This is a genomic window from Pseudomonas sp. BW7P1 (genome assembly GCF_024981055.1).
In the GTDB taxonomy this organism is placed as follows: Bacteria; Pseudomonadota; Gammaproteobacteria; order Pseudomonadales; family Pseudomonadaceae; genus Aquipseudomonas; species Aquipseudomonas bananamidigenes.
The window spans coordinates 284,795-335,000 of record NZ_CP103374.1; the positions used below are offsets into that span (position 1 = coordinate 284,795).

At 60.4% G+C, this 50,206-nt stretch carries 55 protein-coding genes (2 of these 55 cut by a window edge); 19 read left to right on the plus strand and 36 right to left on the minus strand.

What is annotated here, in order from left to right; genetic code table 11:
- On the plus strand, nucleotides 1–63 hold the 3' end of the coding sequence (gene znuB, locus NWV16_RS01315; protein ID WP_065260666.1) for a zinc ABC transporter permease subunit ZnuB. It extends 726 nt beyond the left edge of the window; only the last 63 of its 789 coding nucleotides appear in the window; the start codon falls outside the window, past its left edge; it ends in the stop codon at nucleotides 61–63.
- A gap of 37 nt (nucleotides 64–100) precedes the next feature.
- Entirely contained in the window at nucleotides 101–814 is a 714-nt protein-coding gene (locus NWV16_RS01320) for a PA5502 family lipoprotein (protein ID WP_260521677.1), read from the plus strand.
- A 38-nt stretch (nucleotides 815–852) separates the two neighbouring features.
- Here the strand turns inward: NWV16_RS01320 and katE are convergent, their stop codons facing one another.
- Nucleotides 853–2,994 (minus strand): catalase HPII, encoded by a 2,142-nt coding sequence (katE, locus tag NWV16_RS01325; RefSeq protein ID WP_260521678.1) that lies wholly within the window; start codon nucleotides 2,992–2,994, stop codon nucleotides 853–855.
- A gap of 260 nt (nucleotides 2,995–3,254) precedes the next feature.
- Between katE and NWV16_RS01330 the strand changes: the two genes are divergently transcribed.
- From NWV16_RS01330 to NWV16_RS01340, 3 genes are all read left to right on the plus strand, one after another.
- Nucleotides 3,255–4,262 (plus strand): methionine ABC transporter ATP-binding protein, encoded by a 1,008-nt coding sequence (locus NWV16_RS01330; protein WP_065260663.1) that lies wholly within the window; start codon nucleotides 3,255–3,257, stop codon nucleotides 4,260–4,262.
- Complete coding sequence (locus tag NWV16_RS01335; RefSeq protein WP_065260662.1) at nucleotides 4,262–4,936, plus strand: methionine ABC transporter permease; 675 nt, start codon at nucleotides 4,262–4,264, stop codon at nucleotides 4,934–4,936. The genes NWV16_RS01330 and NWV16_RS01335 overlap by 1 nt, the downstream gene beginning before the upstream one ends.
- A 77-nt stretch (nucleotides 4,937–5,013) precedes the next feature.
- Nucleotides 5,014–5,787: a MetQ/NlpA family ABC transporter substrate-binding protein gene (locus tag NWV16_RS01340; protein ID WP_260521679.1), complete on the plus strand. Its 774-nt coding sequence runs from the start codon at nucleotides 5,014–5,016 to the stop codon at nucleotides 5,785–5,787.
- 61 nt (nucleotides 5,788–5,848) lie between these two features.
- On the opposite strand, the gene NWV16_RS01345 is transcribed toward NWV16_RS01340, so the two are convergent.
- From NWV16_RS01345 to NWV16_RS01365, 5 genes are read right to left on the minus strand one after another with little or no spacing between them, the layout of a single operon-like run.
- Complete coding sequence (locus NWV16_RS01345) at nucleotides 5,849–6,484, minus strand: SCO family protein (protein ID WP_260521680.1); 636 nt, start codon at nucleotides 6,482–6,484, stop codon at nucleotides 5,849–5,851.
- Nucleotides 6,481–7,380 (minus strand): heme o synthase, encoded by a 900-nt coding sequence (gene cyoE, locus NWV16_RS01350; protein ID WP_260521681.1) that lies wholly within the window; start codon nucleotides 7,378–7,380, stop codon nucleotides 6,481–6,483. Before cyoE ends, NWV16_RS01345 begins: the two co-directional genes overlap by 4 nt.
- Nucleotides 7,368–8,447 (minus strand): COX15/CtaA family protein, encoded by a 1,080-nt coding sequence (locus NWV16_RS01355; protein WP_260521682.1) that lies wholly within the window; start codon nucleotides 8,445–8,447, stop codon nucleotides 7,368–7,370. Before NWV16_RS01355 ends, cyoE begins: the two co-directional genes overlap by 13 nt.
- Before the next feature lie 10 nt (nucleotides 8,448–8,457).
- The gene (locus tag NWV16_RS01360; protein ID WP_260521683.1) at nucleotides 8,458–9,051 is read right to left on the minus strand and encodes a hypothetical protein; all 594 of its coding nucleotides are present in this window, start codon (nucleotides 9,049–9,051) and stop codon (nucleotides 8,458–8,460) included.
- The gene (locus NWV16_RS01365; RefSeq protein ID WP_260521684.1) at nucleotides 9,017–9,757 is read right to left on the minus strand and encodes an SURF1 family protein; all 741 of its coding nucleotides are present in this window, start codon (nucleotides 9,755–9,757) and stop codon (nucleotides 9,017–9,019) included. The genes NWV16_RS01360 and NWV16_RS01365 overlap by 35 nt, the downstream gene beginning before the upstream one ends.
- A 71-nt stretch (nucleotides 9,758–9,828) precedes the next feature.
- Between NWV16_RS01365 and NWV16_RS01370 the strand changes: the two genes are divergently transcribed.
- Nucleotides 9,829–10,032 carry a twin transmembrane helix small protein gene (locus NWV16_RS01370; protein ID WP_065260656.1) on the plus strand — a complete coding sequence of 68 codons (204 nt, stop codon included), beginning with the start codon at nucleotides 9,829–9,831 and terminating at the stop codon, nucleotides 10,030–10,032.
- Between the two features lie 9 nt (nucleotides 10,033–10,041).
- Here the strand turns inward: NWV16_RS01370 and NWV16_RS01375 are convergent, their stop codons facing one another.
- The 4 genes from NWV16_RS01375 to coxB all read right to left on the minus strand — a co-directional run bounded on the left by NWV16_RS01375 (nucleotide 10,042) and on the right by coxB (nucleotide 14,432).
- Nucleotides 10,042–10,929, minus strand: coding sequence for a cytochrome c oxidase subunit 3 (locus NWV16_RS01375; protein WP_065260655.1), 888 nt, complete (start codon nucleotides 10,927–10,929; stop codon nucleotides 10,042–10,044).
- Nucleotides 10,930–10,954: 25 nt separating this feature from the next.
- Nucleotides 10,955–11,506: a cytochrome c oxidase assembly protein gene (locus NWV16_RS01380; protein WP_260521685.1), complete on the minus strand. Its 552-nt coding sequence runs from the start codon at nucleotides 11,504–11,506 to the stop codon at nucleotides 10,955–10,957.
- Nucleotides 11,507–11,635: 129 nt separating this feature from the next.
- Nucleotides 11,636–13,222: a cytochrome c oxidase subunit I gene (ctaD, locus tag NWV16_RS01385; RefSeq protein ID WP_065260653.1), complete on the minus strand. Its 1,587-nt coding sequence runs from the start codon at nucleotides 13,220–13,222 to the stop codon at nucleotides 11,636–11,638.
- An 82-nt stretch (nucleotides 13,223–13,304) separates the two neighbouring features.
- A complete protein-coding gene (coxB, locus tag NWV16_RS01390; protein WP_065260652.1) occupies nucleotides 13,305–14,432 on the minus strand; it encodes a cytochrome c oxidase subunit II in 1,128 nt (375 codons plus the stop codon).
- A 370-nt stretch (nucleotides 14,433–14,802) separates the two neighbouring features.
- Between coxB and NWV16_RS01395 the strand changes: the two genes are divergently transcribed.
- Entirely contained in the window at nucleotides 14,803–15,435 is a 633-nt protein-coding gene (locus NWV16_RS01395; RefSeq protein WP_260521686.1) for a hypothetical protein, read from the plus strand.
- A gap of 51 nt (nucleotides 15,436–15,486) precedes the next feature.
- On the opposite strand, the gene NWV16_RS01400 is transcribed toward NWV16_RS01395, so the two are convergent.
- The 3 genes from NWV16_RS01400 to NWV16_RS01410 all read right to left on the minus strand — a co-directional run bounded on the left by NWV16_RS01400 (nucleotide 15,487) and on the right by NWV16_RS01410 (nucleotide 19,102).
- Nucleotides 15,487–17,013 carry a SulP family inorganic anion transporter gene (locus NWV16_RS01400; protein WP_260521687.1) on the minus strand — a complete coding sequence of 509 codons (1,527 nt, stop codon included), beginning with the start codon at nucleotides 17,011–17,013 and terminating at the stop codon, nucleotides 15,487–15,489.
- 83 nt (nucleotides 17,014–17,096) lie between these two features.
- The gene (locus tag NWV16_RS01405; protein ID WP_065260649.1) at nucleotides 17,097–17,828 is read right to left on the minus strand and encodes a carbonic anhydrase; all 732 of its coding nucleotides are present in this window, start codon (nucleotides 17,826–17,828) and stop codon (nucleotides 17,097–17,099) included.
- Nucleotides 17,829–18,043: 215 nt separating this feature from the next.
- The gene (locus tag NWV16_RS01410; protein ID WP_260521688.1) at nucleotides 18,044–19,102 is read right to left on the minus strand and encodes a PA0069 family radical SAM protein; all 1,059 of its coding nucleotides are present in this window, start codon (nucleotides 19,100–19,102) and stop codon (nucleotides 18,044–18,046) included.
- Nucleotides 19,103–19,335: 233 nt separating this feature from the next.
- Between NWV16_RS01410 and NWV16_RS01415 the strand changes: the two genes are divergently transcribed.
- Nucleotides 19,336–19,638 (plus strand): hypothetical protein, encoded by a 303-nt coding sequence (locus NWV16_RS01415; RefSeq protein WP_260521689.1) that lies wholly within the window; start codon nucleotides 19,336–19,338, stop codon nucleotides 19,636–19,638.
- Between the two features lie 53 nt (nucleotides 19,639–19,691).
- Here the strand turns inward: NWV16_RS01415 and NWV16_RS01420 are convergent, their stop codons facing one another.
- Genes NWV16_RS01420 through NWV16_RS01430 form a run of 3 tightly spaced genes read right to left on the minus strand, consistent with a single transcriptional unit; the run spans nucleotide 19,692 to nucleotide 23,539 of the window.
- On the minus strand, nucleotides 19,692–20,993 hold the full coding sequence (locus tag NWV16_RS01420; RefSeq protein ID WP_260521690.1) for a c-type cytochrome: 1,302 nt from the start codon (nucleotides 20,991–20,993) through the stop codon (nucleotides 19,692–19,694).
- A gap of 12 nt (nucleotides 20,994–21,005) precedes the next feature.
- Nucleotides 21,006–22,790, minus strand: a complete 1,785-nt coding sequence (locus NWV16_RS01425; RefSeq protein WP_065260645.1) for a GMC family oxidoreductase — start codon at nucleotides 22,788–22,790, stop codon at nucleotides 21,006–21,008.
- Between the two features lie 2 nt (nucleotides 22,791–22,792).
- Nucleotides 22,793–23,539: a gluconate 2-dehydrogenase subunit 3 family protein gene (locus tag NWV16_RS01430; RefSeq protein WP_260521691.1), complete on the minus strand. Its 747-nt coding sequence runs from the start codon at nucleotides 23,537–23,539 to the stop codon at nucleotides 22,793–22,795.
- Between the two features lie 286 nt (nucleotides 23,540–23,825).
- On the opposite strand from NWV16_RS01430, the gene NWV16_RS01435 reads away from it, so the two are divergent.
- Complete coding sequence (locus NWV16_RS01435) at nucleotides 23,826–24,470, plus strand: dual specificity protein phosphatase family protein (protein ID WP_260521692.1); 645 nt, start codon at nucleotides 23,826–23,828, stop codon at nucleotides 24,468–24,470.
- Here NWV16_RS01435 and NWV16_RS01440 read toward each other — a convergent pair.
- The 3 genes from NWV16_RS01440 to prlC all read right to left on the minus strand — a co-directional run bounded on the left by NWV16_RS01440 (nucleotide 24,457) and on the right by prlC (nucleotide 28,983).
- Nucleotides 24,457–26,505, minus strand: coding sequence for a M3 family metallopeptidase (locus tag NWV16_RS01440; RefSeq protein ID WP_260521693.1), 2,049 nt, complete (start codon nucleotides 26,503–26,505; stop codon nucleotides 24,457–24,459). The genes NWV16_RS01435 and NWV16_RS01440 overlap by 14 nt on opposite strands.
- A 112-nt stretch (nucleotides 26,506–26,617) precedes the next feature.
- Nucleotides 26,618–26,908 carry a YheV family putative zinc ribbon protein gene (locus tag NWV16_RS01445; RefSeq protein ID WP_260521694.1) on the minus strand — a complete coding sequence of 97 codons (291 nt, stop codon included), beginning with the start codon at nucleotides 26,906–26,908 and terminating at the stop codon, nucleotides 26,618–26,620.
- Entirely contained in the window at nucleotides 26,905–28,983 is a 2,079-nt protein-coding gene (prlC, locus tag NWV16_RS01450; protein ID WP_260521695.1) for an oligopeptidase A, read from the minus strand. Before prlC ends, NWV16_RS01445 begins: the two co-directional genes overlap by 4 nt.
- 62 nt (nucleotides 28,984–29,045) lie before the next feature.
- On the opposite strand from prlC, the gene NWV16_RS01455 reads away from it, so the two are divergent.
- Both NWV16_RS01455 and NWV16_RS01460 read left to right on the plus strand, forming a co-directional pair.
- A complete protein-coding gene (locus NWV16_RS01455) occupies nucleotides 29,046–29,591 on the plus strand; it encodes a gamma carbonic anhydrase family protein (protein ID WP_064379538.1) in 546 nt (181 codons plus the stop codon).
- Between the two features lie 28 nt (nucleotides 29,592–29,619).
- Complete coding sequence (locus tag NWV16_RS01460) at nucleotides 29,620–30,270, plus strand: HAD family hydrolase (protein ID WP_260521696.1); 651 nt, start codon at nucleotides 29,620–29,622, stop codon at nucleotides 30,268–30,270.
- Nucleotides 30,271–30,273: 3 nt separating this feature from the next.
- On the opposite strand, the gene NWV16_RS01465 is transcribed toward NWV16_RS01460, so the two are convergent.
- Nucleotides 30,274–31,359 (minus strand): aminopeptidase, encoded by a 1,086-nt coding sequence (locus NWV16_RS01465; protein ID WP_260521697.1) that lies wholly within the window; start codon nucleotides 31,357–31,359, stop codon nucleotides 30,274–30,276.
- Between the two features lie 59 nt (nucleotides 31,360–31,418).
- Between NWV16_RS01465 and NWV16_RS01470 the strand changes: the two genes are divergently transcribed.
- Both NWV16_RS01470 and NWV16_RS01475 read left to right on the plus strand, forming a co-directional pair.
- A complete protein-coding gene (locus tag NWV16_RS01470; RefSeq protein ID WP_260521698.1) occupies nucleotides 31,419–31,841 on the plus strand; it encodes a hypothetical protein in 423 nt (140 codons plus the stop codon).
- Between the two features lie 40 nt (nucleotides 31,842–31,881).
- Complete coding sequence (locus NWV16_RS01475; RefSeq protein WP_260521699.1) at nucleotides 31,882–32,301, plus strand: hypothetical protein; 420 nt, start codon at nucleotides 31,882–31,884, stop codon at nucleotides 32,299–32,301.
- 6 nt (nucleotides 32,302–32,307) lie between these two features.
- Here the strand turns inward: NWV16_RS01475 and NWV16_RS01480 are convergent, their stop codons facing one another.
- On the minus strand, nucleotides 32,308–32,547 hold the full coding sequence (locus NWV16_RS01480) for a DUF1161 domain-containing protein (protein ID WP_065260635.1): 240 nt from the start codon (nucleotides 32,545–32,547) through the stop codon (nucleotides 32,308–32,310).
- Nucleotides 32,548–32,649: 102 nt separating this feature from the next.
- Nucleotides 32,650–33,081 carry an OsmC family protein gene (locus NWV16_RS01485; RefSeq protein ID WP_260521700.1) on the minus strand — a complete coding sequence of 144 codons (432 nt, stop codon included), beginning with the start codon at nucleotides 33,079–33,081 and terminating at the stop codon, nucleotides 32,650–32,652.
- A 242-nt stretch (nucleotides 33,082–33,323) separates the two neighbouring features.
- Here NWV16_RS01485 and NWV16_RS01490 point away from each other — a divergent pair, with 242 nt between their 5' ends.
- Entirely contained in the window at nucleotides 33,324–34,325 is a 1,002-nt protein-coding gene (locus NWV16_RS01490; RefSeq protein ID WP_134828656.1) for an LLM class flavin-dependent oxidoreductase, read from the plus strand.
- A gap of 73 nt (nucleotides 34,326–34,398) precedes the next feature.
- On the opposite strand, the gene NWV16_RS01495 is transcribed toward NWV16_RS01490, so the two are convergent.
- Together NWV16_RS01495 and NWV16_RS01500 are read right to left on the minus strand one after the other, a co-directional pair.
- Nucleotides 34,399–34,620, minus strand: coding sequence for a DUF1161 domain-containing protein (locus NWV16_RS01495; protein ID WP_260521701.1), 222 nt, complete (start codon nucleotides 34,618–34,620; stop codon nucleotides 34,399–34,401).
- A gap of 125 nt (nucleotides 34,621–34,745) precedes the next feature.
- Nucleotides 34,746–34,961: a dodecin gene (locus NWV16_RS01500; RefSeq protein ID WP_260521702.1), complete on the minus strand. Its 216-nt coding sequence runs from the start codon at nucleotides 34,959–34,961 to the stop codon at nucleotides 34,746–34,748.
- 156 nt (nucleotides 34,962–35,117) lie between these two features.
- On the opposite strand from NWV16_RS01500, the gene NWV16_RS01505 reads away from it, so the two are divergent.
- Complete coding sequence (locus NWV16_RS01505; protein WP_007953918.1) at nucleotides 35,118–35,444, plus strand: YqjD family protein; 327 nt, start codon at nucleotides 35,118–35,120, stop codon at nucleotides 35,442–35,444.
- Here NWV16_RS01505 and NWV16_RS01510 read toward each other — a convergent pair.
- Complete coding sequence (locus NWV16_RS01510; RefSeq protein ID WP_260521703.1) at nucleotides 35,417–36,334, minus strand: LysR family transcriptional regulator; 918 nt, start codon at nucleotides 36,332–36,334, stop codon at nucleotides 35,417–35,419. The genes NWV16_RS01505 and NWV16_RS01510 overlap by 28 nt on opposite strands.
- Before the next feature lie 112 nt (nucleotides 36,335–36,446).
- Here NWV16_RS01510 and trpB point away from each other — a divergent pair, with 112 nt between their 5' ends.
- From trpB to NWV16_RS01525, 3 genes are all read left to right on the plus strand, one after another.
- A complete protein-coding gene (trpB, locus tag NWV16_RS01515; protein WP_260521704.1) occupies nucleotides 36,447–37,694 on the plus strand; it encodes a tryptophan synthase subunit beta in 1,248 nt (415 codons plus the stop codon).
- A complete protein-coding gene (trpA, locus tag NWV16_RS01520; RefSeq protein WP_260521705.1) occupies nucleotides 37,694–38,506 on the plus strand; it encodes a tryptophan synthase subunit alpha in 813 nt (270 codons plus the stop codon). The genes trpB and trpA overlap by 1 nt, the downstream gene beginning before the upstream one ends.
- A gap of 119 nt (nucleotides 38,507–38,625) precedes the next feature.
- On the plus strand, nucleotides 38,626–39,069 hold the full coding sequence (locus NWV16_RS01525) for an anti-virulence regulator CigR family protein (RefSeq protein ID WP_085713007.1): 444 nt from the start codon (nucleotides 38,626–38,628) through the stop codon (nucleotides 39,067–39,069).
- Between the two features lie 69 nt (nucleotides 39,070–39,138).
- On the opposite strand, the gene NWV16_RS01530 is transcribed toward NWV16_RS01525, so the two are convergent.
- The 11 genes from NWV16_RS01530 to NWV16_RS01580 all read right to left on the minus strand — a co-directional run bounded on the left by NWV16_RS01530 (nucleotide 39,139) and on the right by NWV16_RS01580 (nucleotide 49,267).
- A complete protein-coding gene (locus NWV16_RS01530; RefSeq protein ID WP_260521706.1) occupies nucleotides 39,139–41,100 on the minus strand; it encodes a DUF4105 domain-containing protein in 1,962 nt (653 codons plus the stop codon).
- The gene (locus tag NWV16_RS01535) at nucleotides 41,097–41,417 is read right to left on the minus strand and encodes a DUF2388 domain-containing protein (RefSeq protein WP_065260625.1); all 321 of its coding nucleotides are present in this window, start codon (nucleotides 41,415–41,417) and stop codon (nucleotides 41,097–41,099) included. Before NWV16_RS01535 ends, NWV16_RS01530 begins: the two co-directional genes overlap by 4 nt.
- Before the next feature lie 28 nt (nucleotides 41,418–41,445).
- Nucleotides 41,446–41,754: a DUF2388 domain-containing protein gene (locus tag NWV16_RS01540; protein ID WP_260521707.1), complete on the minus strand. Its 309-nt coding sequence runs from the start codon at nucleotides 41,752–41,754 to the stop codon at nucleotides 41,446–41,448.
- A gap of 107 nt (nucleotides 41,755–41,861) precedes the next feature.
- Nucleotides 41,862–42,179 carry a DUF2388 domain-containing protein gene (locus tag NWV16_RS01545; RefSeq protein WP_065260623.1) on the minus strand — a complete coding sequence of 106 codons (318 nt, stop codon included), beginning with the start codon at nucleotides 42,177–42,179 and terminating at the stop codon, nucleotides 41,862–41,864.
- A gap of 135 nt (nucleotides 42,180–42,314) precedes the next feature.
- On the minus strand, nucleotides 42,315–42,524 hold the full coding sequence (locus NWV16_RS01550; protein ID WP_260521708.1) for a DUF1127 domain-containing protein: 210 nt from the start codon (nucleotides 42,522–42,524) through the stop codon (nucleotides 42,315–42,317).
- 257 nt (nucleotides 42,525–42,781) lie between these two features.
- The gene (locus tag NWV16_RS01555) at nucleotides 42,782–42,997 is read right to left on the minus strand and encodes a DUF1127 domain-containing protein (RefSeq protein ID WP_003220409.1); all 216 of its coding nucleotides are present in this window, start codon (nucleotides 42,995–42,997) and stop codon (nucleotides 42,782–42,784) included.
- Nucleotides 42,998–43,317: 320 nt separating this feature from the next.
- A complete protein-coding gene (locus NWV16_RS01560) occupies nucleotides 43,318–44,811 on the minus strand; it encodes an acetyl-CoA hydrolase/transferase family protein (protein WP_260521709.1) in 1,494 nt (497 codons plus the stop codon).
- 216 nt (nucleotides 44,812–45,027) lie between these two features.
- A complete protein-coding gene (locus tag NWV16_RS01565; protein WP_065260620.1) occupies nucleotides 45,028–46,476 on the minus strand; it encodes an NAD(P)(+) transhydrogenase (Re/Si-specific) subunit beta in 1,449 nt (482 codons plus the stop codon).
- Complete coding sequence (locus NWV16_RS01570) at nucleotides 46,476–46,796, minus strand: NAD(P) transhydrogenase subunit alpha (protein ID WP_003220416.1); 321 nt, start codon at nucleotides 46,794–46,796, stop codon at nucleotides 46,476–46,478. Before NWV16_RS01570 ends, NWV16_RS01565 begins: the two co-directional genes overlap by 1 nt.
- 15 nt (nucleotides 46,797–46,811) lie before the next feature.
- Nucleotides 46,812–47,933 (minus strand): Re/Si-specific NAD(P)(+) transhydrogenase subunit alpha, encoded by a 1,122-nt coding sequence (locus tag NWV16_RS01575; protein ID WP_260521710.1) that lies wholly within the window; start codon nucleotides 47,931–47,933, stop codon nucleotides 46,812–46,814.
- A 434-nt stretch (nucleotides 47,934–48,367) separates the two neighbouring features.
- The gene (locus NWV16_RS01580; protein WP_260521711.1) at nucleotides 48,368–49,267 is read right to left on the minus strand and encodes a LysR family transcriptional regulator; all 900 of its coding nucleotides are present in this window, start codon (nucleotides 49,265–49,267) and stop codon (nucleotides 48,368–48,370) included.
- A 158-nt stretch (nucleotides 49,268–49,425) separates the two neighbouring features.
- Here NWV16_RS01580 and NWV16_RS01585 point away from each other — a divergent pair, with 158 nt between their 5' ends.
- Nucleotides 49,426–50,206, plus strand: the 5' portion of a protein-coding gene (locus tag NWV16_RS01585; protein ID WP_065260616.1) for an acyl-CoA dehydrogenase. It continues 401 nt past the right edge of the window; only the first 781 of its 1,182 coding nucleotides appear in the window; its start codon is at nucleotides 49,426–49,428; its stop codon lies off the right edge, out of view.

Here is a 50,206-nt window from a genome sequence, read left to right on the forward strand (position 1 = left end):
ATCGTTGTGACGGCGGCCGCACTGTTTCTGCTGAGTTTTGTTCTGCCCCGTCGAGGGGTGTAGACTTGCTCGTTTTTTGCGCAAATAGAGAGTCGCAGGAATGAAGCCGTTCGCCTCCCGTTATCTGCTCCTTGTCGCATTTTCAGTGCTGCTGGGCGCCTGCCAAAGCTCGCCGCCGGTGGCCGAAGTCCCCGATGCACGGGCCACGGCCATTGCACAGCTGGAGCAAAACCTGGCCAGCAGCGAACTGGCCACTGCCGAAGACCAGTTGGCAGCCTTGCAGGCCGAAACGCCCAACGATCCTTCCCTTGAGCAGTACCAGCGCCAGTTGGCCGAAGCCTATCTGCGTCGCAGCCAGATCGTCCTGCAGAAGGGCGATGTGAATGCTGCGGCGACCGCCTTGAGCCGTGCCCGCGCGCTGATGCCCAAGGCCCCGGCACTGACCGGCGGCGTCAACGGTGCGATCACCGAAGCCCGCAAGGCTGAGCTGGAGAAAGCCGAAGCGGCACTTCAGGCCGCCGAGGCCAAGCCGAAAGCGAAGGTGATCGATCCGACCGCCGAAAGCACCACGGTCGCGTTGAATATCACCGACAGCCGCAAACTTCGCCGTCAACTCGACGCGATTGCCGCCGATGTGGTGAATTACGATTGTGCGGTGAGCATTCAGGCGCCGCGCACCAACGATTATCCATGGCTGGCGACACTGATCACCAAGCGCGTGAAGAAGCTGGATCCGGATTTCGATCTGCAGATCGAGAAGCAGATTTTGCGCACGGTCCCGGCACAGATGGTTCTGAGCCCGCGCAAACCTTGAATTGACCGCAGCCTGCTTTTCGCAGGCTGCGGTTTTTTTCAGGCCGGAATAGCCTTGGCTTTCGCCTCCCGGTCCCAAACCCGATGCTGCCCGATCGCCGCAAAAAACGGTTTGGTCAGCGCCTTCACGTCCTTGCCTTCGATCAACCCGGCATCCGCCTCCAGCTTCAGCACGTCCAGCAAATGTCCGGCCTCGTCTTGCAGGGCAATCGCCTTCAGGTGCTTGTACGCCTCCAGCAGGTAATGCAACGCAACGCCGTCTCCGCTCAACGCCTTGACCGAAGCCGCGCCGCCCGGCACGAATACCGCATCGAACACCACTGAAGGCATACCTTCCATCGACGCATCCACCGCCAGGCTTTTGCCATCCGCCGTCTTCACCGGCGCGGAGGTCGGGCCGAGCAATTTGGCGTGCGCACCCTCTGCGGCCAAAGCCTTTTTCATTGCCTCAATCGCCGCGCCATCGACGCCGTTGGCCGCCAGAATGGCGACTTTTCGGGTCTTGATGTTCTCGGGCAACAGATTGGCCTGACTCAGCGCCGGAGAGTGATCCAGTGAGGTCTTGCGCACCTCGACCGTGCCTTGGGTGGGAGCCGGCAAACCGAGGTTCGTCGCCACCCGACGCGCCAGCTCCAGATCGATGTTGGCCAGAATCTCGTTCACTTCCCGGGCCCGGATGTGCTCCCGTTCAACCTTGCCCAGCTCGAAGCTGTACGCCGAAATGATGTGCTCCTGCTCGTGCTTGCTCATGCTTTTGAAGAACAGGCGCGCCTGGGAAAAGTGGTCGCTGAACGACTCGCTGCGCTGGCGGATCTTGTTGGCGTCGATGCGCTCTGCGTAGCTCTCGAAACCGCCGTCCTGCGCAGCCGGCGGGGTTTCTTTCGGCCAGCCGCCATCGATGGAGTTCGGCTCGTAGGACGCGCGGCCTTTGTCGATCACCGTGCGGTGCTGGGCATCGCGCTGGCCATTGTGGAACGGCGCCACCGGGCGATTGATCGGCAGCTCATGAAAATTCGGCCCGCCGAGCCGGCTGATCTGCGTGTCCGTGTAGGAAAACAGCCGACCTTGCAGCAGCGGGTCATTGGAAAAGTCGATCCCGGGGACGATATGGCCAGGACAGAACGCGACCTGTTCGGTTTCGGCGAAGAAGTTGTCCGGGTTGCGGTTGAGGGTCATTTTGCCCAGCGGCGTGATCGGGACGATTTCCTCGGGAATCAGTTTGGTCGGGTCGAGAATGTCAAAATCGAAGTCGTGCTCGTTTTCCTCCTCGATGACCTGTACGCCGAGTTCCCATTCCGGGTAGTCCCCGGTCTCGATGGCCTCCCAGAGATCGCGTCGGTGGTAGTCGGTATCTTTACCGGCCAGTTTCTGCGCTTCGTCCCACACCAGCGAACAGGTACCGGCGGTGGGGCGCCAGTGGAACTTCACGAAGCGTGATTTACCCTCGGCATTGATCAGCCGGAAGGTGTGCACGCCGAAGCCCTGCATGCTGCGCAGGCTTTTCGGGATGGCCCGGTCGGACATGGCCCAGATGACCATGTGCGCCGATTCCGGTACCAGCGACACGAAATCCCAGAAGGTGTCGTGGGCCGAGCCGCCGGTCGGTATTTCGTTGTGCGGCTCGGGTTTTACGGCGTGGACAAAGTCGGGAAACTTGATTGCGTCCTGGATGAAAAACACCGGCATGTTGTTGCCCACCAGATCGAAGTTGCCTTCGTCGGTGAAGAACTTCACGGCAAAACCGCGCACGTCACGCACGGTATCGCCGGAGCCCCGTGGCCCCTGCACCGTGGAAAAACGTACGAAAACCGGTGTTTTCTTCCCCGGATCCCGCAGGAACTCGGCCTTGGTCAGCGCCGAATGGTTCTCGTAGCTTTGAAAGAAACCATGGGCGCCGGTACCGCGGGCGTGGACGATGCGCTCCGGAATCCGCTCGTGGTCGAAGTGCGTGATCTTCTCACGCATGATGAAGTCTTCCAGCAGTGACGGCCCACGCGGCCCGGCCTTGAGCGTGTTCTGGTTGTCCGCGATCTTCACGCCCTGATTGGTGCGCAGCGCCTGGCCGGTGGCGTCGGAGCGAAATTTTTCCAGGCTGTCGAGTTTGGCGTTGGTGTTGGCGCGATCCGGGGTGTCGGTGCCGGCCAGTTGGCTCTTGTCAGTGGCAGGTTTTTTCGTACTCATCAGTCGTGAACTCCTGTATGCCCGGGGCATTGCGCCGGGCCGCTCGAGTGGTTCCCGGGCACGGCACCCAGGGTTTCAAGTCGCTTAACTAGTGACTGATGAGGGTTTCGGGCGTTCCTTTTTTATGACCTTTGATCCTGTTATTGCCAAATTGAAGGTTAATTGCGAAATAAATGCTAAGAACCTCTATACGGACAGGCTAAAATGCGCGCCCGGCTAACCGCTGATCCTTTTCCAACGCGCCCCACAAGGTTCGCTACGTGATCGAGTTTCAAAACGTCCATAAGACTTACCGCGTCGGCGGTAAGGACATCACCGCGCTGCATCCGACCAGCCTCTCCATCGAGAACGGTCAGGTGTTCGGCCTGATTGGCCATTCCGGCGCGGGAAAAAGTACCCTGCTGCGTCTGATCAATCGCCTGGAGGATTCCAGTGGCGGCAAGATCATCGTCGACGGCGAAGAAGTCACCGCGCTGGACGCCAATGGCCTGCGCCGTTTCCGTCAGCAGGTCGGAATGATCTTCCAGCACTTCAACCTGCTGGCCTCCAAGACCGTGGCCGACAACGTCGCGCTGCCGCTGACCCTGGCCGGTGAACTGTCCCGCGCCGAGATCGACCGGCGTGTGGCCGAATTGCTGGCGCGGGTCGGCCTGTCCGATCACGCGAAGAAATATCCGGCGCAGTTGTCCGGCGGCCAGAAGCAGCGTGTGGGCATCGCCCGCGCCTTGGCGACCAAGCCGAAAATCCTGCTGTGCGACGAAGCCACCAGCGCCCTCGACCCGCAGACCACCGCCTCGGTGCTGCAACTGCTGGCCGAGATCAACCGCGAGCTGAAACTGACCATTGTGCTGATCACCCACGAGATGGATGTGATCCGCCGTGTCTGCGATCAAGTGGCGGTGATGGATGCCGGCGTGATCGTCGAACAGGGCTCGGTGGCTGAAGTGTTCCTGCATCCGAAGCACCCGACCACCAAGCGTTTCGTGCAGGAAGACGAGCAGATCGACGAGAGCGAGCAGCGCGATGACTTCGCTCACGTGCCGGGTCGCATCGTGCGTCTGACCTTCCAGGGCGACGCGACCTACGCACCGTTGCTCGGTACCGTCGCCCGGGAAACCGGTGTGGACTACAGCATCCTGGCCGGTCGTATCGACCGCATCAAAGACATTCCTTACGGGCAATTGACCCTCGCCGTCACCGGTGGCGACATGGAAGCGGCTTTTGCCCGCTTCACCGCCGCTGACGTTCACATGGAGGTGTTGCGCTAATGGCAGACCTGATGAGTTTCTTCACCAATATCGACTGGTACGAAATCTGGCTGGCCACCGGCGACACCATGATGATGCTCGGCGGTTCGCTGCTGTTCACTGTGCTGCTCGGCCTGCCGTTGGGTGTGCTGCTGTTTCTCTGCAGCCCGCGGCAATTGCTCGAAGCCAAAGGTGTATACGCCTTGCTGTCGCTGGTGGTGAACATCCTGCGTTCGCTGCCGTTCATCATTCTGTTGATCGTGATGATCCCGTTCACCGTGCTGATCACCGGCACCTCGCTGGGTGTGGCCGGTGCGATTCCGCCGCTGGTGGTCGGTGCGACACCGTTCTTCGCGCGCCTGGTGGAAACCGCTCTGCGTGAAGTCGATCGCGGCATCATCGAAGCGACCCAGTCGATGGGTGCGACTACCCGCCAGATCATCATGAACGCCTTGTTGCCGGAGGCCCGTCCGGGCATTTTCGCAGCGATTACGGTGACGGCGATTACACTGGTTTCCTACACCGCAATGGCGGGTGTGGTGGGTGCCGGTGGTCTGGGTGACCTGGCGATCCGTTTCGGCTATCAGCGTTTCCAGACCGACGTGATGATCGTCACCGTGGTGCTGCTGCTGATTCTGGTGCAAGTGCTGCAGATGGTGGGCGACCGGCTGGTCGTGCATTTTTCGCGCAAATAACCCGGTTTGGTAATCAAAAAATGAGCCGGCCATTCGCTGGCAGGTGCCACACGGGCACCTCAAAAGGAGTTAGCTGAATGAAAAAACTGATCGTTGCTCTGGCTGCGGTTGCAGCGTTCTCGGCCCATGCCGAGGAAACCCTGACCGTTGCCGCCACCCCGGTGCCGCACGCGGAAATCCTCGAGTTCGTCAAGCCTGCCCTGGCCAAAGAAGGCGTGGATCTGAAGGTCAAGGTTTTCACCGACTACATTCAGCCGAACGTGCAGGTCGCCGAAAAGCGTCTGGACGCCAACTTCTTCCAGCACCAGCCGTACCTCGATGAATTCAACAAGGCCAAGGGCACCAGCCTGGTGGCCGTGACCGGCGTACACCTGGAGCCGCTGGGCGCCTACTCGAGCAAGATCAAGAAAATCGAAGACCTGCCAGGCGGCGCCAATGTGGTTATCCCGAACGACGCCACCAACGGCGGCCGTGCGCTGTTGCTGCTGGACAAGGCGGGCGTGATCAAGCTGAAGGACTCGAAAAACATCCTGTCGACCGTCAAGGATATCGCCGAAAATCCTAAAGACCTGAAGATCCGCGAACTGGAAGCCGCGACCATCCCGCGTGTGCTGACTCAGGTCGATCTGGCGCTGATCAACACCAACTACGCGCTGGAAGCCAAGCTCGATCCGTCCAAGGATGCGCTGGTCATCGAAGGCAACGACTCGCCTTACGTGAACATCCTGGTGTCCCGTGCGGACAACAAGGACAGCGACGCCATGAAGAAACTGGCTGAAGCCCTGCACAGCCCGGAAGTGAAGAAATTCATCACCGAGAAGTACAAGGGCGCGGTGTTGCCGGCGTTCTGATCCTGGCTTACAGGCATAAAAAAACCGCAGTTCAGGCTGCGGTTTTTTTTGATCCGGGCTTTTACTTGCGGTTCAACATCACCGGCAACTGCGCAATCAGCTTGGCATTATTCAACGGCGCCCGAATGAAACCGCGCTGCGTACCATCAGACCCGATCACCGCCAGATTGCCGCTGTGATCCACCGTGTAGTTCGGTTTGCTGGTATCCGCCGGAATGAACGGAATGCTTACCGCGTTCGCCACCTTCTGCAGTTCCTCGATCGACTTCGGCGTCAGGCCGATGAACTGCTTGTCGAAGTAACCCAGGTACTGCTTCAACTGCGCAGGGTTGTCGCGGTTCGGGTCGACGCTGACCAGCACGATCTGCAATTTATCCACAGCGTCCTTCGGCAGTTCGCTCTTGATCTGGCGCAGCTGGGCGAGGGTGGTCGGGCAGATGTCCGGGCAAAAGGTGTAGCCGAAGAACAGCAGGCTCCATTTGCCCTTCAGCTCGTTGACCGTGACCGGCTGGCCGTCCTGATCGGTCATCGTCACGTCCGGCAGGTTGCGGCTTTGCGGCAGCAGGATGATGCCGGCGTCGATCAGTGCCGTCGGGTCGCCCTGGCCCTTGCCGCTCAGCACTTTGTTGACGGTCAGGCCGAGGATCAGCGCGATCACGGCCACGAGGATGAAGACGGTTTTCTGGGTTCGAGTCATAGGTTCAACAGTAAGTAGTGGTCTACGAGCAGGGCGATGAACAGCAGAAACAGGTACCAGATAGAGTACTTGAAGGTGTTGATCGCCGCGTGCGGCCGAGTGCCACGGTACAGCACCAGGGCCCATTGCAGAAACCTTGCGCCCAGCCCGAGGGCGCAGATCAGGTACAGCGCGCCGCTCATGTGGATCACGTACGGCAACAGGCTGACCGCCAGCAGAGCGAAGGTGTACAGCAGAATGTGCACCTTGGTGTAGTGCTCGCCGTGGGTGACCGGCAGCATCGGGATGTCGGCCTTGGCGTATTCCTCTTTGCGATGGATTGCCAGCGCCCAGAAGTGCGGCGGGGTCCAGGCGAAGATGATGAGTACCAGCAGCAACGGTTCGGCACCGATATGGCCGGTGGCGGCGGTCCAGCCGAGCAGTGGCGGGGCGGCGCCGGCGAGGCCGCCGATGACGATGTTCTGCGGCGTCGCGCGTTTGAGGAAACCGGTGTAGATCACCGCATAGCCAAGCAGCGAGGCCAGGGTCAGCCACGCGGTCAGCGGGTTGGTGAAGGTCAGCAGCAAGGCCTGGCCGAGCAGTGCCAGCACCAGCGCAAAGGTCAGTGCCGCGATGGGCGCAACCCGGCCTTCGGCCAGCGGCCGTTTGTGGGTGCGAGCCATGACGGCGTCGATGCGCCGGTCCACCACATGATTGACCGCCGCCGCGCCCCCGGCGCACAGCGCGATGCCCAGGTTGCCGAACACCAGCACTGTCCACGGCACGCCGGCGCGGGTGGCGAGGAACATGCCGACCAGCGAGGTGATGAGCATCAGCACCACGACTTTCGGTTTTGTCAGCTCCAGGTAATCACGCCAGATCGCCTGTCCGGGACGTTCGCCGATCAGAATCGCCATGGCGTCTCTCCTTTTATCGTGATGGGCGCCGCCGACTGTTTACGCGGACTCAGACGCCAGCGCGCGAGCATCGGCTGCTTGACCCTGACCAGGCTGGTCCGCGCGTGATAATTGACCAGCACCATGGTCAGCAGCAGCGCCGCGCCGCCGGCGTTGTGCGCCACGGCCACCGGCAGCGGCAAATGGAACAGTACGTTGCTGATTCCGAGGGTGATCTGTGCTGCGAGGGCGACCAGAACCAGTCCGGCCAGTCGCGTCATGCCCACCACTTTCAATTGCCACGCGAGCCCGAGCAGGACCATCGTCACCAGCAAGGCGCCGATGCGGTGGGTCAGGTGAATCGCCGTGCGGGCGTCGCTGTCGAGCTGTCCGCCGAGGTAATTGGGGCCGATGTGTTGCGTCAGATGAAAGCCGTTGGCGAAGTCCGCCGGTGGCAGCCATTGGCCATGGCAGGTCGGGAAATCGATGCAGGCCACCGCCGCATAGTTGGAACTGACCCAGCCGCCCAGGGCGATCTGGCCGATCACCAGCAGCAATCCGGCGGTGGCCCAATATTGCAGACGTTTGGGCACGGTCAGTGCCGGCAGCACGCCGGACAGTCTCAGGGTCAGCAGAAACAACAGGCTCAAGGTCGCGAAGCCGCCCAGTAAATGTCCGGTCACCACTTGCGGCCAAAGCTTGAGCGTTACCGTCCACATGCCGAACGCCGCCTGGGCGAATACCACCGCCAGCAGGAACAGCGGCAGTTTCAGTGGCTGTCCCGGATGCCGCCGGTGGACCCACGCGCGCCCGGCCAGAATCGAAATCAGCAGGCCGAGGGTGCCGGCGAAATAGCGGTGGATCATCTCGTTCCAGCCTTTGTGCGCCTCCACGGGTGAGTCGGGGTAATGCAGTTCGGCATGGGCCAGCTGGGCTTCGCTTTTCGGCACGCTGATGAAGCCGTAGCAGCCGGGCCAGTCCGGGCAGCCGAGCCCGGCGTGGGTCAGGCGGGTGTAGGCGCCGAGCAGCACCACGATCAGTGCCAGCAATGTGGCGAACAGCGCGAGGCGAAATCCAGGTTTGGCCATGACGATGCCCTTATCCGATATTCGACAGTTTCAGCAGGTGACGCAGGTCGTTGAGCAGATCCTTGCCCTTCACACTCGGGTCGTAGCGCAGCACGAGATTGCCGTGGGGGTCGATGATCCACAGCTGCGGCGTGGTTTTGTCGCCGGTCGCCTTGCTGAACGCGGCGGCGTCCAGCGGATAACGTTGCAGTTGCGGATATTCGCGAGTGAGTTTGGCCTGGTAGTCGGCGCTCAGCGGTTGCGCGGCGGCCAGTGCGTGGCTGGCGCGTCCGGCATCGCGGCCGAGACCGATCTGGATCTGCCGCGCCAGGTACACCAGTTGCTGGCAGTCCACCGCGCAGTCTCTTGGCGCGGTCACCAACATCTGCCAGCGCGTTTCGTCAGCCGTCACGCCCAGATCGGCGCGGCTCTGGCCGTTGCCGATCAGCTCGCCGTGGTAGCTGCGACCGTCAGGAACCCAGAACTGCAACTTGTACATGCCGGTGGCAAGGATCATCGGGCCGATCACGCCAAACAGGATCAGCAGCAGTTGAATGCGCCCGCGGCGGCGACTGGCCGGGACTTTGACTTCAGACATGCTGGGTGGATTCATGGCCGCTCCCATGGTGTTTCTCCTTCGCGTTGTGCAATCCGAGGTAGAGGTAGAGACCGAACAGGGCGGTGGCCATGGCGAACCACTGCACGGCATAACCGAGATGTTTTTCCGGGCCCATGGCGACCACCGGCCAGTCGGCCTGATAGCTGGCAGGGCCGGGTTCGGCGCGTAACTCATAAGCGAAGCCATCGCGCTCGAGGGTTTTCCACAACTTCGCGGGATCGACGGCGGTGATGGTCTGCGGCCAGGTGCTGCTGACCGGGTCGGCGTGCAACTGGAAGGTCGCGCCGGGGGCGACGTACACCCAGGCGTCGACATTGACGGCATCGGCCGGTGTGTTGAATTGCGGGGTTACGCGGCGGTCCGGCCATGGCAGCCAGCCGCGATTGACCAGCAGCCAGAGGCCGGTGCGCTGATCCTGAAACGGTTGCAGCAATTCGACACCGACCTTGCCGTCACGCTGCCGGTTATCCAGCAGCAGGCTGTGCGCCGCATCGAACCGGCCATGCAGATGCACTCGGCGAAAGGCCGGATCGGTGCTGTGCAGCAACTCGGTGCTGGCCATCGGTTCGGCGGCCCGACGCTCGGCATAACTGGCGAGCAGGGCGGTTTTTTCCGCACCCCGGCCCAGCTGCCAGAAGCCCAGCGAAATCAGCAGCGGCAGCAGCAAGGCGACCACCAGCGTCGGCACAAGGCCTGGCCGGAAGCGCTTCATGGCTGCGCCAGAAAAGCAGTGAATGCGACCGCTATACTTGATTGCATCGCCTGTACCCCCGGAGTCTTCCCATGCTCAAAGCAGCGATCGTCCTGATGCTGATTGCCACGGTGATCAGCCTGTTCAGCGGCCTGTTTTTCCTGGTCAAGGACGACAGCAGCTCGAATCGCCTGGTCATCGCCTTGAGTGTTCGGGTGGCATTGGCCGCTTGCACCGTCGGCTTGATTGCCTGGGGTTTCTACAGCGGCCAACTGGTGTCGCACGCGCCCTGGTAGCTCTGTCCTTCAGAGCACGTAAACGAAGATGAACAGACCGATCCACACCACATCGACGAAGTGCCAGTACCAGCTCGCGGCTTCGAAGCCGAACTGGTGCTCGTTGTCGAAGTGGCCCTTCATGATCCGCATCAGCATCACGAACAGGATGATCGTGCCGATGGTCACGTGGGCGCCGTGAAACCCGGTGAGCATGAAGAACGTCGCGCCGTAGATCCCCGAACCGAGGGTCAGGCCCAGTTCGTGATAGGCGTGCATGTACTCCTCGGCCTGCAGGGCGAGGAAGCCGCAGCCCAGCAGTACGGTAATCGCCAGCCATAGCTTCAGCGCGCCACGATGGCCTTTCTTCAGGGCATGGTGGGCGATGGTGATGGTCACGCTGGAGCTCACCAGCAGGATGGTGTTGACCAATGGCAGGCCCCAAGGGCTGATGACTTCCTTGGGCGGCGGGAACAGTTTCGGATCCGGCGTGTGCAGCAGCGGCCAGGTGAACTGGAAGTTCGGCCAGAGCATGTGCGCAATGCCTTTTGTGCCTTCGCCACCCAGTGCCGGGCCGGAGACGTGCCGCACGTAGAACAGCGCGCCGAAGAAGGCGATGAAGAACATCACCTCGGAGAAGATGAACCAGCTCATGCCCCAGCGGAACGAGCGATCCAGCTGCGGGCTGTACAACCCGGCGCGGCTTTCCTTGATCACCGCGCCGAACCAGCCGAACAGCATGTACGCCAGCAACAGTCCGCCGACGAAAAAGATGTACGGCCCATGGGATTCCGGGCGCGCCGCTTTCAGATCGTTGAACCAGGTGGCCAGGCCGTAGACAGTGATGACCATGCCGAAGGTGGCGATGATCGGCCACTTGCTCTGGGCCGGGACGTAATAGTGCTCGTGAGTTGCCATTTATTGTTCTCCTTATCGGGCACGCTTAACCGCCAGTGTTTGCAGCCACCGGAGGATGTCGGGCGGTGATATCGAACAGCGTGTAGGACAGCGTCAGGTGCTTCACGTCCTTGGGCATGTCGCGGTCAACGATGAAACGCACCGGCATCTCGATCTGCTGACCGGGCTGCAGCACCTGCTGGGTAAAACAAAAGCATTCGGTCTTGTGGAAATACGCCGCCGCTTCACTCGGAGCGATGCTCGGCACGGCCTGGGCGCTCATCGGTTTGTCGGTGGGGTTGCGGGCGACGAAGATCATCTCGTTCACCGCCCCGGGATTGGCTGTGAGTTCGTCATGCTTGGGATAAAACTCCCACGGCATGTCGATATTGTTGGTCGACAGGAACTGCACCCGCACCTGCCGCGACTGATCCACGACCTGCTCGCCTTCGTACTGCCCGGCGGTCTTGCCATTGATGCCGAAGGCCTTGCACATCACGTCATAGAGCGGCACCAAAGCAAAACCGAAGACGAACATCGCCACCACCACGCCGAGCAGTCGGGTCACCAGTTTCTTCAGTGAAATCGAGTCAGCCATGATCTTTGCCCTCGACCGAGAATCCTGCGGGAGCTGGCTTGCCAGCGATGCAGCCGACGCGGTGTTTCAGGCGGGCCGCCATCGCGGGCAAGCCCGCTCCCACAGGCGTTTCCACAAGGCAGAAAGTGTTCATTTCACTTCCGGCGGCGTGGTGAAGGTGTGATACGGCGCCGGCGACGGCACGCTCCATTCCAGCCCTTCGGCGCCATCCCAGGGTTTGGCCGGAGCCGGCGCGCCGCCACGGATGGTCTTGATCACGATGAACAGGAAGAAGATCTGCGTGGCGCCGAACATGAACGCGCCGATCGACGAGACCATGTTGAAGTCGGCGAACTGCAGGTTGTAGTCCGGAATCCGCCGGGGCATCCCTGCCAGTCCCACGAAGTGCATCGGGAAGAACGTCAGGTTCATGCCGACAAAGGACAACCAGAAGTGCAGCTTGCCCAGGGTTTCGTCATACATGTGGCCGGTCCATTTCGGCAGCCAGTAGTAGGCCGAGGCGAAGATCCCGAAGATCGCTCCCGGCACCAGCACGTAGTGAAAGTGCGCGACCACGAAGTAGGTGTCCTGGTACTGGAAGTCCGCCGGGGCGATGGCCAGCATCAGCCCGGAGAAGCCGCCGATGGAGAAAAGGATCACGAACGCCACGGCAAACAGCATCGGTGTCTCGAAGGTCAGCGAGCCTTGCCACATGGTGCTGGCCCAGTTGAACACCTTCACTCCGGTCGGCACCGCGATGAGCATCGTCGCGTACATGAAGAACAACTCGCCTACCAGCGGAATGCCCACCACGAACATGTGGTGCGCCCAGACGATGAACGACAGGAACGCGATGCTCGCCGTGGCGTAGACCATCGAGGTGTAGCCGAACAGCGGCTTGCGCGAGAAGGTCGGGATGATCTGGCTGACGGCACCGAAGGCCGGCAGGATCATGATGTACACCTCGGGGTGACCGAAGAACCAGAACACGTGCTGGAACAGCACCGGATCACCGCCACCGGCGGCACTGAAGAAGCTGGTGCCGAAGTGGATGTCCATCAGCATCATCGTCACGCACCCGGCCAGCACCGGCATCACCGCGATCAGCAGGAACGCGGTGATCAGCCAGGTCCAGACGAACAGTGGCATTTTCATCAACGTCATGCCGGGGGCGCGCAGGTTGAGGATGGTGGCGATCACGTTGATCGCGCCCATGATCGAACTGATCCCCATCAAGTGGATGGCGAAGATGAAGTAGGTCACGCTTTCCGGCGCATAGGTGGTGGACAGCGGCGCGTAGAACGTCCAGCCGAAGTTCGGCCCGCCACCGGGGGTGAACAGGGTCGAAACCAGCAGCAGGAATGCCGCTGGCAGCAGCCAGAAACTGAAGTTGTTCATCCGTGGCAGGGCCATGTCCGGCGCGCCGATCATCAGCGGGATCATCCAGTTGGCGAGGCCGACGAACGCCGGCATCACTGCACCGAAGACCATCACCAGCCCGTGCATGGTGGTCATCTGGTTGAAGAACGCCGGCTCCACGATCTGCAGACCGGGCTGGAACAGCTCGGCGCGGATCACCATGGCGAACGAGCCGCCGAGCAGGAACATGCAGAACGCAAACCACAGGTACAGCGTGCCGATGTCCTTGTGGTTGGTGGTCAGCACCCAGCGCATCAGGCCTTTGGCGGGGCCGTGGGCGTGGTCGGCGTGACCGTGGTCATCGATGACAGCGCTCATGGCCGGTCTCCTTCAAGTGAGTGGACTTGGCAGGCCGGGGCGCCTTGCCCCGGCCGGTTCACGCAGTACGCAATAGACCGGCTCATTTGCTTTCCGCCTGTTTCAGCTCCAGCACTTCTTTTGGCGTGACCATGTCGCCCTTGTTGTTGCCCCAGGCGTTACGTTCGTAGGTCACGACCGCTGCGATATCGACTTCCGAAAGTTGCTTGCCGAAGGCCGCCATGGCGGTGCCCGGCTTGCCGAAGTACACGCGGTGCAGGTGATCGGCTTTCGGCCCGGTGGCAATCGGCGAGCCTTTGAGCGCCGGGAACATCGGCGGCAGGCCCTGACCTTCGGCCTGGTGACAGGCCACGCACGTGGTGTGGTAGATCTTGTCGCCGCGCTCCTTGAGCTCGTCGAGGGTCCACTCCTTGCTGGTCAGCTCCTTGAGCTGCGCCGCTTCGGCCTTGCGGTCGGCCAGCCATTTCTCGTAGTCGGCCTTCTCCTTGACGTCGACCACGATCGGCATGAAACCGTGATCCTTGCCGCACAGCTCGGCGCACTGGCCACGGTAGATGCCGGGCTTGTCGATGCGCGTCCACGCTTCGTTGACGAACCCGGGGATCGCATCGCGCTTGACCGCGAAGGCCGGCACCCACCAGGAGTGGATCACGTCGGCGGAGGTGACGAGAAAGCGCACCTTGGCGCCGATCGGCAGCACCAGTGGCTTGTCGACCTCGAGCAGGTAATGCTCGCCCTTGGCTTCTTTGTTGTGAATCTGTTCGGCAGGCGTGGCGAGGTTGCTGAAGAACTCGACGTCCTGGCCCAGGTATTTGTAGTGCCACTTCCACTGGTAACCGGTGATCTGGATATCGATATCCGGCTCGCTGGTGTCGTACATGCGAATCAGCGTGGCAGTCGCCGGAACGGCCATCGCGATCAGGATCAGCAGCGGGACGACGGTCCAGAGGATCTCGACGGTGGTGCTTTCGTGGAATTTTGCGGCGACCTGTCCGGTAGAACGGCGGTGCACCATCATCGACCAGAACATGGCGCCGAAGACGATGATCCCGATCACCACACAGATCCAGAAAATGGTCATGTGCAGGTCGAATACTGCGTGACTGATTTCAGTCGCTCCAGGCGCCATATTCACAGTCCAGGCCGCGTTGGCCTGGCTGAAAATCGACCACAACAGGAGGCCCATCCAGACGTGTGGATGTCGCATCATTGCGGGTTCCCCTTATCGTTCTTGTTATCCCGGAGGCGTAACGCCTGCGGCAAGGGAGCGGCTGCATCAGACTACGAACTTGAATTGCCGGGCCTTGCTGCGGGTGCAGTCGGGCGTCATCAGCTAACTCCATTCAATGGCGAGTATAGACAGCGGCTGAAAAATGCAATGTGCGGGCGTAAATCGGATGAAACGGGTGGTACTTGCGTTCCACGGCACGAATGGAGAAGCATGCAGACGAGTGGTGGCAAACCGATATAACGCAGGTGCATCAAGGATGAAATAATTATGACAAATGCGTCTTAGCATTTTTCGTAAGCCAGCTAAGTTATGTCTTCCCTATTTCATTGCCTTGTTTCCTGGAGTTTTCATGAACACCGCCGCATTGCGCGAGCAGATCCACATAGCCCGACAACACGAGATCGAAACCGGAAAGCTGACCCGTCAGCTCGAACACCAACTGCAACACCTTCACCCGGCCATCCAGTTGCCGGAAACCGACGCCATCGGCGTGCTGACGCATTTTGTCGCCGCCTACATCGATGAAGTGCCAGACCTGCTGGATGCAGCCAATGAAGTCGCCAGGGAAGCGGGAATCGAGTCACAGATCAAACCGGTGCTGAAAATCGCCGAGCAGTACTTTCTCCAGCCGCCGGTCGGTCTGGACAGTCTGCTGGACGAGGCCTATCTGGCCCACCGCTTTGTCGAAGAGGTCAACGACCTGTACATCAAGCATTTCGGCCAGCCACTGATCCCCCTGGACATGACGGTCGCCAATCTGATTGCTCACCAGTTGCTCGGTGAGAAATTTGCCAATCAACTCGATGAAGTGGTGCACCACGCGGTGGACAGCATGCTCGACGACGACAGCTTTGCACTGGAGTCGGTGGAAGCCTACCGCGAAAAACTCAGCAGCCCGGACACCGGTGCGGCCTGGAAACGCTGGCCGTGCATGAGCCGCCGCCTGGGCGTGGGCCTGGAGCTGGATCAGCCTGCGGCTTGATCTCTGCGCAAACGATTGGGGGAACAGATTGCTCTGTTCCCCCAGGTGTTTTCAGCCTGCCGCACCGATGCCGGTAGTGGTGCGAACCCGCCCCTCGAGTCTGCGCTTCAATCCCCGTGACTCGATCAACAGCTTCGACCCTTTGGCCGCATTGGCTCGACCCCATTCTTCCAGCAGTTCCAGACAGGAGTGGTCGATGTAGCTCAGATTGTTGAGCGGCACATGCACCGTCGTGCCCGGCGCAATACTGCCCAGCACCTGAGTCAGCGCCGGCACCTTGAGGAATGTCGCCGCACCCACCAGCCGCAACTCCATTTCCCCCTCCTGCGGCAGATCGATCAGGCTGATCTTCAGCCGCGAAGCCTTGAACGCCAGTTTCACCAGGGTCAGGCCGAAACCGATCAGCACACCGGTCAACAGGTCGGTGAAAATGATCGCCAGCGCCGTTGCGGCGTAGGTGAACATCGGCATTCGGCCATAACGTCCCAGGCCGCGAAAGGCTTTCAGGTCCACCAGTTTGAAACCGGTGTAGACCAGCACCCCGGCCAGACTCGCCACCGGAATGCTTTGCAGCAGACTCGACAGCAACAGCACGAAGGCCAGCAGCCACAGGCCATGGAAAATCGTCGAGTAGCGCGTGGTCGCACCGGCCTGGACGTTGGCCGAACTGCGCACGATCACCCCGGTCATCGGCAGTGCGCCGACCAGCCCGCAGAGCATGTTGCCGACCCCTTGCGCCGACAGTTCGCGGTCGAAGTCCGAACGCGGGCCGCTGTGCATGCGATCTACCGCAGCGGCGGACAGCAGGGTTTCGGCGCTGGCGATGAAGGCCACGGCAAACGCGGCGATCAGCACAGACGGATCGGCCAGGTTCAGCAGGTCCGTCGGTTTCAGCCAGTCAATGGCTTCGGTGAGGTTCGCCGGTACTTCGACCCGTTTGACCTGCAACGCCAGCAGCAGACTGGCACCGGTCGCCAGGCCGACACCGAGTAACGCGCCCGGAATGAAGCGCAGTGACTGTGGGCGGAGTTTCTCCCACAGCCACATCACGGCGATGGTCGACAGCCCCAGCAACCCGGCCTGCCAGCCAAAGGACGGCAAGGCCTGCGCCACCGCCCCGGGAAACGCTGTGAGGTTGTCGAGCCCGGAGGGTTTCGGTGCTGCATCGAGCATCACATGCACCTGTGAAAGCACGATCAGCACGCCAATCCCGGCAAGCATGCCGTACACCACCGCCGGTGCCGTAACCCGGAACCAGCAGCCGAGCTTCAGGCGTCCGGCCACCAGTTGCAGAAAGCCCGCCAGCAGCAAAATCGGGCCGAGCATCTCGATCCCGTGCTGGCGCACCAGTTCGAACACCAGCACCGCCAGCCCTGCCGCCGGCCCGCTGACCTGCAACGGCGACCCCGCCAGCCAGCCCACCACCAGCCCGCCGATGATCCCGGTGATCAACCCTTTGGCCGGCGGCACCCCTGAAGCAATCGCAATGCCCATGCACAGTGGCAGGGCGACCAGAAACACCACCACCGAAGCGAGCAGCTCCCGTGGCAACACCGCTTTCAATTGAGCCGCACGCATGATGATTCTCCCGAAGCTTTTTTCAGGCGTGGCCAGGCCTGGCCGCCGAAACGGCGGCCGGCCACACGGATATTTAGGAGGATTCAGAAGCGCGCTTTGGGCGTCGCCACCGGAATCGGATGGCTGCCGTCGAGCGGTCGGAAGCATCCCTGATCCGCGTCGTAAGCTTTGATTTCGCTGGTTTCGATGTTGTAGACCCAGCCATGGATGAACAGATGACCGTTCGCCATGCGCGAGGCTACCGAAGGGTGGGTACGCAAGTGCTGCAGTTGGGCGATGACGTTCTCCTCGGTGAGGATCGGCATGCTCTCTTTTTCGTCGGTGCAGTGGCAGTTGTCGTGCACCATGGTTTTCGCGACTTCGGCGTGACGCAGCCAGGCTTTGACCGTCGGCATCTTTTCCAGACTGCCCGGGTTGAGTACTGCGCGCATGGCGCCGCAATCGGAGTGGCCGCAGATGATGATGTGCTGCACGCCAAGCGCCAGTACCGCGTACTCGATGGCGGTGGAAACGCCGCCGTTCATCTGGCCGTAAGGTGGAACGACGTTACCGACATTGCGGGTCACGAACAGATCGCCGGGGGAACTCTGGGTGATCAGTTCGGGAACGATGCGCGAGTCGGCGCAGGTGATGAACATCGCCCGTGGCGACTGGGCCGTGGCGAGTTTCTTGAAGAGTTCTTCCTGCTGCGGAAAGACCTCATGATGAAAATGCAAAAAGCCGTCGACGATATGTCGCAGTGCTGCATCGGCGGATGCCGCCCCGGGGACGGCTGGCGCCGACGCAGCCAACGGCTGTTTATCCTTGTCACTCATGATTCATCCTCTTTGGCGGATTCTGGGAGTCATTCCCGTGTATTCCGGTATGAAGCCAGTGGCTGTTCAAAAGATCCGGGCCGTCCTGACCCATCAGTCACTCGATGAGCAAGGTAACCGCCGAAACTTAACTCAAACTGAATCGGACGCTCTAGAACGTGTGTTCCAGGTCACAAAAAACGTGACCGTGTTGCTCGACCAGAGGTTGATTGCCCCTAGATCAGCGCCATTTGACGACCCGGCGGACAAAAGGCCGTGCAGTCGAGATTGAAACCTTCGCGGCGATTGAGCCCCAGACGCTTGAGGGTTTTGGCGAATCGCTGGGCGAGCAGGTCGGCGAACGGCCCTTCACCGCGCATGCGGGCGCCAAAACGGCTGTCGTACAGTTCGCCGCCACGGCTCTGGCGGATCAGGCTCAACACATGGGCGGCACGCTGCGGGTAGTGCGCCTCGAGCCATTCCTCGAACAGCGGCGCCACTTCCAGCGGCAGGCGCAGCATCATGTACGCAGCGCTTTGGGCTCCGGCGGCGTGGGCCTCTGTGAGCAGGCTTTCGATTTCGCGGTCGTTGATCATCGGAATCATCGGCGAGCACAGCACACCCACCGGAATCCCTGCTTCGCGCATCACCCGGATGGCCCGTAATCGCGCCTTGGGCGCCGCGGCACGGGGTTCCAGGATGCGTTTAAGCTCATCGTCCAGCGTCGTGAGGCTGATCATCACCGCCACCAGCCGATGCTGCGCCAGCTGAGTCAGCAGGTCGAGATCCCGCAGGATCAGCGAGCCCTTGGTGACGATGGTCACCGGGTGCCGGTAGCGCAGCAGCACTTCGAGGATCTGACGAGTGATTTTGTGTTCGCGTTCGATCGGCTGGTACGGGTCGGTATTGGAGCCCAGATTGATCGGCGCACATTGATAGCCTTTTTTCCCCAGCTGTTCTTCCAGCACCTGGGCTGCGTTGGTCTTGGCAATCAGCTTCGTTTCGAAATCCAGCCCGGGCGACAGGTCCCAGTAGGCGTGGCTCGGTCGTGCGTAGCAATAGATGCAGCCATGCTCGCAGCCGCGATAGGGATTGATCGAGCGGTCGAAGGGCAGGTCCGGCGAAGTGTTGCGGGTGATGACGGTCTTCGCCGTCTCGATCCGCACCTCGGTGCCCTGGGTGTCGGGCACTTCCTGATACCAGCCGTCGTCCTCGGCCACCGAACGACTGGGTGCAAAACGGTTGTGCGGGTTGGTGGCGGTACCGCGACCGCGCGGGGGCAGGGGGCTGGTCATCACGGATTTCCTGTATCTGTATATGCATACAGTATCTGCTGCAGGCAGGATGATCCACTACCGTTCGGCCGTCGATCAGTAACAGGCTGGATTAGTTGGGCGCTTATTTAAATAAAAGTTCATGCAGGTGAAAATCAAAGAAACATAAGTTGGCTGGTGGTTTATTGTTTGAGTTCATAGTATTGGCCCCGCTTTACCACACTTGTTTAAATGAAATGCAAAAGGATTTGATGATGTCGTTTTTTAATTCGCGCGGTGTTTTTCTGCAATTGCTGCAACCCGGTCCATCGGAGCCGAATACATTGGTTTCCATGCAACTTGCGCGCAAGGAACAGGGCTGGGACGCCGAGGCGGACGAGCCGATGGAAAGACTGGTGGACTCCATTTTCGTCACCGCGACCTCCACGGATGGCGGGCATACCTTCAGTATTGGCCGCCTGGAGCATGATGTGGATCGTGACGGTGAAGTCGGTGAGCAGGATCGGGCCAAACTGGCTGCCCTGGCCAAAGCCTATGCCAGTATTACCAATCCGTAACAGTGATTGAATATATAACCCCTGCATGATTTTTCATGCAGGGGTTATTGCGCTTAGTTGTGGTTCGTTACTTGTCCAAGATCGCCGGCAGAGGTTGTAGTCATATCGTCCGTACGTAACCTGGCCACATCTTTCGCGGTGACAGAAGATGCCTTGTTACCCCAACTTCCACGAATGAAACTCACCACATCCGCCACTTCCTGATCCGACAGACGCCAGGCGAAACCCGGCATGGTGAAGGTGGACGGTGCCGTGTGTGTCGCAGGCAATGTTCCGCCCTTGAGCACGATATGGATCAGCGAAGTCGGGTCGTCCGATTGCAGCACCGGATTGCCCGCCAGCGCCGGGAACACCCGGGTATAACCGTGGCCGTCGGTGCGGTGGCACGCGGCACAGTTGTCGATGTATACCGAGGCACCGCGCTGGCTGTCATCACCGTTCCACAAGGCCCTGGCGGCTTTTTCATCGTACTGGTGCGGCTGGTCGGCAGGGTCGTTGGCCGGTAGTGATTTCAGGTAACGGGCAATCGCCGTCAGATCGGCGTCGGTCATGTACTGCATGCTGTGGGTGACCACGTCGCTCATGCCGCCGAACACCGCGCTGCGGTCGCTGCGACCGGTTTTGAGGAATTGCACCAGTTGCTCTTCGCTCCAGCTGCCGAGACCGTCCTTGTGGTCGCCACGCAAACTCTTGGCGATCCAGCCTTCCAGCGGTGCGCTGCCTGACAGAAAACTGCTGCCTTCGGCTGCACTCATGGATTTTTCCTGCATGGTCAGAGCCCGTGGTGTATGGCAGGCGCCACAGTGTCCGAGGCCTTCCACCAGATACGCCCCACGGTTGAGGACGGCGTCTTCCGACGTGGGTTTGTAATCCTCGACTTTCGGCGCGAACAGCCAGCGCCAGCCCGTCAGCGGCCAGCGCATGCTCAGTGGCCACGGGATGTCGCTGTCCTTGTTCTCCTGCGCCACCGGCTCAACACCGTGCATGAAATAGGCGTACAGCGCTTGCATGTCATCCTGGCTGACACGGGCGTAGGACGGGTACGGCATCGCCGGGTACAAGGTACTACCGTTTTTGGCGACGCCATGACGCACGGCCTGATCGAACTCCTCAAAGCTGTAACCGCCCAGCCCGGTGTTGTCCGGGGTGATGTTGGTCGAATAGATCGTGCCGATCGGAGTTTCCATCGGCAGGCCGCCGGCGAAGGGTTTGCCGTCCTTGGCCGTATGGCAGGCCACACAGTCGCCGGCACGGGCGAGGTATTCGCCTTTTTTGATCAACGAGTGATCGAGTTCGGCACTGTGAGCGGCGACGCTGCCAAGCAGCGCCAGGGATGCGATAACGAGGGTCTTCATGGTCATCGCTCCTTAAGCCTGAACCAGCGGGCCGGGGTTTTTCAGGTATTGCTCGCGAATCGCTTTTGCCGACCAGTAGGTCAGCGCGGCAACCAGCCCGGTCGGGTTGTACCCCAGACCCTGCGGGAATGCCGACGCACCCGGAACGAACACGTTGTGCACGTCCCAGCTCTGCAAATAGCGGTTCAGCGCGCTGGTCTTCGGATCGGTGCCCATGATCGCGCCACCGTTGAGGTGGGTGGTCTGGTAGGACGCGGTGTTGAAGTGGTCGCCGACTTTCTTGCCGATCACCGCAATGGCTTTCGGACCCATGGCTTCGGCGATCTTGCCCATTTTTTCGACCATGAAACGGTTCATCCTGATGTCGTTTTCCTGCCAGTCGAACGTCATCCGCAGCAGCGGCAGGCCGTAGGCATCGCGGTACACCGGGTCCAGATCGAGGTAGTTGCCCCGGTAGGACTGATGCGCGCCGTGGGCGTCCATCGACACCTGGTGGGTGTAGTAATCAGCGGTTGCGCGTTTCCATGCACTGCCCCAGGCCGGGGTGCCCGGCGGGTTGGAGGTGCCGGCGATCGGCCGGCTGCCAGCCTGGTTGACCCACATCGGCGAGCCTCCGACGAAACCGTGAGGCCCGTGATCGAAGTTGTCGGCGTTGAAGTCGTCCACCGCCACGCCGTTGCCACCGGCGCCGATGAAGTTGTTGGTGTGCGTGTCCTTGTCAAAGAACGCCTTGATCGTGGCCATGTTCTGGTAGGCGAAGTTACGCCCTACCACACCCTCGCCGCTGACCGGATCGTACGGTTTGCCGATGCCGGAGAGCAGCATCAGCCGCACATTGTGCAACTGGAATGCACCGAGGATCACCAGATCCGCCGGTTGCTCGATCTCCCGACCCTGGCCGTCGATGTAGGTGACGCCGGTGGCCTTGCTTTTTGTGCTGTCGAGGTTGACCCGCAGGACGTGGGCGTTGGGCCGCAGTTCGAAATTCGGCAGCGGTTTAAGCGCCGGCAGAATGTTCACGTTCGGCGAGGCCTTGGAATACATGTAACAAACGTAACCACTGCAGAAACCGCAAAAGTTGCACGGGCCCATTTGCGCGCCGTAGGGGTTGGTGTATGGCCCCGAAGTATTCGCGGAAGGCAGGTTGTAGGGTTTGTAACCGACTTCGGCAGCCGCTTTGCCGAACAGTTGCGCGGAAACCGTATTTTTCTGCGCTTCCAGCGGAAACGGGTTCGAACGATCCGGCGCGTATGGGTTGCCGCCCTTGCCCTGGCCGACCAGTTGGCCCTTGACGGTCCAGGCCTGGCCGGAAGTGCCGAAGACTTTTTCGGCGAAGTCGAAGAACGGCTCCAGCTCTTCATAGCTGACGCCGAAATCCTGGATGGTCATGTCCTTGGGAATAAAGCTTTTGCCGTAGCGTTCTTCGTAGTGGCTGCGCATGCGCAGCTCGATCGGGTCGACGCGAAAATGCACACCCGACCAATGCAGGCCGGCGCCGCCCACGCCATTGCCAGGCAGGAACGCACCCAACTGGCGGTTCGGCAGGGCGATGTCGTTGACGCTGTGACGGATGGTAACGGTCTCTTTGGAGATGTCCTGAAAGAGCTTTTTCCGCACGCTGTAGGTGAGTTCATCAATCACCTGGGGATAGTTGCCGTCAGGGTAAGTGTCCTGCATCGGCCCGCGCTCCAGCGCCAGTACGTTGAGCCCGGCTTCGGTCAGCTCCTTGGCCATGATCGCGCCTGTCCAGCCGAAACCGACGATCACCGCGTCGACCTTTTTCATTACCGTTGCCATGCTCACGCCCTCTCGCCGCGAATCGAAACTGCCGGGAAGGGGTATTGCTCGTTGCGTTCCACCCAATCCATGAAATCGGCGCGGGCGCCGGGGAAGCCGATCATGGTCCAGCCGACCATGCCTTTATTGCCACCGTGGATCGGGTCGCAGAAGAACCCTTCCTTGGTGTTTTGCAGCAAAAGATTGAAGAAAATCTTCGCCGGAACAGCGTCGAATTGCGGTTTTCCGGCTTCGAGCTGCTTGAGCAGATCGTCTCGGGTAGCGCTGTCTTGCTCGGCAAATGTTTTACCGTTGAGGGATTTTGCCCACTGATCCGTGGCGGCAATGCCCAGGCGATAGATCTCTTTTGGCACCAGTTTGCTCTGCCAGCCCATCTCGGGTGCGGCGTCGGCGTTGAACGGGCCTTGCATGTACCACAGCGCACCGGCGGCGTACGGAGTGTTCATTTGTCGATCAATGTATTCCGGCACGCCGGCCTCGAGAGCACCGGGGCCCTGGGCGTCGTTGGGGATCAACTGCGCGACGGCGGCATTGATGAACGCCCATTCTTCTGCAGTGAAGTAGCTCGGTTGGTAGGCGCTTGCATCGGCGGCAACCGATTTGGCGGGGGCCGGGGCGGGCGAGCTTTCGGGAGCCGCTTGCAGCACGCTGCTGCCCAGACCGCTGCCGGCGAGGGTGACCACCGGGATCAGGGTCAGGGATTTGCGCAAGAACTCACGCCGTGGGTTGTCTTGATCTTGATCAGACATGGGGGCACCTCATCAGGCATTGAAGGTTATCAGCCGTTTCTGCGAACGGCTTTGAAGTGGTCGGTTGCGACGACGTGGCCGGGAAAAGGGGGACATCTGCAACATGATGTGACAAATGGTAGCAGGCTAACCAACCGGATGAATCGCTTCAGCCGAAAAAAGCCCGAAATGGCGACGAAACATGCCCCGGCTTCACGTTTCTTTGACAATCGCCTCACAGGGATTTGACTGGACAACCTTCAAGCTGCCGCCCTCACTGACGAATCCCACACGGTCACCGCACAGCATGTCCTTGAAGCGTTTTTCCTCTGCGATCTGTTTCTCGCTGTTTGCCCTGTTCGGCTCGATCCCGGCCCATGCCGCCGATGCACCGGCTTCTCGCCCTGCGGAATGGGCGCAACCGGTCGAGGTGAAATACAACTTCTTCCAGATGTCGCCCACGCTCTATCGCAGTGCGCTGCCTGATGCCGGTGCGGTGCCGCTGTTGCAAAACCTGAAAGTGGCCACGGTCATCAACTTCCTGCCCGAGGCGGACTCGAGCTGGCTGAAAGCCCCGGGTATCAACCAGGTACAACTGCCCTATCGCACCAATCACGTCGATGACAGTGACGTCCTCAAGGCCCTGCGTGCGATCCAGACCGCCGAGGCCAACGGTCCGGTGCTGATGCATTGCAAGCACGGCTCCGACCGCACCGGCCTGATGGCGGCGATGTACCGCATCGTCGTGCAGGGCTGGAGCAAGGAAGACGCGTTGAACGAAATGACTCAGGGTGGCTTCGGCGAAAGTGGCCACTTCAAGGACGGTGTTCGCTACGTGATGCAGGCCGATGTCGACAAGTTACGCACCGCGCTGGCCAATGGCGATTGCAGCACCAGTGCGTTCGCTACCTGCTCGATGAAGAGCTGGTTCCAGACAGTCAACCTGAAGTAATTCGCCCGGCCGACCGGTCGCTACGCAGATCTTCTCTGACCGGTTGGCCAATGAACCTCTCCACTGCTTCCAGCAACGGCCGACCGGCTCCCGGCGAAAAGAACGTCTCCCGGAACGCCCGGCCGGTCTGCGCATTGAATACCCAGTCGCGGCTGAAGCGTTTGAACGCTTCCCGCGCCAGCTCTTGCGACCAGACATAGGCGTAAACCGAAGCGTCGTATTGGGTCACCATGTAATCGAAACTCTGGGCGAACCGATGATTGTCGGGGAGTAGCCGGGCACCCATTTTGCGCTGCACATCGGCGCAAACGTCTTCGACAGTACGCCCATCGCCATGAGTGGCGTGAAGCTCGATGTCGATCATCGCACCCATCAGTATCAAGGCCTGTTGTCGGCTGGAATGGGCCTCGCTGGCCGAGAGTGCCGCGTCGACCCGTTCAGCACTGAGGCGCTCGCCGGTCTGGAAATGTGCACCGAGCCACAGCACGAACTCCCGCGACTGGCACCACTGCTCGAACAGTTGCCCGGAGAACTCCGCCGCCTCATGACCCAATTGCAGGATGCCGGAAAGGGTGTGATGGGGTGAGCGCGTCAGCAACTGCTGAAGGCAGTGGCCGAACTCGTGAAAAAGAACGCGCAAGTCACTGAGGTCGAGCAGACAGGGCTGGCTGTCGGTGGCCGCCGTGAAATTACTCTGGAGGACGGCAATGGGCAGTGCCGGCCGGCCTTCGGCATTGATCCGGCGATTGCGCAGTGTCGTTGTTGCGGCAAAGTCCACGGCGTTGTCGCGATGAAAGGGATCGATATAGAGGTAGCCGACGACCTGCTCATGTTCGCTGACTTCCAGTAGCCGTACGTCTTCATGCCAGTGCCTTCCACCGGGCTGCTCGACGATACGGATTCCGAACATGCGTTCGCAGAACACGTAGAGCCGGCGCAGGGTGCCATCGAGCGGGAAGTAATCACGCAGGTTTTCCAGTGCTCCGGGAAACTGCCGTTGGCGCCATTGTTCGGCGAGAAAGTCTTCATCCCATGGCTGAACCTGGTCGATACCGAGTTGCTGCGCGAAGGTTGCCAATTGCAGAGCGTCCTGTTCAAGGACAGGCGCCAATTGCGCAACCTGGCACCGGAGAAAATCCCTGACCCAGGCTGTCGTTCCCGCCATGCTATTGGTCAGGCTCAGTTGTGCGGCGTTTTCGTGGCCAAGCAAGCGGGCTTTCTGTTGGCGTAAGGCCAGCAGCTTCGTCAGCACCGGACCGTTATCGAAACGTCCCGCCAGCGGTCCCTGATCGGATGCGCGGGTCAGGTAGGTCACACAGCACTCTTCTCGCAAGGCACGGTTTTCGGCGTATTTGAGAATGTGCTGGCAGGTGTTCTGATCCAGGCGAATCAGCCAGCCGTCATGACCGGCCTGGCGAGCATTGAGTGCGAGGCGCTCCTTCATCGCCGGGGAAAGGCCCGCGAGCAGTGCGATATCGTCGACCCGTTTGCTCCAGGTCGCGCTCCAACGTTCCAGGTGGGTCAAAAACGCGGATTCGAGGCCGCCGATCTCAAGGTTCAAACGGGCCAGTTCCCGCTGTTGCGCAGTGGCAAGCGCAATGCCTGACTGCCTGAACTGGCGCAGTTTGCGCGCCAGCACGATCTTGCGTGACTCATCGAAACAGGCTGCGACCGAGCTCTGTGCCAAACGCAGGTAAGCCTCGTACAACGGGCGATTGCGGGCTTTCTCGGAGCGATATTGATTGAGCGCAATTTGAGCCTTGGCGCTTTCCACGAGCCAGTCGGCAGCGTCGGATTTGACCGTGGACAGCGTTACGAGAATCGACCGGAATTCACGGATGCGGGCATCCGCTTCGTCGATGGTCAGTACCAGGTCGTCCCAACCGGGGTGCTCAAGCTGAGTGGCGAGCACTTGTGCAATGATTCGTCGGTGGTCGTCGATGATGCTGTTGATCGCCGGCAGCAAATGCTCGGCGCGAATCGCCGGCCAGGGCGGCAGGATCCAGTGTTGCAGGAGGGGATTGATGTCGGGCACGGCAACTTCCTTCGAGGCATGGCGGAAACGGCCAGCCTATGAAGCAAGTGCAGGGGACAGGTGATAAGCCAATACCACCTTCCACCGGACATCGATGGAAGGTGGTGCCGGATCAGTGTTGTTCGTCGGGCTTTTTCTTCAGCTTCGGGTTCGGGAAAAACTGCACTGCCTGAACCGTCTTGTCCGCTGCAGGCTTGAGTGCGCTGGTGTTGACTCGCGTACCCAGTTCCTTCGGAACCGACAGCCCTTGGGCATTGAGCGTATCGCTGTAGCCGCATGCCACGCATTCGCGGTGCGGGACGTCGTCTTCGCTCCACATCATCAGCTTGTCCGGCTCGCTGCACGCCGGGCAGACCGCCCCGGCGATAAAGCGTTTTTTGGTCTTCACAGGCGCCTCACTCATGCTGCCGCGTCCTCACTCAGGCCGCTGTGGCGCAAGAGTGCGTCAATCGAAGGCTCACGGCCACGGAAGTCGACGAACAGCACCATCGGCTCCTGAGAGCCGCCGCGGGCCAGGATCGCTTCACGGAAGGCGCGGCCGGTGTCGGCATTGAGCACGCCGTCTTCCTCGAACCTGGAGAAGGCATCCGCCGACAGCACTTCCGCCCACTTGTAGCTGTAGTAGCCCGCGGCGTAACCGCCGGCGAAAATATGCGCGAAGCTGTTGGGGAAACGGTTGTAGGCCGGCGGACGCATCACCGAGACTTCGTTCCGCACGCTTTCCAGTACCTGCGCGACGCTGCGGCCGTCACCGTGGGTGGCGTGCAGTTCGAAGTCGAACAGCGAGAACTCCAGCTGGCGCACCATCATCAGGCCGGACTGGAAGTTTTTCGCCGCGAGCATTTTCTCCAGCAAGTCCTGCGGCAGCGGTTCTCCGGTTTCGTAATGCCCGGAAATCAGCGCCAGGCCTTCCGGTTCCCAGCACCAGTTTTCCATGAACTGGCTCGGCAGCTCGACCGCGTCCCACGCCACGCCGTTGATGCCGGACACGCCGGCATGCTCGACGCGGGTCAGCAGGTGGTGCAGGCCATGGCCGAATTCGTGGAACAGGGTGGTCACTTCATCATGGGTCAGCAGCGCAGGCTTGCCGCTGTCGGCCGGAGTGAAGTTGCACACCAGGTTGGCCACCGGGCTTTGCAGTACGCCGTCGATCGTGCGGCGACGATCGCGGGCGCCGTCCATCCAGGCACCGCCGCGCTTGTTGGCGCGGGCGTAGAGGTCGAAGAAGAAGCGGCCGACGTGCTGGCCGTTTTCCTTGATCTCGAACAGGCGCACGTCCGGATGCCAGGTGTCGAAGCCTTTCAGTTCGGCGATTTCGATTCCGTACAGGCGCTGAACGATGGCGAACAGACCGCCCAGTACCTTGTCGATCGGGAAGTAGGCGCGCAAGGTTTCCTGAGCGACGCTGTAGCGTTGTTCACGGAGTTTTTCACCGTAGAAACCGCTGTCCCAGCTTTGCAGATCGGCACAGCCCTGTTCGGCGGCGTAAGCCTTCAGCTGTTGCAGATCCTGGGCGGCGAACGGTTTGCTGCGTTTGGCCAGATCGCGCAGGAAGCTCAGTACCTGATCGCTGGATTCGGCCATTTTGGTCGCCAGGCTCAGCTCGGCGAAACTCGAAAACCCGAGCAGCCTGGCCAGTTCCTGGCGCAGGTCGAGGATTTCACTCATGACCGGGCCGTTATCGAACTGGCCGGCATTCGGTCCTTGATCCGACGCGCGGGTGCAGTAGGCGGCGTAGACTTCCTCACGCAGCGCACGATCCTGGGCATAGGTCATCACCGCGTAGTAGCTCGGGAATTCCAGGGTGATCAGCCAGCCATCGAGGCCCTTGGCCTGTGCGGCGGCAGCCATTTGCGCCTTGGCCGAATCGGTCAGGCCGGCGAGGGCGGCTTCGTCGGTCAGGTGCTTGGTCCAGGCTTGAGTGGCGTCGAGCAACTGGTTGGAGAAGCGGCTGCCCAGCTCGGACAGCTTGCTTTGCACTTCGGCGTAGCGCTTCTGCTCGGCTTCCGGCAGGTCGATACCCGACAGGCGGAAGTCACGCAGGGCGTGTTGCAGAATGGTTTTCTGCGCCACGTCGAACCCGGCGGCTTCCGGGCTGCTGGCCAGGGCTTCATAGGCCTGGAACAGTTCGCGGTTCTGCCCCATTTCGGTGGAGTAGGCGCTCAATGCCGGCAGGCACGACTCGTAGGTTTCACGCAGTTCGGCGCTGTTGCACACCGCATTGAGGTGGCTGACCGGGCTCCAGGCGGCGCCCAGGCGATCATTGAGTTCGTCCATCGCCAGCACCAGACCGGCCCAGGTCGGGTTCCGGCCCTGGGTTTTGAGGATTTCGGCAATGGCGGCGCGGTTGTCGGCCAGGATGGTTTCGATGGCCGGCTGCACGTGTTCGGCACGGATCGCGGAGAACGGCGGCAGGTCGTAGGACTGCAGAAGAGGGTTGTTCACGCTCACGGTTGGCACCTTGGCTGGAAGAAACATGCGCCCATCTTAATTACAATCGACACCCACCGCAGCTATCGGCGACAGAGAGAGAACCAATCGTGTCCCTTCGCAAGTACCAGAATCACACCCCACGCTTGAGCCAAGGCGCTTTTGTCGACGGCTCCGCGGTGGTGATCGGCGACGTCGAAATCGGCGAAGACAGCTCCGTATGGCCGCTGACCGTGATCCGTGGTGACATGCACCGTATCCGTATCGGCGCGCGCACCAGCGTGCAGGATGGCTGTGTGTTGCACATCACCCATGCCGGCCCGTTCAACCCGGACGGCTTTCCCCTTTTGATCGGCGATGACGTGACCATCGCCCACAAGGTCATGCTGCATGGCTGCACCGTCGGCAGCCGCGTACTGATCGGGATGGGCAGCATTGTCATGGACGGTGCGGTGGTCGAGGACGATGTGATCATCGGCGCCGGCAGCCTGGTGCCACCGGGCAAACGTCTGGAAAGCGGTTTTCTGTACGTGGGCAGCCCGGTGAAACAGGTTCGTCCGCTGACCGACAAGGAAAACGCCTTTTTCACCTACAGCGCGGCGAATTACGTGAAGCTCAAGGATCTGCATCTGGCCGAAGGCTACGACCAGCTCTGATTTTCCTCTCCATTGCCCGGGATTTTTCATGCATCACCAGACCCTATTGTTCGACCTCGATGGCACCCTCACCGACCCGCGTGAAGGCATTACCCGCTCCATCCAGTTCGCCTTGAGCAAACTTGGCATCGATGAGCCTGACCTCACCAAACTGGAACATTTCATCGGCCCGCCACTGTTGCAGGCGTTCATGCAATTTTATGGTTTCGATGAAGCCAGGGCCTGGGAGGCGGTGAATTTCTATCGCGAGCGCTTCAAGGTCACGGGGTTGTACGAAAATCGCGTGTTCGAAGGCGTCATGCCGTTGCTGGAAGCCCTGAATGGCCAGGGCCGGCAGTTGTATATCGCGACTTCGAAGCCATGGGTGTTTGCCCGGGAAATCGCCCGGCACTTCGATTTCGCCAAACACTTCAAGGTGATCTACGGCAGTGAACTGGATGGCACTCGCACCAACAAGGTGGAGCTGATTGCACACCTGATCGCCGAAGAAGGGCTGGATCCGGTCAATACACTGATGATCGGTGACCGCAAGCATGACCTGATCGGTGCTCGCAGCAACGGGCTGGATGCTGTGGCGGTGGGGTACGGCTTCGGCAGCCATGAAGAGCTGAGCGCCGAGACGCCGGCCTATCACTTTGAGACTCTGGCCGAGCTGCATCAGGCATTTCTGCAGCGCTGACCGTCAATCGGAGCGAAGGGTGGTCAGCTCACGCAGCGCTGCCTTTCGCTTGTCAGCCGGCAAGCCGCCCAGTTTTTCCACCTGTGCATAAAACTTCTGCCAGTCCCCACCGACTTGCCTGAACAGGGCCGCAAACGCCGGCACCCATTGGTCATACAGCCCGAACGGCAACAGCCGTGCATTGTTCAGCGGTGCATTGACCCAGGCGTCATAACGTTTGTCCCCGGCCCACTGGTGATCGCGCATCTCCCGATAGTCCCGGCGAAACCGTTCGAACTCGGCGGCCTTGCGTTCGCGCATCTGTTCGACGGGCATCTGTTGCGTGTACAGCTTTTCCAGCCGGCCCCGGGTATCGAGGATCAGCTGAATGAACTGATCGCGGCGTTTGAGTTGAGCATCATTTTCGGGCGGCAGGCCACGAAACGCCCGCCACTGTCGGGTGCCTTCCTGCTCGACAAAGGTGGCGTAGGACTCGTTGAACCCGGTGTCGTCCTTCACATAGAAACGCTGATGACCCAGCTCATGGAAGATCAGCGTGGCCAAGCGTTCATCGCCCCAGCCCATCATCGAGTTGAGGATCGGGTCGTTGAACCAGCCCAGGGTCGAATAGGCCTCGACACCGCCGATCGACACATCCATGCCTTGCAGGCGCTGAATCGCGGCTTCGCCCCGTGCCGCACTCTGGCTGTAGTAACCGCGATAGGCCACGCAGCCGGCAATCGGGAAGCAGTGGTTCTGCGGGCTCAGGGAAAACTCCGGCGTGGCGAACACGTTCCACACCACGTACGGTCGGTGAATGTCGGCGTACAGGCGATAGCTCTGGTTATCCGGCAGATGCAGATGCTGGCTGGCGAAATCCCGGGCCTTTTGTGCCTGAGTCAGGTGTGCGCGCAACGTTGCGTCCCGACTCGGGTCGGCAATCACCTTGGCTACCGGCTCCCGTGCCCGAAGCAATTGCAGCTGACCGTTGGCCAACTGGCTGTAATAACTGATGCTGGAGCAACCGTTGAGCAACAAAAACAGCACACCCGGAAACAAAACCCGCAAAACGCGATCAAGTAACCCAAGGCTTGGAAACGGCCTGAACACAATAAGAACATCCCAGGAAAGTCTGAACGCAAGACTATCCCGCCCATTGGAGCTTCGCCATGCGCATCTTGATACTGACGGGAGGCCTGCTGACGCTGGCCGGTTGTGCCGGATTCGGAATGCCTTCGCCTGACCCCACGCAAGCCTGGATCGATCTGGATTCGCGGCAACAGGACACAGCACTGCAAGCGCTGGAAGTCGACAGGAAGGCCGCCGTCGACAAACGTTATTTCGAGGTACAGCCCGGCAGCCACGAACTGAAGGTGCGCTACCAGTTTCCGGTGGAGGCAACCAACATCGGCCCCGATGCTGAACCGCTGTGGCGCGATTGCCAGTTGAACCTGAAATTTACGGACTTCAACGCCGGCCAGCGCTACCAGCTCCAGGCCGGCAATGTCGGGTTCCGGCCGTGGGCCAGGCTCTACGACCAGCAGCGAAATGTAGTCGGCCAAGGTAAACCGGCAGGCTGCCAGCGCACCTGATCGGCGTTATGCTGAATGTCCGAATCCACGGACATTCATCATGCGCAAGACGATGCTGTTGCTGATTGCTGGTGTGCTTGCCGGTTGTCAGACACCGATGCCTCCGGTCGACCCCAACATGGCCTGGGTCGACTTCTCGACGCCAACCCCGGGCGGAAAACTGCTGATGGCCGATCGTCTCGACAATCAGCGCCTGAATGACGGACGTTTCTTTCAGGTGACGCCCGGCAGCCATGAGTTGCTGGTGCGTTTCGATTTCGAGGCGCCCGGTGGAGGCGCTGGCATGTTGAACGACCCCGTGGAGCGCCTGTGCTACCTGACCATCCGCTTCGACCATTTCGAAGCGGGGCAGCGTTACGTACTGGAGGGTCGCTCCCTGATGTTTACTCCCAGTGCCCGGCTGTATAACGCCAAGCGAGAAATCGTCGCCGAGGATCGCGACACCTTTTGCGCCATCTAGCCTGAATCAGCTGTCGTTTTTCTGGTAGATGATGGCCTTGGTGCCGTTCTCGCAAGTGCCGACGATCATGGCGACATCGTGCTTTTCAGCCTCCTCTTTGGAGACTATCTCCAGCGTGTAGGAAGGCACGGCATTCGCCTGAATCTTGATTTCGATCTCCTGCTTGAGTTCTTCGCAATCCTTGGGCGCAGCGAAGGCCGAGGTTGCCAGCACGCTACAGAAAACCGCCAAAGCAAAACGTTTCATGGTTGAAGCTCCCGGGAGCAGTGCGCACGACGATGCGCGAAAGCTGCTGTCATTTATTCGACCACATTTTTGCCTGGCGGGTTCTGATTCTGCTCAAGTCGATCAGTTGACCAGTGACGCATCCAGGCTGATCTTCGCATTCAAGACTTTCGACACCGGGCAACCTTCCTTGGCCTTGTTGCTCAGCTCTTCGAACTGCGCCTGGGTGGCGCCCGGAATCTTCGCCCTGAGAATCAGCTTCACTGCAGTGATCGCGAAACCGCCATCAACCTGATCCAGGGTGACCTCAGCCTGGGTGTCGATACTTTCTGCCTTCAGACCGGCATCGCCGAGGATCATCGAGAACGCCATGGAGAAACAGCCGGCATGGGCGGCGCCGATCAGTTCTTCCGGGTTGGTGCCCTTGCCGCCCTCGAAACGGGCCTTGAAGCCGTAGGGCGCCTCCCGCAGGACGCCGGTTTCGGTGGAGATCGAGCCGATGCCGGTTTTCAGGTCACCTTCCCAGTGTGCGGATGCTTTCTTCACGATAGCCATGTGTGCCTCCTCAGGATCGGGCGCGAAAGCCGCGCCGTCAGGGTTTTTACTTGCAAGGCTTCTGAGGATAGACGCCAGGACAAAGTTCAGCCCGGCTGAGTCGTTGACTTTTTTAGTAGGAAATTTCGGATAGGCTATTGAAACTCGGGTATATGCCCTTATTGCACAGAACACGCTTATGAATTGGGCAGGTTTGCGTTCGTCAGGAACACACCGGCGCCCTCAATCGGAGATGCAGGTTCATGAAGCAACTGTCCGACGTAAAGTTTTCCACTCTCGATCTGGTGCCGGTGCGCGAAAATGGCAGCCCGGCCCAGTCGCTGCGCAACTCGCTGGATCTGGCGCAGCATGTCGAGAAATTTGGCTACACCCGGTTCTGGGTGGCCGAGCACCACAACATGGACGGTATCGCCAGCTCCGCCACGTCGGTGCTGCTGGGCTATCTGGCTGGCGGCACCTCGACCATCCGTGTCGGCTCCGGCGGCGTGATGCTGCCCAATCATGCGCCGCTGGTGATCGCCGAGCAGTTCGGCACGCTCGAAAGCCTCTATCCGGGGCGCATCGACCTCGGTCTGGGTCGCGCGCCCGGCTCTGACCAGATGACCGCCCGGGCCCTGCGTCGCGAGCGCTCCGGCAGCGCCGATGATTTCCCTGAAGACGTCGCCGAGCTGGTGCGCTTCCTCGGCCCGCGTACGCCGGATCAGCGTGTGATCGCAATGCCGGGTACCGGCACCAACGTACCGATCTGGCTGCTCGGCTCCAGCCTGTTCAGTGCGCAACTGGCCGGCGAGCGCGGTTTGCCTTATGCCTTCGCCTCGCATTTCGCACCGCGCTTCATGCATGAGGCGATTCGCGTCTATCGCAATCACTTCAAGCCGTCCGCAGTACTCGATAAACCGTACGTGATGCTTGGCGTGCCGCTGGTCGCGGCCGACACCGACGAACAGGCCGACTACCTGGCGACCTCGGTGTACCAGCGTATTCTCGCGCTGATGCGCGGACAAAGCCTGGTGCAGCGTCCTCCGGTGAAAACCATGGATGGCCTGTGGCTGCCTCATGAGCGTGAAGCCGTAGGCGATTTCCTGGGCCTGGCGATGGTCGGCAGTCCGCAGAAAATCCGTGCGAAGCTGGAAGTGCTGGTCGAACAGACCCAGGCTGATGAGCTGATCTTCACCTGCGATCTGTACGAACACGCCGATCGCCTGCATTCCTACGAATTGCTGGCGCAGGTGATGAAGGGCTGAGGCCTGATAGTTGTGCAAAGTATCCGGGTACAAAAAAGCCGACGCATTGCGTCGGCTTTTGCATTTCAGGCGATCAACCGCGTTTGTAGACGATTTCCTTGGTCTTGCCTTCGCAAGTACCAACGACTTTCCCGCCGTGTTCTCCTTTATCGACGATCTCCAGCGAATAACCGGAAACGCCCTTGGCATCCAGTTTCGCCGCGATCTCGGCTTTCAGCTCTTCACAAGGCTTGCCGGCAGCAAACGCACCACCGGCAAGGCTCAACAAACCTACTGCCAACATGAACTTCTTCATCGGTCGCACTCCCTGGTCGGATTAAAAGAGGCGGGCACCGAGTTCACTCGATGCGCTCACCCTGTAGCGCTTTGCCATTCCTATGGCATTCGGCCAGCGCGCAAGTTCAGAAGCGTAGTCCAAACTCAACTGCTGGCAATCCGGAACCCGACTTTCAGGGTCACTTGAAAATGGGCAGCCTTGCCGTCCTTGATGTGGCCACGCGTATCGACCACTTCAAACCATTCCAGATGCTTGATGCTCTTGTTGGCCTCGGCCAGTGCATTGTTGATGGCGTCTTCGATGCTGCTGGTGGACGAACCGACCAGCTCGATTTTCTTGTAGGTGTGATGGTCACTCATGGCGATCTCCTTGACGTGTGGATTTGAGCCTAGCAGCGATTTGCGCTGTTGATTTCGGTCGCCGGGAGAAACCGGAGTTCAGATTTTCTGCACTTTCCAGAACCCGTGAAGTCCCAAACAACACACGCCACTCATCACCAATGCAGGAGAGCCACCATGGCCAACACCTCGTTACGCAAAGCCTCGTTGCAAAGCATGGAAGCGGAGATCGAGAGTCTGCTCAAATCGTTGGAAAGCCTCAAAGACGACGCTTCGGACGAGTCGCGCAAGACCCTCAAGGCGCTCAAGGGCAACGCCGAAAGTGCGCTGAAACATTCGCGCAGCCTGCTCAGCGATGCCTACGAAGAAGTCAAAGTCAAAACCCGCGAGACCGGAATCGCCACCCGTGATTACGCGCAGGAACATCCGTGGACGACCGCCGGTGTGGCGGTCGGTGCGCTGGGTCTGTTGGCCGCCTACTTGCTGTTCAAGCGAGGCGAATGATCCGCCTGGCGCAACTCGTTCCTGAGCCACTGCGCCAATTGCCGGGCGCGCCCGTCGGCGGCGCGCTTGGGTAGCCACAACGCCAGTTGCGCCGGGGTTTCGCAAAAGCCCCATGGCGCGACCAGGCGTCCTGCCTTCAAGTCTTCGACCACCAACGGTTCTGGCGCAATCGCCACACCCAGACCGGCAACGGCTGCTTCCAGCAAGTAATACAAATGCTCGAAACCCTGTCCCAGCTTCAACGCCTTGGCGTCGAGGCCGCTCTGCCGTGCCCAGCTCGGCCAGGCTTGCGGGCGAGAGGTGGTATGCAACAAGGGCTCGCCGAGCAGAGCGACGGGCGGTGCCGATTGCAGGTTCGGGTAGCCACTGAACAGCGGGCTCATGACAGGGCCGATCCGTTCGCTGGCCAGCTCGTACACTTGCATGTCGGCTGGCCATGGCGGCTCGGCGAACAACAGCAAGGCGTCCAGTCCCGGGCGACGCGGGTCGAGGTCGCCTTCACCGGCCGACAGGTGCAGGCGCAAATCCGGCAGATCGGCATTCAGCCTGCCCAATCTGGGGATGAACCAGCGCGCCAGCAGGCTGCCGGAGCAACCGAGCACGAACGGTGCGTCGGCGGTGCTTTGGGTGAGCTCGGCGCACACGCTGCGCAAGCGATCGAACGCCTCGCCGCTGGCGTCGCGCAGACGGATGCCGGCATCTGTGAGTTTCAAGCCGCGACCATCCTTGACGAACAGGCTGACGCCCAGATGCTCCTCAAGCACCTTGAGCTGGCGGCTGACCGCGCCGTGGGTGACGTGCAGCTGCTCGGCAGCCTGGCTGACGCTGTTCAGCCGGGCGGTGGCTTCGAACGCACGCAAGGCGTTCAGCGGGGGAAGGTCATGGCTCATGATATCTGTGAGTTTTTCTGACAGGTTGTGGCGATCTTATCGGTTTTCAGCCTGGAAGGTCAGGGGTAGAGTGAACGCCATTGTCTTCTCGTGAAATCCGCTGGAGCGAACCATGACCCAGACTTCGAACACCTCCGATCTGCGTAACGGCCCTGACGCCAACGGCTTGTTCGGCTCGTTCGGCGGCCGTTATGTCGCCGAAACCCTGATGCCGTTGATCCTCGATCTGGCCCGCGAATACGAAGCGGCCAAGGAAGATCCGGCGTTCAAGGAGGAATTGGCCTACTTCCAGCGCGATTACGTCGGACGTCCGAGCCCGCTGTATTTCGCCGAGCGCCTGACCGAGTTCTGCGGCGGCGCCAAGATCTACCTCAAGCGCGAAGAGCTGAATCACACCGGCGCGCACAAGATCAACAACTGCATCGGCCAGATTCTGCTGGCGCGGCGCATGGGCAAGAAACGCATCATCGCCGAGACCGGCGCCGGCATGCACGGCGTGGCCACCGCCACCGTGGCTGCTCGCTTCGGTCTGCAATGCGTGATCTACATGGGCACCACCGATATCGAGCGCCAGCAGGCCAACGTGTTCCGCATGAAGCTGCTGGGCGCCGAGGTGATCCCGGTGGTCGCCGGTACCGGCACTTTGAAAGACGCGATGAACGAAGCGCTGCGTGACTGGGTGACCAACGTCGACAGCACCTTCTACCTGATCGGCACCGTGGCCGGCCCGCACCCTTACCCGGCGATGGTTCGCGACTTCCAGGCCGTGATCGGCAAGGAAACCCGCGAGCAACTGCAAGCGCAGGAAGGCCGCCTGCCGGACAGCCTGGTGGCGTGCATCGGCGGCGGTTCCAATGCCATGGGCCTGTTCCACCCGTTCCTCGATGACAAGAGCGTGGAAATCATCGGCGTCGAAGCCGCCGGTTACGGCATCGAAACCGGCAAACATGCGGCCAGCCTCAACGGCGGCGTACCGGGCGTGTTGCACGGCAACCGTACCTTCCTGCTGCAGGATGAAGATGGCCAGATCATCGACGCCCATTCGATTTCCGCCGGCCTCGACTATCCGGGCATCGGCCCTGAGCACGCCTGGTTGCATGACATCGGCCGTGTCCAGTACACCTCGGTAACCGATGACGAAGCGCTGGCTGCATTCCACCAGTGCTGCCGCCTCGAAGGCATCATCCCGGCTCTGGAAAGCGCCCATGCCCTGGCCGAAGTATTCAAACGCGCACCGAAGCTGCCGAAGGATCACCTGATGGTGGTCAATCTGTCCGGTCGCGGTGACAAAGACATGCAGACCGTCATGCACCACATGGAACACGCTCAACAAGAGCAATCGAAGCAGGAGAAACACTGATGAGCCGCCTGCAATCCCGCTTTGCCGAACTCAAGGAACAGAACCGCGCCGCCCTGGTGACCTTCGTCACTGCCGGTGACCCGGACTACGACACTTCGCTGGCGATCCTCAAGGGCCTGCCGAAAGCCGGTGTCGATGTGATCGAACTGGGCATGCCATTCACCGACCCGATGGCCGACGGTCCGGCGATTCAACTGGCGAACATCCGTGCCTTGGGCGCAAAGCAGAACCTGATCAAAACCCTGCAAATGGTTCGCGAGTTCCGTAAGGACAACAGCGACACGCCGCTAGTGTTGATGGGGTACTTCAACCCGATCCACAAGTTCGGCGTCGAGCGTTTCATCGCCGAAGCCAAGGAGGCCGGCGTTGACGGCCTGATCGTGGTCGACATGCCACCGGAACACAACTCGGAGCTGTGCGACCCGGCCCAGGCTGCAGGCATCGACTTCATCCGTCTGACCACGCCGACCACCGATGATGCGCGTCTGCCGAAAGTGTTGAACGGCAGCTCCGGTTTCGTTTACTACGTGTCGGTTGCCGGTGTGACCGGTGCCGGTGCGGCGACTCTGGAACACGTCGAGGAAGCGGTGGCGCGTCTGCGACGTCATACCGATCTGCCGATCAGCATCGGTTTCGGTATCCGTACGCCGGAGCAAGCCGCGTCCATCGCGCGTCTGGCCGATGGTGTGGTGGTGGGCTCGGCACTGATCGATCACATTGCCAACGCGACTACGCCGGCTCAGGCCATCGACGGCGTGCTGAGCCTGTGCTCGGCGCTGTCCGAAGGCGTGCGTAAGGCTCGCGTCAGCTGAAGGTAAAGTTCCTGATACAGAGGAATTAGCGCCTCGCGGCACAGACTAATTCGGCAAGACCGAGGGATTCAGAACCCGTTCTGAATCCCTTTTTGCTGTCAGTGCAGTGAGGAAAACCCATGAAAATGCCGAAACGTCTGATTGCCAGTCTGGGCGTGCTGATGATCAGCGCCACGCCGCTGCTGGCCAGCGCCGACCCGCGCGACGATCACGACCACGGCGGCCCGCAGCAGGGCCACTACGATGATCGCGGTGGCGATCACCATGATTGGCAAAGCAGCCACCGTGGCGGCCCACCACCACGTGACTTCGGACCGGTGCGCCAGGTGATCCGTGACAACCATGGCTACTTCGTTCGCGGTGCACCGCCACCTCCGGGTATTCGTCTGGAACGCGGCCGGCCGTTGCCCCACGGGTATTATGGTGAGCGGCTGGATCCCCGGGCACTGGGGCGTTTGCCGGTGTATCCGGGCTATGAGTGGCGCCGGGCCGGCGGCGATATCGTGTTGATCGCGGTCGGTACCGGTATCGTCTACGAAATTCTGGATGGCGTTCTGTACTGATTTGCAGGCAATGAAAAAGACCGCAGCCTTGCACAGGCTGCGGTCTTTTGTTTTTCAGGGTCGTTGTTTTCAGGGCAGTTCCAGACCCCCCGAGGCCTTGTGAAGTTTGCGCAAATGTTCGCCGATCTGTTTCACGTTGGCCTCGTTGGCGGCAATCTCTGCCGCTCGCTTCGGTTCCAGCAGCGCACGTACTTCCTTGTCCAGATCACCGCTCAGTGCCAGCAGCTGTTTCTGGCGCTGGCTGCTTTCGGCTTCCAGTCGTCCGAATTCGCTCGGTTGCGGCAGGCCATAACCACGAGAGTCGAGCAGTTCCGCCGGGCGACTGAGGAAGCCGCTGTTGGCGAGGATCTGCTGCAACGTCGCGTTGGCTTTATCCATGCCGCCGTTTTCCAGCTCCCGGGCACCCAGGTAGCGTTGCTTGACCTCATCCTGAGCCAACAGCAACTGGCGCCGGAAACTCGCCTGCTCCAACAGCAGCAGAGCAGCGCTGGTACGCAAATCGGCACGTTCGAACCAGGGCCGTCGTTCTTCGGCCGACAGCGACAGCCATTCCTCGACGCTGGTCTGCTTGATCGGCAATTGTTTCTTCAGCACTTCGAACATCGCCTGATAGCGATCACGGAACGAGTCGAAACGATAACCCAGGCGCAAAGCCTCTTTGGGGTCGTCCAGCACGCTGGTATCGGCCAGCCCCCGACCTTTGAGCACCTCAAGCAGGCCATTGGGCATGATGCTGTCGAGACCGACAAGCTGCGAGTTATTGCTGCCGCTGCGCAGCAACTTCAGGCTTTCCACCGCGCAGTTGTTGGACAGGAAGAAGTAGTTGCCGTCGTAGCTCCAGTGCATTTCGGCGGCGTGCTCGACCACGTCTTCGATCTCGCTGCGCGACAGGTTCAGCGGCACCGAGGCGAGGCTGCGCAGTTCGGTCTTGGTGTATTCGTCGATCACCTGTGCCAATGGCAGAACGAACAGACGCGACGGGTACTTGCCGACCAGTCCGTCCCAGCTCGACAGCTGCACGTCGCCGACGAATGCGCGGTAGGACAGCACCAGATGCTGGTCCAGATCCAGCCGGCAGTCCGGCCCACGGGGCCGGCCCGGTGCGCAGATCACCAAACGCAACATGCTGTGACCCCAGCGACTGACCCAGTTCTGATTCGCTTCGGCCAGCAGGTAGTCGATGGCGTAGACCCGCTCCGGATCGACCTGGCCCAGCGGCTGTTTGGCAAAGTCGTTACCGGCATTGAGGAAAGCGAAGGATTTGGCGCAGGTGTCCTTTTCCGGCGGCGCCCAGCCGAAGTGTTCCTTGTAATAGCGGTACAGCGCCGGACGGCGGCAGGCGTAGCTCGGGTCGAGGAGGAAGTACTCCATGTTGACCGCGACGAACTCTTTCGGGCTGGAGATTTCGTACAAGTCCGGGCTGCGGGCGATCTGCCGGTTGTGCTGCTCGCGTTCGCCTCGACGACCGACGTATTGCTGCCAGCCTGCAAGGTCAAGCAGGCGCGGGTCATCGCTGAGGGTGAAGCGCCGATCGTTCTGACCCCGGCATTCATCCGGCAGGCCTACCAGTCCGGCGCTGTTGTTGCGGCGGGTGCAGCGCTGGATCAGCGTGCGCTCGGCGGCTGGCCACAGGCGTGCGCGATCGTAGATGTGGGTGATTTCGTGCAGCACTGTAGCCAGCAACTCCTGACGCACGGTGCCGTGGGGGCGATTGGTCTTTTGTCGGGCCGCGCTGCCGTCGGTGAGGCTGGCGAGCAGTTTGCGGTTCAGATCCAGCTCGGAAACGAGTGTCGCCTGCCCGTAGGCGTTGGCGGGCATGTCGTCGGTCCAGCCGACATCGATGCGCCTATCCAGGCGCTCGATGAAGCTGGGCGGCAGTTTCTGCATCGCTTCATCGAGCAGCGCCTGGCTGGCCTGTTGTTGGGCGGGGCTCAGACCGTCGGTCTTGAGCCGCAATTGCAGGCTGGCGTGGGCGTTGCTGCCGATCAGCAGCAACGCCCCGGCCAGCAGCCAGGCGTTGAGAGATTTCACAATGCGAGGATGGCTTCGGCGAGTACCTGGTCGCTGGCGTCGCGTGCTTCCGGCACGCGGGTGCGCAAGGTGTTGAGGGCGGCTTCCAGGTGCGCGCCACGGATATCACCGTTGCTGGCGACGAAACTGGCGGCGTCGTCGTGGGCTTCGCGGATGATTTTCGAATCGCGGATCGACGTGGTGGTGTCGGACGTGAAATCGATGGTGCGCTGGGAGGCGCGAACGATGATGTTACTGGTGGCTACCAGGGTGTGCGCCTGGGCCATATCGGCCAACAACAGCAGGCCAAGGGCGGCAGCAATCAGCGGGCTACGCATGGAACGACTCCGGGAGGGACAAGAATGACTATTGGACGAGAATTGCCTGTGCCAGTTCAAGGTCGCTTACATGAAGTTTTGGCCGGGATTTGCGCAGATAATGCAGTGCGGATTCCAGCTGAGCGCCTCGTAACTGGCCGTCACTGGCAACGAATGCCGCGGCATCGTCATGGGCGGCAAGCATTAGTTTACGGTCGAAAGGCGCGGAAGACACCATGCTGGTGGCGTAACCGCTGACAACGGTGTTTTGCGTCGAGACGTCAAAGGCATCGGCCGACGTCGCCCAGCCGGCAGCAAACAGGACAGAAGGGATAAGCAGATTTGAAAGAAAACGCATGAGTCTCGGGTGCTGTAAGTGAGCCCCAAGGCTAGCGTAATGACCGGACCAGAGCCAGCGGCGAAACATCGGGACACGACTGACGTGTCCCGTCCCGCCATATCCGATCAGATCGCCAGGATGGCTTGCGCCAATTGTGCGTCGGTCGCGTTCAGTTGAGGTGCCTGATGGCGGATGAGGTCCAGGGCACTTTCCAGTTTCACGCCGCGGATCCGGCCTTCGCTGGCAACGAAGCTGGCAGCGTCGTCACGGGCGGCAATCACGACTTTGTTGTCACGCAGCGAAGAGCTGACGTCGGAAGTGGCGTCCGAAGAAGACTTCAGCGCACCCACAACGGCGTCTGTGGTGACGATGAAACTGGAGGCACTGGCATTGGCTGCCACGGCCAGCAAGGCTGCAGCACTGAGCAGGCGAAGACGGGACATGGTGTAACTCCTCTGGAAATTTCGTATTGAGAGGTGGCTTGGTGTCTGGGTAGTCAGACGCCAGTCGCACGGCATTCGCCACGTTCTGTCCGGGATATTAGGCCTGTGCACGAGCTTCGCACAGTGGGCAGATTGCTAGCGCCAGAAGGGTTTCTCCAGTTCGTTCAGTCGATCCGCGTGGCTGAGGCCGAGATCGGCGAGATCCCGCGCATCGAGTTGGGCCAGCAGGCGCCGTGTTCTGACGCGTTCAAGACGTTGGCAGAAATCTCTGACCAGCCGCCGAAGACGACTGAAACGAGCAGAGCGGTTCACCGTGATTGCTGAAACATCCTGTAAGTGATTCATGACGTCTTCCTTCTTCCAGTAGCGGCGGAAGGTCATGTTGAACCGGATGCCGTGGGGAAGGCAGAGACACCCTGAAATAATTGTACTGGTTCAGTTTGTACTCAAACAAAACTGAACCTGTCTGCGGGGCAGGCATCTGTGTCACATGTTTCCCGAGCCCAAAACGACAAGACCCGTCGCGGTTTCCCGCGACGGGTCTTGTGTGTTCAATTCGGGTTGCTGGCGGTGGGTCTCGCGACCAGAGCCAGCGACGCTACTTAGCGCCAGAACGGCTTGCTGAGCTCTTCGTAACGTTGTGCTTCGCTGATACCGGCGTCAGCCAGCAGACGCGAATCCAGACGAGCCAGTTGATGGCGGCTGGAGATGCGGCGCTGCCACAGCATCAGGTTGGCGATAACGCGCAGAGGCAGGGAAGCCTGGGTTTTTGCAGCTTTGTCTTCGAAGAACAGTTCGGAACTGAGTGTACGTTCCATGGTTGACATCCTTCCGCTTGTGGCGGGATCAGGTAGTGGTTAACTGGTGCCCATGATCCTCTCGTTTGGCCAGACTCTCTAGATACAGTTCACTTGTATTGTGCGTGACCAGTTAACTGTTTATAGGGGGTGTACGGGTCAAAATCGAGCAAACTGTACCTGTCTGCGCTTATTTGGTGCATTTTTATCCGGTTCGTAGGATTGTGTAGGCAAAATCCGTAAAAAAAGACCGATACAGTAGTACAGTTTTTAGCGGTGTGAAGTATTTTCACAATCCCGCTGGCGAAACTGTGTTTGCGCCAGCGGAAAATCGATGCGGATTACGCCGTCAGCATCTGCCCGGTTTCTTCCAGATTGATATGCCAGCTCAGGGCATCACGCAGGATGTGCGGAGTGTGACCGCCGATGGCGCAGGCTTTTTCGAAATAGTCGTTCAGCGCCTGGCGGTAATCCGGGTGCACACAGTTGTCGATGATGACCCGGGCGCGCTCCCGTGGCGCCAGGCCACGCAGATCGGCCAGACCCACCTCGGTCACCAGGATGTCGACGTCATGCTCGGTGTGGTCGACGTGGCTGACCATTGGCACCACGCTGGAAATCGCTCCGCCCTTGGCGATCGATTTGGTCACGAACACCGCCAGGTGTGCGTTGCGCGCGAAGTCACCCGAACCGCCAATGCCGTTCATCATCCGCGTGCCGCAGACGTGGGTGGAATTGACGTTGCCGTAGATGTCGAACTCAAGTGCCGTGTTGATGCCGATGATGCCCAGGCGACGAACCACTTCAGGGTGGTTCGAGATCTCCTGCGGGCGCAGCACCAGTTTGTCCTTGTACTTCTCCAGGTTGCCGAACACGTCGCTGTTGCGCCGCTCCGAGAGGGTGATCGAACTGCCCGAGGCGAAGCTCAGCTTGCCCGCATCGATCAGATCGAAGGTCGAATCCTGCAGCACTTCGGAGTACATGGTCAGTTCTTCGAACGGCGAATCGATCAGCCCGCACATCACCGCGTTGGCAATGTTGCCGATCCCGGCCTGCAGCGGGCCGAGCTTGTTGGTCATGCGTCCGGCATCGACTTCCTGCTTGAGGAAGGTGATCAGGTGATCGGCGATGGCTTTGGTGTCGACGTCCGGCGACGAGACGGTAGACGGCGAATCCGGCTGCTGGGTGATGACGATGGCGACGATCTTCTCCGGCGGGATCGGGATCGCGGTGCTGCCGATACGGTCGTCGACTTTTACCAGAGGGATGGGCGTGCGGGTCGGACGATAGGTCGGGATATAGATGTCATGCAAACCTTCGAGGTTGGCGTTGTGCGCCAGGTTGATCTCGACGATCACGTGTTTGGCGAAAATCGCGAAGCTCGCCGAGTTGCCCACCGAGGTGGTCGGCACGATATGGCCCTGTTCGGTGATGGCCACGGCTTCGATCACTGCGATGTCCGGCAGCTTCAGTTGCTGGTTGCGCAGTTGCTCGACGGTTTCCGACAGGTGCTGGTCGATGAACATCACTTCGCCGGCGTTGATCGCCTTGCGCAGGGTGCTGTCGACCTGGAACGGCATGCGCCGGGACAGGACGCCGGCCTCGGTCAGTTGCTTGTCGAGGTCGTTGCCCAGGCTGGCACCGGTCATCAGGCTGATTTTCAGCGGCGTGACCTTGGCGCGCTCGGCCAGTGCATGGGGAACGGCCTTGGCTTCGCCGGCGCGGGTGAAGCCGCTCATGCCGACGGTCATGCCGTCCTCAATCAGCGCAGCGGCGTCGGCGGCGCTCATCACTTTATCCAACAACGAAGGCAGGCGAATACGGTCACGGTACATGGATTATTTTCTCGGGCAGCGAGTAGCAGGATGCGCAGTCTAGTGAATTTCGCGGACGCCTGTCCCGCTACCAAGGTCGCAAACGAGGCGTCTATTTAGCGGGTTTCAAGTAAAACACCGTTACCGGATCTGCAACAACGCGGCAAATTGTCCGACGGTTTTTGCAAACAAAAACGCCCCGACAGGTCGGGGCGTCCGGGTACAACAATCAGCGGTTTACTCGACCGCTTTGACCATGTCTTCGATGACTTTCTTCGCGTCACCGAACACCATCATGGTCTTGTCCAGATAGAACAGTTCGTTGTCCAGGCCGGCATAGCCGCTGGCCATCGAGCGCTTGTTGACGATGATGGTCTTGGCCTTGAACGCCTCGAGAATCGGCATGCCGGCAATGGGCGATTTCGGATCGTTCTTGGCGGCCGGGTTGACCACGTCGTTGGCTCCGAGCACCAGCACCACGTCGGCCTGACCGAACTCGGAGTTGATGTCTTCCATCTCGAACACCTGGTCGTACGGCACTTCGGCTTCGGCCAGCAATACGTTCATGTGGCCAGGCATCCGACCGGCCACCGGGTGGATCGCGTATTTCACGGTCACGCCGTGGTGGGTCAGCTTCTCGGTCAGCTCTTTCAACGCGTGCTGTGCACGGGCCACCGCCAGACCGTAGCCTGGAACGATGATCACGGTGTCGGCGTTGGTCAGCAGGAAGGTTGCGTCGTCAGCCGAACCGGATTTCACCGGACGGGCTTCTTTCTCGCCAGCAGGACCGGCGTCCGCGGTATTGCCGAAACCGCCGAGCAGTACATTAAAGAAGGAACGGTTCATCGCCTTGCACATGATGTACGAGAGGATCGCACCGCTCGAACCCACCAGCGAACCGGCGATGATCAGCATCGAGTTGTTCAGGGAGAAGCCAATACCCGCTGCCGCCCAGCCGGAATAGCTGTTGAGCATCGATACCACCACCGGCATGTCGGCGCCACCGATCGGGATGATGATCAGCACGCCCATGACGAACGCCAGAGCCAGCATCAGTGCGAACGCGGCGAGGTTGCCGGTCAGCATGAAGGTAACGCCGAGGATCAGTGTTGCCAGGCCCAGTACCGCGTTCAGCTTGTGCTGACCGCTGAACTGTACCGGTGCACCCTGAAACAGTCGGAACTTGTACTTGCCCGACAGCTTGCCGAAGGCGATCACCGAGCCGGAGAAGGTGATTGCACCGATGGCTGCGCCAAGGAACAGCTCCAGACGATTGCCCGCCGGGATCGAATCGCCCAGTTGCTTGACGATGCCCAGCGACTGCGGCTCGACCACCGCCGCGATGGCGATGAACACCGCTGCCAGACCGATCATGCTGTGCATGAACGCGACCAGTTCCGGCATCTTGGTCATTTCAACGCGCTTGGCCATGATCGAACCGGCGGTGCCACCGATCAGCAGGCCGACAATCACGTAGCCAATACCGGCAGTGGCCCCGCCTTGTTCTAAAGAGAGCGCGCCGAGCTTATAGATGAGGCCGATGGTGGTCAGGATCGCCAACGTCATGCCGACCATGCCGAACAGGTTGCCGCGGCGTGACGTAGTCGGGTGCGACAGGCCTTTGAGGGCCTGGATGAAACAGATCGACGCGATCAGGTAGAGCGTCGTGACGAGGTTCATGCTCATTACTTGGGCGCCTCTTCTTTTGCTTTCGGGGCTTTCTTCTTGAACATCTCAAGCATGCGGCGGGTGACCAGGAAGCCACCGAACACGTTGACAGCGGCCAGTGCCACGGCGAGGGTGCCCATGGTCTTGCCCAGTGGCGTGACGGTCAGGGCGGCAGCGAGCATGGCGCCGACGATCACGATCGCGGAAATCGCGTTGGTGACCGCCATCAGCGGCGTGTGCAGCGCAGGTGTAACGTTCCAGACCACGTGGTAGCCGACATAAATCGCCAGCACGAAGATGATCAGGTTGTAGATACCGGGGGAGATAAGCTCTTCCATCGTCTGAATCCCTGCTTAGGCGTTTTTGCGGATGACCTGGCCGTCGCGGCACATCAGGCACGCGGCGACGATGTCGTCTTCGAGGTTCACTTCGAACTGGCCTTCTTTGGTGAACACCAGTTTCAGGAAGTCCAGCAGGTTGCGTGCGTACAGTGCCGAGGCATCTGCGGCGACTTCACCGGCGAGGTTGGTCGGCCCGACGATGGTCACGCCGTTCTCGACCACGACCTGATCGGCCACGGTCAACGGGCAGTTGCCACCCTGAGCGGCTGCGAGGTCGATGACCACCGAGCCGGGTTTCATCTGCGCCACGGTGTCCGCGCTCAACAGCACGGGTGCCTTGCGGCCCGGGATCAGTGCGGTGGTGATGACGATATCGGCCTGCTTGGCGCGCTCGTGCACGGCCTGGGCCTGACGCTGCATCCAGCTCGCCGGCATCGGGCGTGCGTAACCGCCGACACCGACCGCGCATTCGCGTTCTTCATCAGTCTCGTAAGGCACGTCGACGAACTTGGCGCCGAGGGATTCAATCTGTTCCTTTACGGCCGGCCGGACGTCGGACGCTTCAATGACGGCGCCTAGACGTTTCGCTGTGGCGATCGCCTGCAACCCGGCCACGCCCGCCCCCAGAATCAGCACGCGCGCCGCTTTCACGGTGCCCGCAGCGGTCATCAGCATCGGCATGAAGCGCGGATAGTAGTGGGCGGCCAGCAGCACGGCCTTATAGCCGGCGATATTCGCCTGGGAGGACAACACATCGAGGCTCTGGGCCCGCGAGGTGCGTGGAGCCGCTTCCAGGGCGAACGCGGTGATGCCGCACTCGGCCATCTTCGTGATGATGTCGTTGTTGAACGGGTTGAGCATGCCGACCAGTACCGTGCCGCGCTTGATCAGCGTCAGCTCGGCATCGCTTGGTGCGACCACTTTGAGAATCAGCTCGGCGCCAAACGCGTCATTGGCGCTGCCAATGGTTGCGCCCGCCGCCTCATAGGCACTGTCGACAACGCTGGCTTTAACGCCGGCGCCGCTTTGCACAGTGACCTTGTGACCTTGGCTGATCAGCTTTTTGATGGTTTCCGGCGTTGCAGCAACCCGTGTTTCACCGGTCTGGGTTTCGAGAGGAACACCAATGTGCACGTCAAATCTCCTGCGTGATCTTATTGAGTAAACCCATGCACTACGGATGGTGCGACTGGGGCGGCCGATCAGCACGATCCCGCCGAATCAGGGCGGGGCGCGGCATTTTGCAGGCGAAGTTTATGCCCTTCAAGGGATTATGACGGGTGACGGAAAATTAACTACAAGTCATCCCGTGACCGAATGTCGCAGATGGCCAGATGAATCCCTTGCAGGCCGTGCCTTTCAAGGAGTCTGGATGAATTTGAAGAATTTTCTCATCGGTGACGTGAATAGACTGCAATGAGTCGTGAATGAGGGCGCAAAGCCACGTCGGCAGGCGCTTTTGGGACGTCTGTACGACCTTCGTATACAGTCTGTCGATTTGCGACAAATAGTTATATCTGTAGGGCTTTGATTTTTCTGACTACGGGGTTAGTAATTGATGGAGCCCTTTAATCTTCAGGGCTGTAGCTGTGTGCCTGATTCACCAGCCAGTCGCGAAACGCCTTGAGGGACGCCGATTCGACTTTGCGCTCCGGAATCATAAGGTAATACGCCTTGACGCTGGAGAGCGCGTTGGGGTTGGCAATGACCAGACGTTTCTCGGCCAGTTCGCGCTGAATGAGGAACGGCGGGATCAGCGCGATGCCCATATCGTGCATGGCCGCCTGGGCCAGCATGGAGAATAGCTCGTAGCGCGGACCTGTCATGTCGCGGGGGATGCTCAGATGCTGTGAGTTGAACCATTGCCGCCAGGCATAGGGCCGAGTGGTCTGTTGGAGGAGGGGGAGGTTCGCGACTTCTTCGGGTGTCAGAAGCTTCCGGTTGCCGAGCAGGGCGGGGCTGCATACCGGCATCGGGTTTTCACCCATCAGTCTGTGCGATTCGGTGCCCGACCAATCCGCATCGCCGAAATATATGGCGGCATCGAAGTCGGTATCGGCAAACAGGAACGGACGGGTGCGGTTGGTCAAGTTGACCGTCACTTCCGGATGCTTGAGCTGGAAGTCCTTCAGTCTCGGCAGCAGCCATTGCGTGCCGAAGGTCGGCACCACAGCGAGTTCGATGACATTGGTGCCTTGTTGTCCCATCACTGACAGGGTGTCGCGTTCTACCGCATCGAGTTGGGTAGCGACTCGTCGACTGTAGGAAAGGCCCGCTTCCGTCAGCTTTACCCCACGTCGGGAGCGTCGGAACAGTTCGACACCGAGGAAGTCTTCGAGACTGGCGATCTGTCGGCAAATGGCGCCCTGGGTGAGAGAAAGTTCCTCAGCCGCCCGGGTAAAGCTCTCATGGCGGGCGGCGGCTTCGAAACTGATCAGGGCGGTGGTGCTCGGTATCTTGCGGCGCATGTACGTCAACCTCACTAATACGCCGCATGGAAGGCACCTGGCGACGTTTCGGAGTGAGAAAGTAGCACAACAGGATGCAAAATCTTCGTTTGTCGGGATGGCGAAGCGGGCCTAGGATCGATTCCACGTCAATTCACCCGATTTGCGAGGACTCACTCATGGGCGGTAAAGCTAGCTTCAACTGGATCGATCCACTGCTGCTGGATCAACAGCTGACTGAAGAAGAACGCATGATCCGCGATACCGCCGAGCAATTCGCCCAGCACAACCTTGCACCACGCGTTCTAGAAGCCTTCCGCCATGAGAAGACCGATCCTGCGATCTTCCGTGAAATGGGTGAGGTCGGTCTGTTGGGTGCGACCATTCCCGAGCAGTACGGTGGCAGCGGTCTGAATTACGTCAGCTATGGTTTGATAGCTCGTGAGGTCGAGCGCGTCGACTCTGGCTACCGCTCGATGATGAGTGTGCAGTCTTCGCTGGTGATGGTGCCGATCAACGAATTCGGTACCGAAGCACAGAAGCAGAAGTACCTGCCGAAACTGGCTTCCGGCGAGTGGATCGGCTGCTTCGGTCTGACTGAACCGAATCACGGTTCCGACCCGGGCGCGATGATTACCCGTGCACGCAAGGTCGAAGGCGGCTACAGCCTGACCGGCGCCAAGATGTGGATCACCAACAGCCCGATCGCCGATGTGTTCGTGGTTTGGGCCAAGGACGACGCTGGTGACATCCGTGGCTTCGTCCTGGAGAAGGGCTGGAAAGGTCTGAGTGCTCCAGCGATTCACGGCAAGGTCGGCCTGCGGGCTTCGATCACCGGTGAAATCGTCATGGACAACGTTTTCGTGCCGGAAGAGAACATCTTCCCAGACGTGCGCGGTCTGAAAGGTCCGTTCACCTGTCTCAACTCTGCTCGGTATGGCATCTCCTGGGGGGCGCTGG

Bases quoted from the DNA above. Each gene is read 5' to 3' on its own strand.
- NWV16_RS01320 (WP_260521677.1), top strand. From the start codon at position 101: ATGAAGCCGTTCGCCTCCCGTTATCTGCTCCTTGTCGCATTTTCAGTG.
- katE (WP_260521678.1), bottom strand. From the start codon at position 2,994: ATGAGTACGAAAAAACCTGCCACTGACAAGAGCCAACTGGCCGGCACC.
- NWV16_RS01335 (WP_065260662.1), top strand. From the start codon at position 4,262: ATGGCAGACCTGATGAGTTTCTTCACCAATATCGACTGGTACGAAATC.
- NWV16_RS01340 (WP_260521679.1), top strand. From the start codon at position 5,014: ATGAAAAAACTGATCGTTGCTCTGGCTGCGGTTGCAGCGTTCTCGGCC.
- NWV16_RS01345 (WP_260521680.1), bottom strand. From the start codon at position 6,484: ATGACTCGAACCCAGAAAACCGTCTTCATCCTCGTGGCCGTGATCGCG.
- cyoE (WP_260521681.1), bottom strand. From the start codon at position 7,380: ATGGCGATTCTGATCGGCGAACGTCCCGGACAGGCGATCTGGCGTGAT.
- NWV16_RS01355 (WP_260521682.1), bottom strand. From the start codon at position 8,447: ATGGCCAAACCTGGATTTCGCCTCGCGCTGTTCGCCACATTGCTGGCA.
- NWV16_RS01360 (WP_260521683.1), bottom strand. From the start codon at position 9,051: ATGGGAGCGGCCATGAATCCACCCAGCATGTCTGAAGTCAAAGTCCCG.
- NWV16_RS01365 (WP_260521684.1), bottom strand. From the start codon at position 9,757: ATGAAGCGCTTCCGGCCAGGCCTTGTGCCGACGCTGGTGGTCGCCTTG.
- NWV16_RS01370 (WP_065260656.1), top strand. From the start codon at position 9,829: ATGCTCAAAGCAGCGATCGTCCTGATGCTGATTGCCACGGTGATCAGC.
- NWV16_RS01375 (WP_065260655.1), bottom strand. From the start codon at position 10,929: ATGGCAACTCACGAGCACTATTACGTCCCGGCCCAGAGCAAGTGGCCG.
- NWV16_RS01380 (WP_260521685.1), bottom strand. From the start codon at position 11,506: ATGGCTGACTCGATTTCACTGAAGAAACTGGTGACCCGACTGCTCGGC.
- ctaD (WP_065260653.1), bottom strand. From the start codon at position 13,222: ATGAGCGCTGTCATCGATGACCACGGTCACGCCGACCACGCCCACGGC.
- coxB (WP_065260652.1), bottom strand. From the start codon at position 14,432: ATGATGCGACATCCACACGTCTGGATGGGCCTCCTGTTGTGGTCGATT.
- NWV16_RS01395 (WP_260521686.1), top strand. From the start codon at position 14,803: ATGAACACCGCCGCATTGCGCGAGCAGATCCACATAGCCCGACAACAC.
- NWV16_RS01400 (WP_260521687.1), bottom strand. From the start codon at position 17,013: ATGCGTGCGGCTCAATTGAAAGCGGTGTTGCCACGGGAGCTGCTCGCT.
- NWV16_RS01405 (WP_065260649.1), bottom strand. From the start codon at position 17,828: ATGAGTGACAAGGATAAACAGCCGTTGGCTGCGTCGGCGCCAGCCGTC.
- NWV16_RS01410 (WP_260521688.1), bottom strand. From the start codon at position 19,102: ATGACCAGCCCCCTGCCCCCGCGCGGTCGCGGTACCGCCACCAACCCG.
- NWV16_RS01415 (WP_260521689.1), top strand. From the start codon at position 19,336: ATGTCGTTTTTTAATTCGCGCGGTGTTTTTCTGCAATTGCTGCAACCC.
- NWV16_RS01420 (WP_260521690.1), bottom strand. From the start codon at position 20,993: ATGAAGACCCTCGTTATCGCATCCCTGGCGCTGCTTGGCAGCGTCGCC.
- NWV16_RS01425 (WP_065260645.1), bottom strand. From the start codon at position 22,790: ATGGCAACGGTAATGAAAAAGGTCGACGCGGTGATCGTCGGTTTCGGC.
- NWV16_RS01430 (WP_260521691.1), bottom strand. From the start codon at position 23,539: ATGTCTGATCAAGATCAAGACAACCCACGGCGTGAGTTCTTGCGCAAA.
- NWV16_RS01435 (WP_260521692.1), top strand. From the start codon at position 23,826: ATGTCCTTGAAGCGTTTTTCCTCTGCGATCTGTTTCTCGCTGTTTGCC.
- NWV16_RS01445 (WP_260521694.1), bottom strand. From the start codon at position 26,908: ATGAGTGAGGCGCCTGTGAAGACCAAAAAACGCTTTATCGCCGGGGCG.
- prlC (WP_260521695.1), bottom strand. From the start codon at position 28,983: ATGTTTCTTCCAGCCAAGGTGCCAACCGTGAGCGTGAACAACCCTCTT.
- NWV16_RS01460 (WP_260521696.1), top strand. From the start codon at position 29,620: ATGCATCACCAGACCCTATTGTTCGACCTCGATGGCACCCTCACCGAC.
- NWV16_RS01470 (WP_260521698.1), top strand. From the start codon at position 31,419: ATGCGCATCTTGATACTGACGGGAGGCCTGCTGACGCTGGCCGGTTGT.
- NWV16_RS01475 (WP_260521699.1), top strand. From the start codon at position 31,882: ATGCGCAAGACGATGCTGTTGCTGATTGCTGGTGTGCTTGCCGGTTGT.
- NWV16_RS01480 (WP_065260635.1), bottom strand. From the start codon at position 32,547: ATGAAACGTTTTGCTTTGGCGGTTTTCTGTAGCGTGCTGGCAACCTCG.
- NWV16_RS01485 (WP_260521700.1), bottom strand. From the start codon at position 33,081: ATGGCTATCGTGAAGAAAGCATCCGCACACTGGGAAGGTGACCTGAAA.
- NWV16_RS01490 (WP_134828656.1), top strand. From the start codon at position 33,324: ATGAAGCAACTGTCCGACGTAAAGTTTTCCACTCTCGATCTGGTGCCG.
- NWV16_RS01495 (WP_260521701.1), bottom strand. From the start codon at position 34,620: ATGAAGAAGTTCATGTTGGCAGTAGGTTTGTTGAGCCTTGCCGGTGGT.
- NWV16_RS01500 (WP_260521702.1), bottom strand. From the start codon at position 34,961: ATGAGTGACCATCACACCTACAAGAAAATCGAGCTGGTCGGTTCGTCC.
- NWV16_RS01505 (WP_007953918.1), top strand. From the start codon at position 35,118: ATGGCCAACACCTCGTTACGCAAAGCCTCGTTGCAAAGCATGGAAGCG.
- NWV16_RS01510 (WP_260521703.1), bottom strand. From the start codon at position 36,334: ATGAGCCATGACCTTCCCCCGCTGAACGCCTTGCGTGCGTTCGAAGCC.
- trpB (WP_260521704.1), top strand. From the start codon at position 36,447: ATGACCCAGACTTCGAACACCTCCGATCTGCGTAACGGCCCTGACGCC.
- trpA (WP_260521705.1), top strand. From the start codon at position 37,694: ATGAGCCGCCTGCAATCCCGCTTTGCCGAACTCAAGGAACAGAACCGC.
- NWV16_RS01525 (WP_085713007.1), top strand. From the start codon at position 38,626: ATGAAAATGCCGAAACGTCTGATTGCCAGTCTGGGCGTGCTGATGATC.
- NWV16_RS01535 (WP_065260625.1), bottom strand. From the start codon at position 41,417: ATGCGTAGCCCGCTGATTGCTGCCGCCCTTGGCCTGCTGTTGTTGGCC.
- NWV16_RS01540 (WP_260521707.1), bottom strand. From the start codon at position 41,754: ATGCGTTTTCTTTCAAATCTGCTTATCCCTTCTGTCCTGTTTGCTGCC.
- NWV16_RS01545 (WP_065260623.1), bottom strand. From the start codon at position 42,179: ATGTCCCGTCTTCGCCTGCTCAGTGCTGCAGCCTTGCTGGCCGTGGCA.
- NWV16_RS01550 (WP_260521708.1), bottom strand. From the start codon at position 42,524: ATGAATCACTTACAGGATGTTTCAGCAATCACGGTGAACCGCTCTGCT.
- NWV16_RS01555 (WP_003220409.1), bottom strand. From the start codon at position 42,997: ATGGAACGTACACTCAGTTCCGAACTGTTCTTCGAAGACAAAGCTGCA.
- NWV16_RS01560 (WP_260521709.1), bottom strand. From the start codon at position 44,811: ATGTACCGTGACCGTATTCGCCTGCCTTCGTTGTTGGATAAAGTGATG.
- NWV16_RS01565 (WP_065260620.1), bottom strand. From the start codon at position 46,476: ATGAGCATGAACCTCGTCACGACGCTCTACCTGATCGCGTCGATCTGT.
- NWV16_RS01570 (WP_003220416.1), bottom strand. From the start codon at position 46,796: ATGGAAGAGCTTATCTCCCCCGGTATCTACAACCTGATCATCTTCGTG.
- NWV16_RS01580 (WP_260521711.1), bottom strand. From the start codon at position 49,267: ATGCGCCGCAAGATACCGAGCACCACCGCCCTGATCAGTTTCGAAGCC.